General features: G+C 41.7%; 58 protein-coding genes and 1 other RNA gene (1 of these 59 running past the window's edge). 50 read left to right on the top strand and 9 right to left on the bottom strand.

What is annotated here, in order from left to right; all coding sequences use genetic code 11:
- Positions 1-126: 126 nt before the first annotated feature.
- Positions 127-579: a universal stress protein gene (locus ODU41_RS09165; RefSeq protein ID WP_004195772.1), complete on the bottom strand. Its 453-nt coding sequence runs from the start codon at positions 577-579 to the stop codon at positions 127-129.
- Positions 580-733: 154 nt separating this feature from the next.
- Here ODU41_RS09165 and ODU41_RS09170 point away from each other — a divergent pair, with 154 nt between their 5' ends.
- The 8 genes from ODU41_RS09170 to gatB all read left to right on the top strand — a co-directional run bounded on the left by ODU41_RS09170 (position 734) and on the right by gatB (position 8,489).
- Positions 734-1,948, top strand: a complete 1,215-nt coding sequence (locus ODU41_RS09170) for a pyridoxal phosphate-dependent aminotransferase (protein ID WP_014735452.1) — start codon at positions 734-736, stop codon at positions 1,946-1,948.
- A gap of 151 nt (positions 1,949-2,099) precedes the next feature.
- Positions 2,100-2,888, top strand: a complete 789-nt coding sequence (gene codY, locus ODU41_RS09175) for a GTP-sensing pleiotropic transcriptional regulator CodY (protein WP_023369388.1) — start codon at positions 2,100-2,102, stop codon at positions 2,886-2,888.
- Between the two features lies 1 nt (position 2,889).
- On the top strand, positions 2,890-3,441 hold the full coding sequence (locus ODU41_RS09180; RefSeq protein WP_074391011.1) for a cysteine hydrolase family protein: 552 nt from the start codon (positions 2,890-2,892) through the stop codon (positions 3,439-3,441).
- A gap of 415 nt (positions 3,442-3,856) precedes the next feature.
- Entirely contained in the window at positions 3,857-4,204 is a 348-nt protein-coding gene (gene rplS, locus ODU41_RS09185; protein WP_011921928.1) for a 50S ribosomal protein L19, read from the top strand.
- A gap of 186 nt (positions 4,205-4,390) precedes the next feature.
- The gene (locus ODU41_RS09190; RefSeq protein WP_024377636.1) at positions 4,391-5,065 is read left to right on the top strand and encodes a hydrolase; all 675 of its coding nucleotides are present in this window, start codon (positions 4,391-4,393) and stop codon (positions 5,063-5,065) included.
- A gap of 216 nt (positions 5,066-5,281) precedes the next feature.
- Positions 5,282-5,584, top strand: a complete 303-nt coding sequence (gene gatC / locus ODU41_RS09195; protein ID WP_011921930.1) for an Asp-tRNA(Asn)/Glu-tRNA(Gln) amidotransferase subunit GatC — start codon at positions 5,282-5,284, stop codon at positions 5,582-5,584.
- The gene (gene gatA, locus ODU41_RS09200; protein WP_398578944.1) at positions 5,584-7,050 is read left to right on the top strand and encodes an Asp-tRNA(Asn)/Glu-tRNA(Gln) amidotransferase subunit GatA; all 1,467 of its coding nucleotides are present in this window, start codon (positions 5,584-5,586) and stop codon (positions 7,048-7,050) included. Before gatC ends, gatA begins: the two co-directional genes overlap by 1 nt.
- A complete protein-coding gene (gatB, locus tag ODU41_RS09205) occupies positions 7,050-8,489 on the top strand; it encodes an Asp-tRNA(Asn)/Glu-tRNA(Gln) amidotransferase subunit GatB (protein WP_011921932.1) in 1,440 nt (479 codons plus the stop codon). The genes gatA and gatB overlap by 1 nt, the downstream gene beginning before the upstream one ends.
- 244 nt (positions 8,490-8,733) lie before the next feature.
- On the opposite strand, the gene ODU41_RS09210 is transcribed toward gatB, so the two are convergent.
- The gene (locus ODU41_RS09210) at positions 8,734-9,732 is read right to left on the bottom strand and encodes a LacI family DNA-binding transcriptional regulator (protein ID WP_240207833.1); all 999 of its coding nucleotides are present in this window, start codon (positions 9,730-9,732) and stop codon (positions 8,734-8,736) included.
- Positions 9,733-9,865: 133 nt separating this feature from the next.
- On the opposite strand from ODU41_RS09210, the gene ODU41_RS09215 reads away from it, so the two are divergent.
- The 24 genes from ODU41_RS09215 (at position 9,866) to glgP (ending at position 33,928) form a co-directional block, all read left to right on the top strand.
- Positions 9,866-11,038: a galactokinase gene (locus tag ODU41_RS09215; RefSeq protein WP_172047387.1), complete on the top strand. Its 1,173-nt coding sequence runs from the start codon at positions 9,866-9,868 to the stop codon at positions 11,036-11,038.
- A 9-nt stretch (positions 11,039-11,047) separates the two neighbouring features.
- Positions 11,048-12,529: a UDP-glucose--hexose-1-phosphate uridylyltransferase gene (gene galT / locus ODU41_RS09220; protein WP_398578945.1), complete on the top strand. Its 1,482-nt coding sequence runs from the start codon at positions 11,048-11,050 to the stop codon at positions 12,527-12,529.
- A gap of 462 nt (positions 12,530-12,991) precedes the next feature.
- The gene (locus ODU41_RS09225) at positions 12,992-13,900 is read left to right on the top strand and encodes a DMT family transporter (RefSeq protein ID WP_398578946.1); all 909 of its coding nucleotides are present in this window, start codon (positions 12,992-12,994) and stop codon (positions 13,898-13,900) included.
- A gap of 47 nt (positions 13,901-13,947) precedes the next feature.
- The gene (locus ODU41_RS09230) at positions 13,948-14,577 is read left to right on the top strand and encodes a copper homeostasis protein CutC (protein ID WP_024407245.1); all 630 of its coding nucleotides are present in this window, start codon (positions 13,948-13,950) and stop codon (positions 14,575-14,577) included.
- A 235-nt stretch (positions 14,578-14,812) separates the two neighbouring features.
- Positions 14,813-15,496 carry an SEC10/PgrA surface exclusion domain-containing protein gene (locus ODU41_RS09235; RefSeq protein WP_228381187.1) on the top strand — a complete coding sequence of 228 codons (684 nt, stop codon included), beginning with the start codon at positions 14,813-14,815 and terminating at the stop codon, positions 15,494-15,496.
- A 123-nt stretch (positions 15,497-15,619) separates the two neighbouring features.
- Complete coding sequence (locus ODU41_RS09240; protein WP_002935150.1) at positions 15,620-16,147, top strand: YqeG family HAD IIIA-type phosphatase; 528 nt, start codon at positions 15,620-15,622, stop codon at positions 16,145-16,147.
- Positions 16,148-17,254 carry a ribosome biogenesis GTPase YqeH gene (yqeH, locus tag ODU41_RS09245; protein ID WP_024410637.1) on the top strand — a complete coding sequence of 369 codons (1,107 nt, stop codon included), beginning with the start codon at positions 16,148-16,150 and terminating at the stop codon, positions 17,252-17,254.
- Between the two features lie 57 nt (positions 17,255-17,311).
- Entirely contained in the window at positions 17,312-17,623 is a 312-nt protein-coding gene (yhbY, locus tag ODU41_RS09250) for a ribosome assembly RNA-binding protein YhbY (RefSeq protein ID WP_004195298.1), read from the top strand.
- Positions 17,624-17,635: 12 nt separating this feature from the next.
- Positions 17,636-18,268: a nicotinate-nucleotide adenylyltransferase gene (locus tag ODU41_RS09255; RefSeq protein ID WP_141599652.1), complete on the top strand. Its 633-nt coding sequence runs from the start codon at positions 17,636-17,638 to the stop codon at positions 18,266-18,268.
- Positions 18,265-18,852, top strand: a complete 588-nt coding sequence (gene yqeK / locus ODU41_RS09260; RefSeq protein ID WP_141599650.1) for a bis(5'-nucleosyl)-tetraphosphatase (symmetrical) YqeK — start codon at positions 18,265-18,267, stop codon at positions 18,850-18,852. The genes ODU41_RS09255 and yqeK overlap by 4 nt, the downstream gene beginning before the upstream one ends.
- A gap of 2 nt (positions 18,853-18,854) precedes the next feature.
- A complete protein-coding gene (locus tag ODU41_RS09265; protein WP_141599648.1) occupies positions 18,855-19,310 on the top strand; it encodes a GNAT family N-acetyltransferase in 456 nt (151 codons plus the stop codon).
- On the top strand, positions 19,307-19,816 hold the full coding sequence (locus ODU41_RS09270; RefSeq protein ID WP_141599646.1) for a cysteine hydrolase family protein: 510 nt from the start codon (positions 19,307-19,309) through the stop codon (positions 19,814-19,816). Before ODU41_RS09265 ends, ODU41_RS09270 begins: the two co-directional genes overlap by 4 nt.
- A gap of 1 nt (position 19,817) precedes the next feature.
- The gene (gene rsfS / locus ODU41_RS09275; protein WP_024407250.1) at positions 19,818-20,177 is read left to right on the top strand and encodes a ribosome silencing factor; all 360 of its coding nucleotides are present in this window, start codon (positions 19,818-19,820) and stop codon (positions 20,175-20,177) included.
- A 119-nt stretch (positions 20,178-20,296) separates the two neighbouring features.
- Entirely contained in the window at positions 20,297-20,743 is a 447-nt protein-coding gene (locus ODU41_RS09280; protein ID WP_029172911.1) for an HNH endonuclease, read from the top strand.
- Positions 20,744-20,754: 11 nt separating this feature from the next.
- Positions 20,755-21,501 (top strand): class I SAM-dependent methyltransferase, encoded by a 747-nt coding sequence (locus ODU41_RS09285; RefSeq protein WP_257384573.1) that lies wholly within the window; start codon positions 20,755-20,757, stop codon positions 21,499-21,501.
- Positions 21,498-22,586, top strand: coding sequence for a nucleotidyltransferase (locus ODU41_RS09290; protein WP_398578956.1), 1,089 nt, complete (start codon positions 21,498-21,500; stop codon positions 22,584-22,586). The genes ODU41_RS09285 and ODU41_RS09290 overlap by 4 nt, the downstream gene beginning before the upstream one ends.
- A gap of 98 nt (positions 22,587-22,684) precedes the next feature.
- Positions 22,685-24,337, top strand: a complete 1,653-nt coding sequence (locus ODU41_RS09295; protein WP_074390989.1) for an SWIM zinc finger domain-containing protein — start codon at positions 22,685-22,687, stop codon at positions 24,335-24,337.
- A gap of 3 nt (positions 24,338-24,340) precedes the next feature.
- Positions 24,341-24,781 (top strand): UPF0158 family protein, encoded by a 441-nt coding sequence (locus ODU41_RS09300; protein ID WP_074390990.1) that lies wholly within the window; start codon positions 24,341-24,343, stop codon positions 24,779-24,781.
- Positions 24,782-24,841: 60 nt separating this feature from the next.
- Positions 24,842-25,570 (top strand): MerR family transcriptional regulator, encoded by a 729-nt coding sequence (locus ODU41_RS09305; protein WP_074390991.1) that lies wholly within the window; start codon positions 24,842-24,844, stop codon positions 25,568-25,570.
- Between the two features lie 713 nt (positions 25,571-26,283).
- On the top strand, positions 26,284-27,063 hold the full coding sequence (locus ODU41_RS09310; protein WP_398578947.1) for a hypothetical protein: 780 nt from the start codon (positions 26,284-26,286) through the stop codon (positions 27,061-27,063).
- Positions 27,060-27,470 carry a peptide deformylase gene (locus ODU41_RS09315; protein WP_004195260.1) on the top strand — a complete coding sequence of 137 codons (411 nt, stop codon included), beginning with the start codon at positions 27,060-27,062 and terminating at the stop codon, positions 27,468-27,470. The genes ODU41_RS09310 and ODU41_RS09315 overlap by 4 nt, the downstream gene beginning before the upstream one ends.
- A 411-nt stretch (positions 27,471-27,881) precedes the next feature.
- A complete protein-coding gene (locus ODU41_RS09320; protein ID WP_398578948.1) occupies positions 27,882-29,981 on the top strand; it encodes an ATP-dependent Clp protease ATP-binding subunit in 2,100 nt (699 codons plus the stop codon).
- A 181-nt stretch (positions 29,982-30,162) separates the two neighbouring features.
- Positions 30,163-31,671, top strand: coding sequence for a 4-alpha-glucanotransferase (gene malQ / locus ODU41_RS09325; RefSeq protein WP_011922661.1), 1,509 nt, complete (start codon positions 30,163-30,165; stop codon positions 31,669-31,671).
- A complete protein-coding gene (glgP, locus tag ODU41_RS09330; RefSeq protein WP_398578949.1) occupies positions 31,664-33,928 on the top strand; it encodes a glycogen/starch/alpha-glucan family phosphorylase in 2,265 nt (754 codons plus the stop codon). Before malQ ends, glgP begins: the two co-directional genes overlap by 8 nt.
- 229 nt (positions 33,929-34,157) lie before the next feature.
- On the opposite strand, the gene ODU41_RS09335 is transcribed toward glgP, so the two are convergent.
- Complete coding sequence (locus ODU41_RS09335) at positions 34,158-34,865, bottom strand: UTRA domain-containing protein (RefSeq protein WP_398578950.1); 708 nt, start codon at positions 34,863-34,865, stop codon at positions 34,158-34,160.
- 198 nt (positions 34,866-35,063) lie between these two features.
- Between ODU41_RS09335 and ODU41_RS09340 the strand changes: the two genes are divergently transcribed.
- Together ODU41_RS09340 and ODU41_RS09345 are read left to right on the top strand one after the other, a co-directional pair.
- Complete coding sequence (locus tag ODU41_RS09340; RefSeq protein ID WP_014637507.1) at positions 35,064-35,855, top strand: endonuclease/exonuclease/phosphatase family protein; 792 nt, start codon at positions 35,064-35,066, stop codon at positions 35,853-35,855.
- A gap of 33 nt (positions 35,856-35,888) precedes the next feature.
- Entirely contained in the window at positions 35,889-38,057 is a 2,169-nt protein-coding gene (locus tag ODU41_RS09345) for a PTS transporter subunit IIBC (protein WP_044668265.1), read from the top strand.
- A 71-nt stretch (positions 38,058-38,128) separates the two neighbouring features.
- On the opposite strand, the gene ODU41_RS09350 is transcribed toward ODU41_RS09345, so the two are convergent.
- Together ODU41_RS09350 and ODU41_RS09355 are read right to left on the bottom strand one after the other, a co-directional pair.
- Positions 38,129-38,755 carry a DUF2812 domain-containing protein gene (locus tag ODU41_RS09350; RefSeq protein WP_044668266.1) on the bottom strand — a complete coding sequence of 209 codons (627 nt, stop codon included), beginning with the start codon at positions 38,753-38,755 and terminating at the stop codon, positions 38,129-38,131.
- Positions 38,756-38,765: 10 nt separating this feature from the next.
- Positions 38,766-39,077, bottom strand: coding sequence for a PadR family transcriptional regulator (locus tag ODU41_RS09355; protein ID WP_004194196.1), 312 nt, complete (start codon positions 39,075-39,077; stop codon positions 38,766-38,768).
- Positions 39,078-39,237: 160 nt separating this feature from the next.
- Between ODU41_RS09355 and ODU41_RS09360 the strand changes: the two genes are divergently transcribed.
- From ODU41_RS09360 to ODU41_RS09400, 9 genes are all read left to right on the top strand, one after another.
- The gene (locus tag ODU41_RS09360; protein ID WP_004194195.1) at positions 39,238-39,954 is read left to right on the top strand and encodes a YebC/PmpR family DNA-binding transcriptional regulator; all 717 of its coding nucleotides are present in this window, start codon (positions 39,238-39,240) and stop codon (positions 39,952-39,954) included.
- Between the two features lie 433 nt (positions 39,955-40,387).
- The gene (locus ODU41_RS09365) at positions 40,388-41,236 is read left to right on the top strand and encodes an SAM-dependent chlorinase/fluorinase (protein WP_172088795.1); all 849 of its coding nucleotides are present in this window, start codon (positions 40,388-40,390) and stop codon (positions 41,234-41,236) included.
- Between the two features lie 20 nt (positions 41,237-41,256).
- Positions 41,257-41,805, top strand: coding sequence for an ECF-type riboflavin transporter substrate-binding protein (locus ODU41_RS09370; protein ID WP_024401563.1), 549 nt, complete (start codon positions 41,257-41,259; stop codon positions 41,803-41,805).
- A gap of 106 nt (positions 41,806-41,911) precedes the next feature.
- Complete coding sequence (locus ODU41_RS09375) at positions 41,912-42,832, top strand: hypothetical protein (RefSeq protein WP_398578951.1); 921 nt, start codon at positions 41,912-41,914, stop codon at positions 42,830-42,832.
- A 210-nt stretch (positions 42,833-43,042) separates the two neighbouring features.
- On the top strand, positions 43,043-44,026 hold the full coding sequence (locus ODU41_RS09380; protein ID WP_023369456.1) for a rhodanese-related sulfurtransferase: 984 nt from the start codon (positions 43,043-43,045) through the stop codon (positions 44,024-44,026).
- A 119-nt stretch (positions 44,027-44,145) separates the two neighbouring features.
- Positions 44,146-44,310 carry a VOC family protein gene (locus tag ODU41_RS09385; protein ID WP_248041380.1) on the top strand — a complete coding sequence of 55 codons (165 nt, stop codon included), beginning with the start codon at positions 44,146-44,148 and terminating at the stop codon, positions 44,308-44,310.
- Between the two features lie 106 nt (positions 44,311-44,416).
- Positions 44,417-46,090 (top strand): ABC transporter ATP-binding protein, encoded by a 1,674-nt coding sequence (locus ODU41_RS09390; protein ID WP_248041379.1) that lies wholly within the window; start codon positions 44,417-44,419, stop codon positions 46,088-46,090.
- Positions 46,087-46,920 carry an energy-coupling factor transporter transmembrane component T gene (locus ODU41_RS09395; RefSeq protein ID WP_248017849.1) on the top strand — a complete coding sequence of 278 codons (834 nt, stop codon included), beginning with the start codon at positions 46,087-46,089 and terminating at the stop codon, positions 46,918-46,920. The genes ODU41_RS09390 and ODU41_RS09395 overlap by 4 nt, the downstream gene beginning before the upstream one ends.
- Before the next feature lie 159 nt (positions 46,921-47,079).
- On the top strand, positions 47,080-47,283 hold the full coding sequence (locus ODU41_RS09400) for a cold-shock protein (protein ID WP_004195223.1): 204 nt from the start codon (positions 47,080-47,082) through the stop codon (positions 47,281-47,283).
- A gap of 41 nt (positions 47,284-47,324) precedes the next feature.
- Here ODU41_RS09400 and rsmG read toward each other — a convergent pair whose 3' ends face one another.
- The 3 genes from rsmG to recU are packed head-to-tail and all read right to left on the bottom strand — an operon-like array spanning position 47,325 to position 50,869.
- On the bottom strand, positions 47,325-48,038 hold the full coding sequence (gene rsmG / locus ODU41_RS09405; protein ID WP_004195222.1) for a 16S rRNA (guanine(527)-N(7))-methyltransferase RsmG: 714 nt from the start codon (positions 48,036-48,038) through the stop codon (positions 47,325-47,327).
- A 58-nt stretch (positions 48,039-48,096) separates the two neighbouring features.
- Positions 48,097-50,271 (bottom strand): penicillin-binding protein PBP1A, encoded by a 2,175-nt coding sequence (gene pbp1a, locus ODU41_RS09410; RefSeq protein WP_398578952.1) that lies wholly within the window; start codon positions 50,269-50,271, stop codon positions 48,097-48,099.
- Complete coding sequence (recU, locus tag ODU41_RS09415) at positions 50,252-50,869, bottom strand: Holliday junction resolvase RecU (RefSeq protein WP_004194173.1); 618 nt, start codon at positions 50,867-50,869, stop codon at positions 50,252-50,254. The genes pbp1a and recU overlap by 20 nt, the downstream gene beginning before the upstream one ends.
- 65 nt (positions 50,870-50,934) lie before the next feature.
- On the opposite strand from recU, the gene ODU41_RS09420 reads away from it, so the two are divergent.
- From ODU41_RS09420 to ODU41_RS09440, 5 genes are all read left to right on the top strand, one after another.
- The gene (locus ODU41_RS09420) at positions 50,935-51,474 is read left to right on the top strand and encodes a DUF1273 domain-containing protein (RefSeq protein ID WP_004194171.1); all 540 of its coding nucleotides are present in this window, start codon (positions 50,935-50,937) and stop codon (positions 51,472-51,474) included.
- Between the two features lie 70 nt (positions 51,475-51,544).
- The gene (gene gpsB / locus ODU41_RS09425; RefSeq protein ID WP_004194167.1) at positions 51,545-51,880 is read left to right on the top strand and encodes a cell division regulator GpsB; all 336 of its coding nucleotides are present in this window, start codon (positions 51,545-51,547) and stop codon (positions 51,878-51,880) included.
- Between the two features lie 138 nt (positions 51,881-52,018).
- Positions 52,019-52,383: RNase P RNA component class B (rnpB, locus tag ODU41_RS09430), an RNA gene on the top strand.
- A gap of 53 nt (positions 52,384-52,436) precedes the next feature.
- Positions 52,437-53,594, top strand: a complete 1,158-nt coding sequence (locus ODU41_RS09435) for a class I SAM-dependent RNA methyltransferase (RefSeq protein WP_105145466.1) — start codon at positions 52,437-52,439, stop codon at positions 53,592-53,594.
- Positions 53,595-53,603: 9 nt separating this feature from the next.
- Positions 53,604-55,058: a cell division site-positioning protein MapZ family protein gene (locus ODU41_RS09440; RefSeq protein ID WP_105145468.1), complete on the top strand. Its 1,455-nt coding sequence runs from the start codon at positions 53,604-53,606 to the stop codon at positions 55,056-55,058.
- A 219-nt stretch (positions 55,059-55,277) separates the two neighbouring features.
- Here ODU41_RS09440 and ODU41_RS09445 read toward each other — a convergent pair whose 3' ends face one another.
- Entirely contained in the window at positions 55,278-55,760 is a 483-nt protein-coding gene (locus ODU41_RS09445) for an S-ribosylhomocysteine lyase (RefSeq protein WP_004194159.1), read from the bottom strand.
- A 129-nt stretch (positions 55,761-55,889) separates the two neighbouring features.
- On the opposite strand from ODU41_RS09445, the gene ODU41_RS09450 reads away from it, so the two are divergent.
- Both ODU41_RS09450 and gmk read left to right on the top strand, forming a co-directional pair.
- The gene (locus ODU41_RS09450; protein ID WP_011921986.1) at positions 55,890-57,503 is read left to right on the top strand and encodes a ribonuclease Y; all 1,614 of its coding nucleotides are present in this window, start codon (positions 55,890-55,892) and stop codon (positions 57,501-57,503) included.
- A gap of 147 nt (positions 57,504-57,650) precedes the next feature.
- Positions 57,651-57,671, top strand: the 5' end (the start) of a protein-coding gene (gmk, locus tag ODU41_RS09455) for a guanylate kinase (protein ID WP_004194155.1). Its footprint extends 606 nt past the window's final position; 21 of the gene's 627 nt are visible here — the first part of the coding sequence; it begins with the start codon at positions 57,651-57,653; the stop codon falls past the right edge of the window.

Here is a 57,671-nt window from a genome sequence, read left to right on the forward strand (position 1 = left end):
AAAATAGTCCAAGATAATAGAGATAAAAAGAAAAACACAGACAGTACGGCTGGATTTCATCAAAATCAGCTTGAATCTATCTGTGTTTTTTATTTACTGGCTAGTTTTTGCCCAGCCTCTTTTGGTTTATAAACTTTTTTCTCCATCGCGAACAATGAGTAAATCAATAGTTGCGTGGCGCATGATATATTCGGATGAGGATCCGATCAGGAGACGTTCAAAGGCGTTTAGACCAGTTGCTCCAAGTAACATAAGATCAGCACCGGTTTCTTTTGGAATATCGATAGCCAGTAGGGTTTTAGGGTTACCGAATTCAATGCGAATCTGTACATCGGTCAGACCGGCGTTGAGAGCTTCTTGTTTGTATTCTTCGAGGAGGAGCTCCGCCTCTCTTTCTAAAGATTCATAGACAGAGGCGTCAAATGCAACAACATTATGGAGAGCACGGGTATCAATCACATGGGCGATAATCAGACGTGCTTGGTTGCGTAGTGCGACATGAATGGCTTTATGAAGAGCTAATTCTGCTCCTTTAGAGCCGTCTACAGCGACGAGTATTGTTTTGTAAGATTGTGTCATAATAATCACTCCTTTCAGAAGAGCTTTGCCCCGAAATAGGTAGAGTAGTTCCTTACATTTTTATTATAAGCCTTTTGAGAGAAAATGTAAAGGATTCTTGTACTTTTTTAGCTTTTACAGTACAATAGAAAAGATAGAAAGTCGAGGTGACGACATGAAGCAATTTAACAAGTCAACAAAATTGGATGATGTAGCATATGATATTCGTGGGCCTGTTTTGGAAGAGGCCATGCGCATGCGTGCCAATGGAGAGCAGATTTTACGTTTGAATACGGGGAATCCTGCAGAATTTGGTTTTACTGCTCCAGATGAAGTTATTCGTGACTTGATTCATAACGCCCGTAAATCAGAGGGATATTCGAACAGTAAGGGAATTTTTTCTGCACGTAAGGCTATCATGCAGTATTGTCAGCTAAAGAAATTTCCAAATGTTGACATTGAAGATATTTATCTTGGAAACGGCGTGAGTGAGCTGATTGTTATGTCTATGCAAGGTTTGCTAGATAATGGTGATGAGGTATTGGTGCCAATGCCAGACTATCCTCTCTGGACTGCCGCAGTTAGTTTGGCTGGTGGTAAAGCTGTTCATTATGTTTGTGATGAAGCAGCTGAATGGTATCCAGATTTGGCAGATATGGAGTCCAAGGTGACTTCTCGAACCAAGGCAATTGTCCTTATCAATCCAAATAATCCAACTGGTGCTCTCTATCCGAAAGAAATTTTAGAAGGAATCATTGATATTGCTCGTAGACACGAATTGATTATTTTCTCTGATGAGATTTATGATCGTATGGTCTTTGATGGAGCTGTTCATATCCCTATTGCGACACTGGCTCCAGATTTATTTGTTGTGACGATGAATGGACTGTCTAAATCGCATCGTATTTGTGGTTTCCGAGTCGGTTGGATGGTCTTATCTGGTCCGAAAAAGCATGTAAAAGGTTACATTGAAGGCTTGAATATGTTGTCCAATATGCGTTTGTGTTCAAACGTTTTGGCTCAACAGGTTGTTCAAACTTCTTTGGGAGGTTACCAATCGGTTGATGAACTCTTGATGCCTGGCGGACGCTTATATGAACAAAGGGAGTTTATTACTAAGGCGATTAATGATATTCCAGGACTTTCTGCTGTAAAACCTAAGGCTGGTCTGTATGTCTTCCCAAAAATTGATCGTGAGATGTACAGAGTTGATGATGATGAACAATTTGTATTGGATTTCCTCAAGCAAGAAAAAGTACTTTTGGTCCATGGTCGAGGTTTTAACTGGAAGGATCCAGATCATTTCCGTATTGTGTATTTACCACGTGTGGATGAGTTGGCAGAAATTCAAGAAAAAATGTCACGATTCTTGCGGCAATATCGTAGATAATGGAATTTAGGGCTGAATGTTAATCAGCCTTTTCTTTTTACTTGAATGAAATTGTTTGTATTTTTCTAACAACGGTAAATATTCTGATAATTGTTGAAATTTTATGTATTTTTTGCTATACTGAAAGCAATTACAGAGTAAAGAGGAAAATATGACAACATTATTAGAGAAGACACGGAATATTACTTCTATTTTGAAGCGTTCCGAAGAGCAATTGGCAGAAGAATTGCCTTACAATGCCATTGCTGAGCATTTATCAGCTATTATTGACTGCAACTCGTGCATCATTAATAGTGAAGGTGAGGTTTTGGGATACCACATGAACTATGAGACGAACAATGATCGTGTGGAAGAATTTTTCCAAAATAAACAATTCCCAGAAGGATATGTAAAAGCAGTTGCGCAGGTTTACGATACGCAGGTTAATTTGCCTGTCGAGAGCGAGTTGACTGCCATCCCTGTCGAATCACGTTCGACCTATCCAAATGGTCTGACAACGATAGCGCCTATCCATGTGACGGGGATTCGTTTTGGTTCGCTTATTATTTGGCGGAATGATGAGCAGTTTCACGATGATGATTTGATTTTGGTGGAGATTGCGGCAACAGTAGTTGGTATTCAGTTACTTAATTTCCAACGGGAAGAAGACGAGAAGAATATCCGTCGTCGTGCGGCAGTTAATATGGCGGTAAATACGCTATCTTACTCAGAAATGAAGGCAGTTGCAGCTATTTTGGGTGAATTGGATGGCAATGAGGGGCAATTGACTGCTTCTGTGATTGCAGATCGTATCGGCATTACACGCTCGGTGATTGTGAATGCACTGCGTAAGTTGGAGAGTGCAGGGATTATTGAAAGTCGTTCTTTGGGAATGAAGGGGACTTATTTGAAAGTTCTCATCCCAGCTATTTTTGATGAAATTAAGAAACGTGACTACTAAAATGACAAAAGCATTGATTTCGATTGATTATACAATAGATTTTGTGGCAGACGAAGGAAAGTTGACTGCTGGAAAATCAGCTCAGGCTATTTCTGAACGAATTGCTCAGGTTACGCAAGAAGCTTTTGAAAATGGAGACTATATTTTCTTTGCGATTGATGGTCATGAGGAGGAGGATGAATTTCATCCTGAAGCTCAGCTTTTCCCAAGTCATAATATCATTGGGACGCAAGGGCGTGACTTGTATGGTCCTTTAGCAGATTTTTATCAAAAACATAAAGGGCATGCGCGTGTTCGTTGGATGGATAAACGTCATTATTCTACTTTTTCTGGTACGGATTTGGATGTTCGACTAAGAGAACGTGGTGTAGATACGGTTGTCTTGACGGGTGTTTTGTCTGATATTTGTGTTCTTCATACAGCTATTGATGCTTATAATAAGGGGTATCGTATTGAGGTGATCTCATCAGCCATTGCTGCATTGACGGAGGAGAATCATCAGTTTGCTCTCAACCATTTGCGTCATGTACTTGGTGCGACAATCATTGACTAATAGTATAGTGGCCAGTCTGTGGACTGGTTTTTCGTTTTTCTCCAACAGGAATCTGTATCATCAACACTCTTCGAAAATCAAACTCAGACCTTGTTGACTTAGCTTGATGAACTTCAGTTCCATCTACAACTACGTCGTCAGTCTGATTCTGATATAGTCATTTAGTTTTTCTTTTATTACTTCGTTAACTCGCTTTGCCGTACTCCAGTACTGTCTGCAGCTCGTTGCCTAGTACTAAAAGTAAACTAAAAGACTATAAAAGAAGCGGTGTGATTGACCATGATAAATTTATCAAAATGCTTTACATAGGTGATTACTTGGTGTATAATATAGTTTGTGTGTAATGGACGCACAAAAATACAGTTTATCCGCTGGGTTTAAAAGCACCTAAGATTGACAAAGATAGGAGAATAAAATGAATCCATTGATCCAAAGTTTGACAGAAGGTCAACTTCGTACTGACATCCCTTCATTCCGTCCTGGTGACACTGTGCGTGTTCACGCTAAGGTTGTCGAAGGTAACCGCGAACGTATCCAGATTTTCGAGGGTGTTGTTATCTCTCGTAAAGGTCAAGGTATCTCAGAAATGTACACTGTACGTAAAATCTCTGGTGGTGTAGGTGTTGAACGTACATTCCCAATCCACACTCCACGTGTTGATAAGATTGAAGTAGTACGTTACGGTAAAGTACGTCGTGCTAAATTGTACTACCTACGTGCATTGCAAGGTAAAGCAGCACGTATCAAAGAAATCCGTCGTTAAGATAGTCCTACAGACTATTTTGGTCGGAGAAATGGGAGGCAGCGAAAGCTGTCTCTTTTTTTAAAAAAATCTGTTGAAAAGTACTTTATTGTGAAAGCAGTGGTAAAATGGATTGTTTTTGTGTATCTTCCATGAAATAATATGTTATACTATATATTATTGTAGCTAGTATAGAGGAGGTTGCGGATGAGCGAACAGTTTATTCCATCTGTTTTATCAGATTTACGGCAGGATATTGTTCAGATGCCAGAAGTTATCAAGGAATGTAGTGGAATTCGTATTTATGGTCGTCGCATTCGTTCAGTCTTATTTACAACGGATGTGTCTATTATTGCCAACCACAATGCAGATGCTATTTTGGCTGTTTATCCATTTACGCCCAGTCCAGCTATTATCAAAAGTATTATGTTGGTTGCGTCAGTTCCAGTCTTGGCTGGTGTTGGTGGAGGCTTGACGACAGGTATGCGTTCAGCTAATATGAGTCTATTGTCTGAGTCGGAGGGAGCATACGCTGTTGTGGTAAATGGACCAACGGATGTAAAAACAATTGAGGCAATCAATAAGGTAGTAGATATTCCTATCATTTATACCGTTGTTTCTGAAAAGTCTGATTTAACCTCACGGATTAAAGCTGGAGTAGATATTTTAAATATTTCTTGCGGTATAGAAACGCCAAGGGTTGTGAAGAAGATTCGAGAAGCTTTCCCTGACTTTCCGATTATTGCGACTGGTGGACCGACTGAGGACTCTATTCGTCGGGTTATCGAAGCTGGAGCCAATGCTGTCTCCTATACAGCACCAAGTAATGGGGAGCTTTTTAAAGGGAAAATGGAAAAATACCGCAAACATGCAAAGGATTAGCTCATAAAAAGATAGGCTAAGCAAACAGTAAGTTTTATTGCTAGATGAAACTTGCTGTTTTTTATCGTTTTACGGTGTGAGATTAGGAATACTTCGCAATTTAAAGAATGGATTTTTAGGAGGCAATAGGTAACATATTAGGTCATTTCAACCTTTGTCTAGGGCTGGAAATATGGTATAATGAGAAGATAGATTTCCATTAGGAGGAAAGTAAGAATGAAGATTTCTGAAGCTGAAGTCCGTCACGTTGCCAAGCTGTCTAAGCTGGAATTTTCGGACCAGGAAACAGCGGAATTTGCGACAAGTTTGAGCAAGATTGTCGATATGGTTGAATTGCTCAATGAAGTAGATACGACAGGTGTTGCGGTAACGACCACTATGGCTGACCGTAAGAATGTCTTGCGAGCAGATATTGCCCAAAAAGGTGAGAGCCGTGAGGAGCTCTTTAAAAATGTGCCTGAATCACAAGATAACTTTATCAAGGTACCAGCTATTCTAGACGGGGGAGGAGATGCCTAATGACTTTTAACAATAAAACCATTGATGAATTGCATGACCTCCTTGTCAAAAAGGAGATTTCTGCGGTTGAGTTGACTAAGGCAACCTTGGAAGACATTAAGAGCCGTGAGGGAGCAGTGGATGCTTTCTTGACTATTACAGAAGATGCAGCTTTGGCGCAGGCTGCTGCCCTTGATGAAAAAGGGATTGATGCGGACAATGTTATGGCAGGGATTCCTTTGGCAGTCAAGGACAATATCTCTACTAAGGGGATTTTGACCACGGCAGCTTCAAAAATGCTCTATAACTACGAGCCGATTTTCGATGCGACATCAGTTTCCCAAGCCTATGCCAAGGATATGATTATTGTCGGTAAGACAAACATGGATGAGTTTGCCATGGGAGGTTCTAATGAGAACTCTGCCTTCAAACCGACTAAAAATGCTTGGGACCAGACAAAAGTTCCTGGTGGTTCTTCAGGTGGTTCGGCAGCTGCAGTTGCTGCTGGTCAGGTCCGTTTGTCACTCGGTTCTGACACAGGTGGTTCCATTCGTCAACCAGCAGCCTTTAATGGCATCGTCGGTATGAAACCGACCTACGGAACGGTGTCACGTTTTGGTCTGATTGCCTTTGGCTCATCTCTTGACCAGATTGGTCCATTCTCACAGACAGTTAAGGAAAATGCCCAGTTGCTCAATGTCATCTCTGGTCATGATGTCAAGGATGCAACATCAACGATCAATGAAATTGCAGACTTTACTAGCAAGATTGGTCAAGATATTAAAGGCATGAAAATTGCTTTGCCGAAAGAATACATGGGCGAAGGGATTGATCCGCAGGTCAAGGAAACTATTCTCAAGGCGGCTAAGCACTTGGAAAGCTTGGGTGCCATTATCGAGGAAGTCAGCCTGCCACATTCTAAGTATGGGGTTGCCGTTTACTACATCATCGCTTCATCAGAGGCATCTTCTAACTTGCAGCGTTTTGACGGTATCCGTTATGGTTTCCGTGCAGAAGATGCGACAAACTTGGATGAAATTTACGTGAGAACCCGTAGCCAAGGTTTTGGTGAGGAAGTCAAACGTCGTATTATGTTAGGTACATTTAGCTTGTCATCTGGTTACTACGATGCCTACTTCAAGAAGGCTGGTCAGGTGCGGACCTTGATTATCCAAGATTTTGAAAAGGTCTTTGCGGACTATGACTTGATTTTGGGGCCAACTGCTCCGACGGTTGCCTTTGGTTTGGACACGCTCAACCATGACCCTGTGGCCATGTACTTGGCGGACTTGTTAACAATTCCTGTAAACTTGGCAGGTCTTCCTGGTCTTTCTATTCCTGCTGGTTTTGTTGAAGGCTTGCCAGTTGGTTTGCAGTTGATTGGTCCAAAGTACTCAGAAGAGACCATTTACCAAGTGGCTGCTGCCTTTGAAGCGACGACAGACTACCACAAGCAACAACCAGTGATTTTTGGAGGTGCTAACTAATGAACTTTGAAACGATTATTGGTCTAGAAGTCCATGTGGAGTTGAATACCAACTCGAAAATTTTCTCACCTTCATCTGCTCATTTTGGTGAGGATCCAAATGCCAATACCAACGTGATTGACTGGTCTTTCCCAGGTGTCCTTCCTGTTCTTAATAAGGGCGTTGTGGACGCAGGAATCAAGGCTGCCTTGGCTTTGAACATGGACATTCATAAGGACATGCACTTTGACCGTAAGAACTATTTCTACCCTGATAACCCTAAAGCCTATCAGATTTCCCAGTTTGACGAGCCGATTGGCTACAATGGCTGGATTGAGATTGAGTTAGAAGATGGTTCAACCAAGAAAATCCGTATCGAGCGTGCGCATTTGGAAGAGGATGCTGGTAAGAATACCCATGGGACAGACGGCTATTCTTATGTGGACCTCAACCGTCAGGGTGTGCCTTTGATTGAGATTGTATCAGAAGCCGATATGCGCTCGCCTGAGGAGGCCTATGCCTATTTGACAGCCCTCAAGGAAATTATCCAATACACTGGCATTTCAGATGTCAAGATGGAAGAGGGGTCTATGCGCGTGGATGCCAACATCTCTCTTCGTCCCTATGGTCAAGAAAAATTTGGTACCAAGACTGAGTTGAAAAACCTCAACTCCTTCAATTATGTGCGCAAGGGCTTGCAGCATGAAGTAGAACGTCAGGCCAAAATCTTGCGTTCTGGTGGTCAAATCCAGCAGGAAACTCGTCGTTACGATGAATCTACAGGTGAAACCATTCTCATGCGTGTCAAAGAAGGGTCAGCTGACTACCGTTACTTCCCTGAGCCAGACCTGCCACTCTATGAGATTGATGATAGCTGGATTGAGGAAGTTCGTGCAGAATTGCCAGTCTTTCCAAAGGCTCGCCGTGCTCACTATGTAGAAAACTTGGGCTTGACCGCCTATGATGCAGGTCAATTGACGTCTACCAAGGCCTTGTCTGACTTCTTTGAAGCAGCGGTGGCAGCAGGTGGCGATGCCAAACAAGTTTCTAACTGGTTGCAGGGTGAGGTGGCTCAGTTCCTCAATGCTGAAGGTAAGACTATTGAGCAAATCGCTTTGACACCAGAAAACTTGGTTGAGATGATTGCCTTGATTGCGGATGGAACTATTTCATCTAAAATCGCCAAGAAAGTCTTTGTTCACTTGGCGAAAGAAGGCGGCTCTGCCAAGGCTTATGTTGAGAAGGCTGGTTTGGTACAGATTTCAGACCCTGCTGTTCTCATTCCGATTATCCACCAAGTCTTTGCGGATAATGAAGCAGCCGTAGCTGACTTCAAGTCTGGCAAACGCAATGCCGATAAGGCCTTTACAGGCTTCTTGATGAAAGCGACTAAGGGACAAGCTAACCCGCAAGTTGCACAACAACTCTTGGCTCAGGAATTGGCTAAGTTGTTAGACTAATACTCTTCGAAAATCAAACTCAAACCTTGTTGACTTGATTTGATGAGTGTAAAGCTCCAGTGGAGCTGTACAGCTTGTCATCATCAAATAATAAAGTGGGGGCTATCTGTTCAGGTAAGAACCGAAGACGTTCGCTCTATCTCCGAACCTTTGGAGCTAGTTTGATTTTGATTTTCATTGAGTATTGGATAAAATAGAAGAAAACCGAGAATTCGTCAGAACTCTCGGTTTTTCTTTTGCACTTTTAATAAGAACTTTCCCGTATAACCAGCTGGGTACCCAGTTTGATTTTACGGGGGTGGTGGGGCGTTGGACTTGTTATGACACGGTCCAGCAGTTGCATGGCTTCTTGGCCCATTTCTTCGGTGTAGACACTGATAGAAGACAGGGCTGGATAGACTTGGCGCGTGATGGCTGTATCGTTAAAGGTGATGAGTTGGACTCTATCTGGCACTGCGATTTGACGCTCTTGAAGGGCTCGAAGGGCACCGACAGCCAGAGTGTCGTTTGCCATGAAAAAGGCAGTGGGTAGCTGGTCGCCTAGATCCTCAATAGCTTGGCTCATCAGCTCATAGCCTGACTGGGTGGAGAATTTTCCTTGGTAGATATAGTTTTCTTGGAGAATGCCCAAGGTGTCTAGGTAGTCACGAAAGGCAGTCAGGCGGGGATCTGTTGGCAGTTGGTGGCCGTCTGTGGTTTCTTCCTGTCCAACCAATAGGCCAATGTCTGTCAAACCTTGCGAATGGAAGTGGTCAATAACTGTCTGAACAGAGTGTTCAAAGTCAGTCGTGACGCAGGAGAATCCCTCGGTCAGTGTATCAGAATCCACAAAGATTAACTTGGAAGACAAGTTGGTCAGCTCTGCTATTTGCCCAGAAGAAAATTTGCCAACTGCGATGATGCCGTCCAATCCTTGAAGGAGGGGATTGGTCAAGTCGTTGAAGGAGCGGATGATTTGATAGCCGAGAAGGCTGGCAGTCTGCTCGATGCTGGCACGGATGGAGTAGTAGTAGAGGTCAGCCAGCTCTTCGCTCTCGGTGTACCACTGAACAATACCGATGGTGCCTTTTTGTTGGGGAGCTTGTTTTTTGAGGTGTTTGGTGTAGCCCAGGTCCTGTGCCAAGTTGAAAATGCGGTCGCGGGTTTCTTGGCTGACGGATAGGGTCAGGTCTCCCTTGAGAACGCGGGAAACGGTGGCAGAGGATAGGTGGGCTTGTTTTGCTATGTCTTTGATTGTTACCATGTTCTTCTCCTGTTTATTTGTCTCTAGTATAGCATAAAAAAACAAAATTAGTAAAAATTTAGTAAAAATATTGACTTTTAAATTGTTGAGTTGTACAATAAAAGAAAACGATTACAAAATTTAGGAGGTTCTTATGAACACAGAACAACTCAAGCAGGCCTTTCTCGATGTGTTTGGTCAAGAGGCAGATGCGACTTTCTTCTCACCAGGTCGGATTAATTTGATTGGTGAGCATACAGACTACAACGGTGGTCATGTCTTTCCAGCGGCTATTACCTTGGGAACCTACGGGGCTGCTCGCAAACGTGATGACCAAGTTTTGCGCTTTTATTCTGCTAACTTTGAAGAACTTGGGATTATCGAAGTGGATTTGAACAATCTGGTCTTTGATAAGGCAGATAACTGGACCAACTATGCCAAGGGTGTTCTCAAATTCTTGCAGGAAGCAGGGCACAGCATTGACACAGGTATGGAAGTCTTTGTTTACGGTAACATTCCAAACGGTTCAGGCTTGTCATCATCAGCTTCCTTGGAACTCTTGATTGGCATTATCGCAGAAGAACTGTATGGACTTGAGCTAACTCGACTTGATTTGGTGAAAATTGGGAAACAAACGGAAAATCACTTTATTGGTGTCAATTCTGGGATCATGGACCAGTTTGCGATCGGTATGGGAGCAGACCAACGTGCCATTTATCTGGATACCAATAGCTTGGAGTATGAATTGGTGCCGCTGGATTTGGGTGATCATGTGATTGTCATCATGAACACCAATAAACGCCGTGAATTGGCAGACTCTAAGTACAATGAACGCCGCGCAGAATGTGAAAAAGCAGTGGAAGAATTGAATGCAGTCTTGACTATTCAAACTCTAGGTGAATTGGATGAGTGGACCTTTGATCAATATAGTTATTTGATTAAGGATGAAAATCGTATCAAGCGTGCCCGCCATGCTGTTTTGGAAAATCAACGGACCTTGCAAGCTCGTAAGGCTTTAGAAGAAGGAGATTTGGCAACCTTTGGTCGTCTGGTCAATGCTTCCCATGTTTCCCTGGAGCATGATTATGAAGTGACAGGTCTAGAGTTGGATACCTTGGCTCACACAGCTTGGGAGCAAGAAGGCGTTCTTGGTGCTCGGATGACAGGAGCAGGTTTCGGCGGTTGTGGTATTGCTATTGTTCATAAGGATAAGGTTGATGACTTTACAGAAAATGTTGGTAAGACCTATACAGAGGTTGTAGGCTATGAACCAAGCTTCTATGTAGCGGAGATTGCTGGAGGCTCTCGCGTCTTATCTAGAAAATAGATCGGAGAAATGATGACAGGATTGGTGGATCGTTTTGTTGGGCAGGTCATTGCCAACAGTGATTTTGAGGAAATGGATGCTCTTTACCTGCGCAATCGGGTCTTGGCTTTGGTGGGAGACCAGGTTCTGACTGTTCAAACAGATTTAGATGACTTGATTGAATTAAAAGATGAACTATTGACTCATGGAGTTCGAACTGGTTTTGTGGGTGAATTGCTGGAAGAGCAGGACATGGTTGGGGCTTGTTTGATGGATTTGATGACGCCAAGTCCGAGTCAGGTCAATCGTGATTTTTGGCAGACCTATCAGGACAGTCCAGAGCAAGCGATTGGCGACTTCTATGAATTGAGCAAGCGCAATGACTATATCAAGATGGCTGCGATTGCGAAAAATATCTATTATCCAGTTTCGACAGAGTATGGGGATTTGGAAATCACGATCAATCTGTCCAAACCTGAGAAGGATCCCAAGTCTATTGCAGCTGCTACGAAAGCTGAAGCAAGCAATTATCCCAAATGCCTACTCTGTATGGAAAATGAGGGCTATCAGGGTCGGATTAACCATCCAGCACGCGCCAACCACCGTATTATTCGCTTGGATTTAGGACAGGAAAAGTGGGGCTTCCAGTATTCGCCCTATGCTTACTACAATGAACATGCTATTTTCCTAAATCAGGAACATGTGCCGATGGTCATTAGTCCGCGAACATTTGAGCAACTCTTGGATTTGTTGGATTTGTTGCCAGGCTATTTTGTTGGCTCCAACTCCGACCTACCAATCTCGGGTGGCTCCATCTTGACTCACAATCACTATCAGGGTGGGCGGCACAGTTTTGCCATGGAAAAGGCACCGATAGAAGGCCAGCTGGTTTTTGACGGCTTTGAGTCCGTATCTGCTGGCATTGTCAAATGGCCCATGTCGGTGATTCGCTTGAGTTCAGCAGATAAGGCATCGCTTCTTGGTTTAGCGACTAAGATTTTGGAAAAATGGCGGAGCTACTCAGATGATAGCGTTCAGATTAAGGCTGAGACGGATGGAACTCCCCATCATACCATCACCCCTATTGCTCGGAAACGAGGAGATTTGTACGAGCTGGATTTGGTTCTCCGCGACAATCAGACCTCAGAAGAGTTTCCAGATGGCATCTATCATCCACATCCAGATGTGCAACATATCAAGAAAGAAAATATCGGCTTAATTGAGGTAATGGGCTTGGCGATTTTACCCCCACGTTTAAAGGCAGAATTGGCTGAAGTAGAAAAATTCTTACTGGGTCAAGATAGTCAAGTGGCTGATTATCATCAGCTTTGGGCGGAAAGCCTGAAAACAGCTCACCCAGATGTGACGGAAGAAACCGTCGAACAAGTTGTTCGTGAGTCAGTGGGACAAATTTTCGCGCGTGTATTGGAAGATGCAGGTGTCTACAAACGAACTCCAGAAGGACAGGCAGCCTTTCTACGATTCGTAGAATTTGTAGGTTTAGTAGCATAAATGTAAGAAAGAGTGGGAGTGGGACAGAACTCGACCAATCTAAAGAGTTCGTCAACAAGTCCTTATTTCCAGTTGTTGAGCTGAAACAGTCTATCCCCAGACCTTGAATGATGAGAGCTGACTACCGCCAGCTTGTATCTCCCACTTCAAAAGGTCTCCCAGACCTTTTGAACTCCCACCCCGTACAGCTCAAACTGTCTGGGAGACAGTTTGAGGTTGGAAATGAAGCGAACTTTGTTCGCATCAGTCGTAGAGGTCAGATTTGGAGCGTGAAACGCGAACTGCTGAGATTTGCTCTGCAAATCCCATTTCCAACCTTTAACAGTCTCCCAGACTGTTAAAGCCAATCAACCACTGCGCTGAGATGTTGACGCAAACTTAGTGAGGTTGGACCTGTCTTTTTGCCTCCCTTCCTGCTCTTTTGGTATAATGGAAGTATTCACAGTGTGAGAAGGAGATATGATGGCGGAAAAGAGATTGGGGACACTGATTACATTAATAGCAGGTATAGCCTGGGGCTTGTCTGGAGTGAGTGGGCAGTACTTGATGTCACGTGGTGTTTCAGTAGATATGATTACCTCCCTGCGTTTGTTGGTATCGGGATTCTTTCTCGTTGGCCTGGCTTATGCTACAGCGAAAGAACAGCTGTTGATAGTATTGAAAAATAGAAAAGCCTTGTTGGGAATTTTTGTTTTTGCGATGTTGGGTCTGGTTCTTAACCAGATGGCTTATTTACAAGCCATCTATCATACCAATGTGGGAACGGCTACGGTTTTACAATACCTTTGCCCTATCTTAGTCTTGGCTTATACCTGTTTGAAAAATAAGGAAAAGCCATCAGGGATTGAGTTGATTTCAATTATCTTAGCCGTAGCAGGAACTTTTTTGATTGCGACTCATGGCAAATTAGATGAATTGGCAGTGACTCCAATCGGTTTGTTCTGGGGAATCTTCTCAGCCTTTACTTATGCGCTATATATTATTTTGCCAGGTAAATTGATCCGTCGATACGGCAGTATAACGGTGATTGGTTTAGGGATGTTAATGGGTGGTTTTGTAGTCACGCTTGGTTTGCAAACTTGGCAGCATCATCTTCCTATTGATGGTGGAATTTTCCTGGGGCTGTTAGGTATTGTCGGAGTCGGGACGATTTTTGCCTATACTGCCTTTCTTAAAGGCGTCAGTATGGTTGGTCCTGTCAATGGTAGTCTTTTGGCCTCGATTGAGCCGATTGCATCTGTCTTTTTTGCAGTATGGTTGGTCAATGAGCAATTTTATGCAATTGATTTTGTTGGAATGTTGTTGATTTTACTTGCTGTTTTACTTATTTCTTTAAAAGATATATTGGTTGCCCAAAAGAGTATTGGTTAATATACTCTTTTTTGTTATACTAAAGAAAAAACTTGAAAGGAATAAAGATGATTAAAGAATTTTGTTCCGAAAATCATGTAGGTGTGATGAAGGCCCTATCCCTAGGAGCTAAACGGATTGAACTCTGTGATAATTTGGCAGTCGGAGGGACGACGCCGAGTTATGGAGTGATCAAACATGTTTGTCAACTGGCTCATGAGAACGAAGCCACAGTCATGACCATGATTCGCCCTCGAGGTGGAGATTTTTGCTACGATGAAGCTGAGGTGGAAATGATGGTTGAAGATTGTAAAGTAGCGATTGAACTAGGTTCAGATGGTCTGGTTTATGGTTTGTTAACCGAGGAAAATTGGTTGGACGAAGCGGCCTTGGAAAGACTGTTTGCTGTTTCGCAGGACTGTCAGATTGTCTTTCACATGGCTTTTGACCAAATTCCTCGCGAACGCCAATTTGAGGCTCTTGATTGGCTGGCAGAACATGGAGTGACACGGATTTTGACGCGTGGAAGTCTGACAGGGTCTGCCTTGAACAAGGTGGAATGGTTACAGGAGATTGTCGCCTATGCACAAGGTAAAATTGAAATCTTGATTGGTGGTGGATTGACTGTGGAAAATGTGCCAGTTTTACTAGAAAAACTAGCTATTGACCAAGTTCATGGGACAAGATTGTTTTGGTAGGACAGGTCTGCCTCTAAACGGCTCAGCAGACTATTTACTTTTCTGGGTTTATATTAGCTATATTTAAGAAATATGGAGTATACTCTGTTTATTCTTTTTCATACCCCTCCTAGAAAGCACCTAAGTGGGTGCTTTTTGTTCATATTGCACAAAGAGTTTGTGATATGAAAATATTTACAAAAATGTATAAACTTGTTACAATAATGGTATAAATAAACAAGTGGGGGAGGATGCCATGGGGATGGTTGGAAATCACGAAATTTCAGATAAGATTCTATTGCCAGATGGGTATTATGAAAAGCTTTTAGAGTATGCACAAGCTGAGAAAACTGGTTTCGATGCGGAATTGGAAAGACTTGGCGAGCAGGGGCTGTTGCTTAATATCTACAAGGGTCAGGAAGCAGATAGGGAGATTATCCTGTCTGATATTGAGAATTTAGACAAAGAAATTAGAGAAGAGTTGGCTCAATATGCCGTAACACTTCTGAATCCATTGCGTAAACAGTTGGGGACTGTAGCAGTGGAGATGAGTGATTTTGCTTTGGACTATGCTGTTCGTTTAGCCCAATCCTTGAATAGTACTTTGCGTTATCATAATTATGATAGCTTGATTGCCATTGCTAAAACCAAAGGAGTTGAACCGAAAGGTAAGGATTGTCAATCATTTTCAGAGTACAGACAGCGTTACAGTCTCTATGATGCTAAGAAGTTAATTTATCGCGCTCTCGCGTGGCGTCTATTCGATGATAGTCATGCAGATTATGGACATGCTCTTACCATTTTGGGGTTGGATGAGGATGAGTCAGGAGTGGAGCAAATCGGTTTTGCTTTTTCAAAATTTACTCTTGATATTGATTGGTTGCTAACCCATATGATTTTCATTCCGAAAGATTGGATTTTGGAAGAAGGTCAGATTTAATTCACAACTACCATTACATTACCTCCAGAAGGCACTCGGTTAATCCGAGTGTTTTCTGCTATCGATTCGCATTTTTCTTAGAAAAATGGTATAATTATCTGATAAAAAACTTTGGAGACGACAGTGAGTTTAGAAAATTACATGCCGGATTTTGCCTTGGAAAAGGCTTATGACGTGACCGTCGAAAGCTTGAAAAAACATGGCATAAAAGTAGTGTTTGTTGACTTGGATAATACCTTGATTGCTTGGAACAATCCTGATGGTACGCCAGAGATGCGCCAGTGGTTACATGATTTGCAGGACGCAGGTATTCCTGTTGTGGTGGTGTCTAACAATAAATACGAACGTGTCAAACGGGCGGTTGAAAAATTTGGGATTGAATTTGAAGCCTTCGCTCTCAAGCCTTTCACCTTTGGGATTAACCGTGCTTTGAAACGCTTTGATGTCCAGCCGTATGAGGTAATTATGATTGGCGATCAGCTGATGACGGATATTCGGGCTGCTAAGCGAGCTGGTCTCAAGTCTGTCTTGGTCAAACCCTTGATAAAGACGGACTCTATCAATACGCAGATTAACCGTTGGCGTGAGCGACGGACTATGAAAAAAATCATCGCTAAATATGGAGCGATAGACTACAAGAGGGAGATGTAAGTGGAAGAATTATTTTGTATCGGCTGTGGTGCCCAGATTCAGACGCTAGACAAGGCTGTCGCTGGTTTTACACCTCAATCAGCCCTAGAAAAAGGCATGGAAACAGGGCAACTCTACTGCCAACGTTGTTTCCGTTTGCGCCATTATAATGAGATTTCAGATGTCAATATCTCGGATGACGATTTCTTGAAACTCCTCCATAGCGTAGGAGAAAGCGATGCCTTGGTGGTCAATGTCATTGATATTTTTGATTTCAATGGTTCGGTCATTCCAGGTTTACCTCGCTTTATTTCTGGAAATGACGTGCTTTTGGTCGGCAACAAGCAGGACATTTTACCCAAGTCTGTCAAGACAGGCAAGGTTACTCAGTGGTTGACTGAGCGGGCACATGAAATCGGCATGCGACCAGTTGATGTAGTCTTGACTTCAGCCCAAAACAAGCAGGCTATCAAGGACTTGATTGAAAAGATTGAACAACACCGAAAGGGACGGGATGTCTATGTGGTCGGCGTGACCAACGTCGGCAAGTCAACCTTGATTAACGCTATTATTCAAGAAATCACAGGGGATAAGGATGTCATTACGACTTCACGTTTCCCTGGAACGACGCTGGATAAGATTGAAATCCCTCTGGATGATGGTTCATACATCTATGATACGCCAGGAATTATCCACCGTCACCAGATGGCCCATTATTTGACGGCTAAAAACCTCAAGTACATCAGCCCTCGCAAGGAAATCAAGCCAAAGACCTACCAGCTCAATCCAGAACAAACCTTGTTCTTGGCTGGTCTGGGACGATTTGACTTTGTGGCTGGTGAACGCCAAGGCTTTACGGCCTTCTTTGACAATGAATTGCAGCTCCACCGTACCAAACTGCAGGGAGCTAGTGAATTTTACCAGAAACATGCGGGCTCACTTTTAGTGCCGCCAACCAGCAAGGAATTGAAAGAATTTCCTGAATTGGTCCGCCATGAATTTACCATCAACGAGAAGACGGATGTAGTCTTCTCAGGACTTGGTTGGATTCGTGTCAATGAAAAAGCCAAGATTGCTGCCTGGGCTCCTAAGGGTGTGGATGTGGTGATCCGCAAGGCCATTATTTAGATGTGAGTACTGGTTACATTTGTTAGCCAATAAATTATAGAAACATAGGAAAAATAGATGTCATTAACTTCAAAACAACGTGCCTTTTTGAACAGTCAGGCACACAGTCTCAAACCCATCATTCAGATTGGGAAAAATGGTCTCAATGACCAGATTAAAACCAGTGTTCGTCAGGCGTTGGACGCGCGTGAATTGATCAAGGTGACCTTGCTACAAAATACGGATGAAAACATTCACGAAGTAGCTGAAATCTTGGAAGAAGAAATCGGTGTGGATACGGTCCAAAAAATCGGTCGCATCTTGATTTTATTCAAACAATCTAGCAAGAAAGAGAACCGTAAAATTTCCAAACAGGTCAAAGAAATCTAAGAAGGAGAGCCTATGGCTATTGAACTCTTAACACCCTTTACCAAGGTTGAATTAGAGGTTGAAAAGAAAGAAACCAATCGCAAACAAGTGGGGATTCTGGGAGGAAACTTCAATCCTGTCCACAATGCTCATTTGATTGTGGCAGACCAGGTCCGTCAACAGTTGAAGCTAGATGAGGTCTTGCTCATGCCAGAATTCCTTCCGCCCCATGTGGACATGAAAGAAACCATTGACGAATACCATCGCTATTCCATGCTCAAGATGGCTATTGCAGGTATTGAGGGTTTGGGGATTGAAACCATTGAACTGGAACGCCGTGGTGTCAGCTATACCTATGACACCATGAAATTGCTGAAGGAAAAAAATCCTGATACGGATTATTATTTTATCATCGGTGCAGATATGGTAGACTACCTCCCAAAATGGCACAGGATTGATGAATTGGTCCAGTTGGTGCAGTTTGTTGGTGTCCAGCGTCCTCGTTACAAGGCAGGGACTTCCTATCCTGTTATCTGGGTAGATGTGCCCTTGATGGACATTTCCTCCAGCATGGTGCGGAGCTTTATCAAGCAAGGACGGGTGCCGAATTTTATGGTGCCTCATGAAGTTCTGGACTATATCGAAGAAAAGGGACTTTACCAATGATTGCAGCAGATTTGACATTTGACCGTCAGGCTCTTTTGGAAAAAATCCGTGTAGCCATGAAGCCAGCGCGCTTCCAACATGTCTTGGGTGTGGAAGAGGCGGCGCTTGCCTTGGCAGACCAATACGGCTGTGATCCGAAAAAAGCCAGTCTGGCAGCGCTTTTGCATGATTATGCCAAGGAAGTGGAAGACCAAATCTTTCTGGATTTGATTGCCAAGTATGATTTGGACAAGGACCTGCTTAACTGGGATAATAACATCTGGCACGGTGTGGTTGGGGCCTATAAAATCGCAGAAGATTTTGGCTTGAAAGATGAGGAAATTTTCCAAGCCATTCAACGACATACTATTGGTGCTGGGCAGATGACCTTACTGGACAAGGTGCTCTATGTGGCGGACTACATCGAACCCAATCGGGATTTTCCTGGGGTGGACGAGGCGCGACGAATTGCAAAAGAGTCCTTGGACAAGGCGGTAGCCTATGAAACTGCCCAAACCATTTCTTACTTAGCCAAGAAGGGGATTCCCATTTATCCACAAACCTTGGAAACTTATAATGGATATGTCACATATTTGAAGGAGTAGAGATGATTGCATTAAAACCTGTGGATGAAAGTTCTTATCAAGCTGTCTTAGACTTGACAGTAGCCGAGGCAGATAAGGGCTTCGTGGCTCCCAACGTGCGTTCCTTGGCGGATGCCTGGTTATACAGAATGAATGGTGATGTCTTCCCCTATGCCATCTGGGCAGATGAGCAGGTTGTTGGCTTTGCCTTGATTGACATTGATGAGGACATCCAGCAGTATATGCTCTGGCGGTTTATGATTGGTCAAGAATTTCAGGGGAAAGGCTATGGTCAGGCAGCTTTGGAAGCTGTTATTCAACTGGCTCAGAAGCACCCTGTCTGCAATCATTTGATTGTCTCTTATGTCAAGGGCAACCAAAAGATGGCAAGACTATTGGAGAAAAATGGTTTTGTCTTAGATTTTGAAGAAGAAAGGGAATTGGTGTTCCGTTTGGAAACGCCTGGGGTCAAGTTTTGAAATCTGCATTGTTAGTCATTGACATTCAGCATTTGCCTGTGGAAGGTAAGCCCTATGGGATTGAAAATCGGCTTCGGCTCTGGCATGAGAGCCTTGCTCAAGCCCGTCAAGCGGGGCTAGAGGTCATCCATGTCCGCCATCATGACCAGGAATTGGTCAAGGGGACTGCTGACTGGGAGATTCACTCAACTGTTGCACCCTTAGCTAGTGAGAAGATTTTCGATAAGACCTTTAATAGTGCCTTCAAGGAAACAGGGCTTCATACTTATTTGCAGGAAAAGGGAATTGAGCAGCTCATTATCATGGGCATGGCGACCAATTTTTGCATTGATACGACGATTAAAGTAGCCTTTGAACTAGGCTACAAGGTAGCTGTGATTCAGGACGGAACGACGACAGGTTATTCAGGCAAATTGGACGCCAAAGACGTGATTGACCACTACCAAAACATCTGGTCATGGAATTTTGCCCAGGTGGATACATTAGAAAATATAATTAGAGGATAAGATGAAAGAACTAGATTTAGTAAAAGTTGTGGTCCAGGCTGCTGATGACAAGCGAGCTGAGGACCTTGTTGTAATTGATGTTCAAGGCGTGACTAGTCTGACAGACTACTTTGTGATTGCCAGTTCTATGAACAGTCGCCAGTTGGAGGCTATTGCGGAAAACATCCGTGAAAAGGTAGCGGAAGTTGGGATCAAGGGGAGCCGTGTAGAAGGCGATAGTAACGGTGGCTGGGTCCTTTTGGACCTTGGAGGCGTAGTCGTTCATATCTTCTCAGAAGAAATGCGTGACCTCTACAACCTTGAAAAATTATGGCACGAAGGCAGCTTCTTGGAAGTCGCAGAACTTTTAGAAGAGGAGTAGTGAGAGCGGAGAGAACTCGACTGACAAAAAGGGTTCGTCAACAACTCAAAACTCTGACTTTTTGAACACAGTGTGAGTTAATGAAGCAGTCGATTGGCAGCTTTTTATGAAAGGAAAATATGGCAGCATCTAAAAGTAAGCGGTCACGAAGAGAATTTTTCAAAAATAATATCGCAGTAAATGAGAAGGATTTTCCTTCTGATGAATTTGAGGTGCATCACGTTATAGAGTGGGCTGAGATTGATGAGGAAAATCACTTATCGAGACAGAAAATCGACACTTATAAAAATATGTTTCTTCTGAGTAAAGAAGTACATAAAGAAATTACAAGAAAAACAAATTCCTCTCGTGCGTCGAATAGAGGACAATATGGAGTAACACCTAGAAAATTCTATAAAGTTGAAATTTATGATGATATTGAGGAAATATTAGTGAAATTAATAAATATTATGGACTTTAAAGATTTTATAGAGTTAAAATATGGAAAAGATATCTTTTTTGATTTAAAAAATAAGGACATCATCTTGAAATATAATGAAGAAATGTTAGAAGAACATTTCGGATAATGGAGAAAAATATGGCAACTTATGAAACCTTTGCGGCGGTCTATGATGAAATCATGGATGACAGCTTGTATGATAAATGGACAGATTTTAGCTTGCGGAACTTGCCACAAGACACCAAGACAATTTTAGAATTGGCCTGTGGGACAGGGATTCAGGCTGTACGTTTTGCTCAAAAGGGCTATGAGGTGACAGGGCTTGACCTGTCCTATGAAATGTTGGAATTGGCCCAGAAAAAAGCAGAAGCTGCTGGTGTCATGATGGAATTGGCCCAAGCAGATATGATGGCTCTGGAAGGTGTGGGAGATTTCGATGCGGTGACCTGTTATTCGGACAGTCTGTGCTATATGTCGGACCGAGAAGCCGTTTTGCGGGTCTTTGAAGGCGTTCACTCGGTTCTCAATCAAGGTGGCACTTTCCTTTTTGACGTTCACTCCATCTATCAAATGGAAGAAGTATTTGCAGGCTATAGCTACCATGAAAATTACGAGGATTTTGCCTTTGTTTGGGACACCTACGAAGGTGAGCATGAGCATTCCATTGTGCATGAATTGACCTTCTTTGTCAAAGATGAGGACAGTCAAGAGGAGCGGTTTATCCGTCGGGATGAAGTGCATGAAGAGCGGACCTATCCGATTGAAACCTATGTGGAATTATTGAAACAGGCTGGTTTTGCTTCTGTGGAAGTCTTTGCGGATTTTGAAGATCAAGTTCCGACAGAAACAAGCCAGCGGTGGTTTTTCAAGGCGGTCAAGGCATGATTTCGGGGATAATAGCGGAATACAATCCTTTTCACACGGGGCATAAGTACCTGCTGGAACAGGCGGAAGGCTTGAAAATTGTGGTTATGTCTGGCAATTTTATGCAACGGGGTGAGCCAGCCATTGTGGATAAGTGGACACGGGCTCAGATGGCTTTGGAACACGGGGCAGATCTTGTTGTCGAGATGCCCTTTTTGGTGTCGGTCCAGTCGGCTGACCATTTCGCCAAGGGAGCAATCAGCATTTTACACAGGCTAGGTGTGGAAAAACTGGTTTTCGGTACGGAAGAAATGCTGGATTATCAGAAAATTGCGGATATCTATGTGGATAAGTCGGAAGAGATGGAAAATTTTGTGAAAAACTTGCCTGACCATCTCTCTTATCCACAGAAAACCCAGGCTATGTGGCAGGAATTTGCTGGGCTGACTTTCACAGGTGATACGCCCAACCATATTCTGGGCTTGGCTTATGCTAAGGCGGTGGCTGGAACAGGCATTCAGCTCAGCCCTGTTCAACGGCAGGGAGCTGGTTTTCATTCGGAAGAGGTGGAAACGTCCTACGCCTCGGCGACAGCTATCCGAAAGGGTGCTGACCAGTTGGACTTGGTGCGTGACTTTTTACCGTCTGCCAGTCTCTTTGAAGAGGCGACCAAGGTAAGCTGGAGAAATTATTTTCCCCTGCTCCGCTACCAGATTGCGACCCACCGAGATCTCAGTCAGATCTTTCAGGTGAACGAAGAACTAGCCAGTCGTATCCGCTCTGCCATTGGGAGCGCAGCGACCGTGGAGGAGTTAGTGGATGCTGTTGCGACCAAGCGCTACACCAAGGCGCGGGTGCGACGGGTGCTGACCTACATCCTGGTCAACGCGGTGGAGGCTCCCTTGCCAGAGGCGGTTCATGTGCTGGGCTTCACAGCTCGGGGCCAGGCCTATCTCAAGACTGTCAAGGAGCAGGTGGACCTGGTGACGCGGATCGGCAAAGAGCCCTGGGACAGCCTGACCCAGCAGGCGGATAGCGTCTATCGGTTGGGGGCTGACGCAATAGCAGAGCAGACCTACGGGCGAGTGCCGGTGAGGGTGGAGTGAGATGAAGAAAGAGAAAATAGGAAGTTTTTGTAGGTGACTTGAAAACGTTCCTATTTTTTTTTGTATAATTTAAGTAGCAAAATCAAAGGACATAAATCATGGAAAATTGGATGGATTATTTTAAGCCTCACATTGTAGATAGGGGCTACAGTTTGTTTTTAGATGATGCTGTTCAAGGGCTTCAAGAGGTGGGTGAGGGGTACTATGCCCTTGTCTCTGGTAGTCAAGTCTATCAGGTGGATATTGACTTGGAGCATGGTCAGCTGGTCGGTATGTGGTGTGAGTGTCCCCATGCTCAGGAGATGAACCACTGCAAGCACATGGCTGCAGTCTTGTTTGCTATTTCTGAGTTGGAGGGTCAGCCAGTTGTTGAGAGGAAGGGACAGTCACTTGTCCAGCTCCTGGATAAGCTGACAGTTGAGCAGCTACGGGCTTTTGTTCTTGAATTAGCTCAAGAAGATAGGGAACTGGCTAATCGAATTCAGCTGCGTTTCTCTGCCCAGTTAACTTCACAGCAAGTGGAAAATGTGAAAAAGGAAATCAGAGACCTGGGGCTTCCTTTTGAGGACAGGCGTACGGGCTATATCGAGTATAGGCAGACTAGGGATTACGAGCGGGCCGTAGAAAAGGCCATGCATCAGTATCTCCAGCCTTTGCTGGATAGGTGTGAGTATGAGAGTTTCTTGGCTGTATCAGATGCCTTCTATCATCAGATTTGCCAGCAGGAGTTGGATGATTCCAATGGAACGACTGGTAGTCTGCTGTATAGACTTGCTGGCTACTGGCAGTATTTATTGACTGTGGCTCCGGATAAGATTGCCCAAGAATTACTAGACTGGTGCTTAGGACAGCTAAGTGGCTATGAGGTTGCAGAGGATCTTCTCATGGAATTTGTGGAAATGGAGTTTCAAGAAGAAACCTTCCTTGAGCAGAAATTGACCTATTTTCAAGCGGTCTTGCAGGCGATAGAAGAAGGAGACAAGTCCTCTTGGTCATGGAAATTCCGTCGCGATCGATTTGCCTTGCTCTGTTACAGGTTGTTGGTTCAGTTGGGCTCTAGTGAGGCAGACTTGCTGACCTTCCAGGCTAATCATTGGGAGGTGGCTGAACTTCGTAAATTGTCTATTACCCAGGCTGTAGCAAATCAGCAGCTAGATCGGGCAGTCCATCTCTTGCAGGAAAGTAAGCGATTGGATGCCCAGTATAGGGGACTGGTGTCGGATTACAGCCAGCAGCTACGGGACATCTATCGTTCTCAAGGGCAGGATGACAAGGTCAGAGAAGAACTACTGGAGATGATTTTTTCAGTTGGTGATACAGATTTGGAGTTGATAGAGGAGTTACGGGACTATGTTTCTAGGGAAGAATGGCAGAGCTACTTAGATGATTTGTTGGAGGATGGTCGTTTCCAGTCGCAGCAGTTGAAATTGTTGCAATTGGCAGACCGACCGCAGGAATTATTGGACCGCATTACAGCAAGTTACTGGTTCTTAGAAAATTTGGATCGATTTGAAGACTATTTATCAGAGAAACTACCCGAGCAATTACGAGATGCCTACGCTCAAGCTCTTTGTCAGCAGATGGATGTGGCTAGTAGTCGAAGCCGCTATCGTCAGTTGGCAGGGTATTTAGTAAAAATTGCAGGTTTACCTGATGGAAAAGTGGTGAGTGCAAGTCTTCGCACCTCGTGGAAAGTCCAGTATCCGCGACGCAAAGCCATGATAGAGGAATTAGATGCAGTGAGGTGGTAGGATATGGCAGTTTCGTTTCAAGATGTGGTTGATTCGTTGCAGATGATTAGTCAAGGTGATAGGTACTATTATGATAGTCACATAGACGAATTGGTCTATCTGTCTGTTGGGGAGTTCAGAATTGAATCCCGTGATGGTTTAGAAGAGGAGATTGAGGAGGATGTAGCTGGAAGATTTGTAGGTCTACCGACTTATTATGACTTCAACCCTTACACATTTATGGAACTCTATATTTCTGATTTGACTGATGGAGACTTGTCTGGCCGTCTATCTCGAGCTATTCGAGGGCGCGGTGCTTTTAGACGTTTTAAGAATGAGTTAGAGAGATGTGACCGTTTTGAAGAATGGTATGCCTTTGAGACACAATGTTACAAAGAACTTGTACTGGAATGGTGCCAGGAAAATAAGATTGCTATTGTGGATAATCGGTTGAAGAAAATGTAGTATTTCCCTTGACTCTCACCTTACGTTATCCCTTATACTGGGCATAGAGAGGAGATTTCTATGAACGAAAATTGGACAGTTAAGCAGGTCAGTCGGTTGACAGGATTGACGGTGAGGACCTTGCACCACTATGATCAGATTGGTTTGCTAAAACCAGCATTTGTGGCTGAAAATGGTTATCGCTACTATAATCAGGAGAATTTGGCTCGTCTGCAAGAAATTCTATTATTTCGAGAATTGGATTTTCCTCTCAAAGATATTCAGCAGCTTCTGGATGTGACGGAAGTCAATCGTCAGCAGGTCTTGCGGGACCATATCAGCCTTTTAGAGTTCAAAAGGGAACGGTTGGACCGCATCATCAATCACGCCAGATTGCTCACAGAAAAAGGAGGAGAAGTCATGGATTTTCACGCATTTGACAGCAGTCAACTAGACGCCTACAAGGCGGAGGCAAAGGAACGCTGGGGACAGACCGCAGCCTATGCCGAGTTTGAAGTACGCTACGATGCCAGCAAGGACAGAGTCTTTGCCCGAGAGATGCAGGCTATTTTTGAAGTTTTTGGAAAAATGCAGAGCTTGGAAGCCGATCATCCAGATGTACAGGCTCAGGTAGCCAACTTGCAGGCCTATATCACGGAAAATTTCTACACCTGCACCAAGGAAATCTTACAAAATCTAGGTCTTATGTATGTTGAAGATGAACGATTTTCAGCCAACATTGACCGAGCAGGTGGACCAGGCACAGCAGCCTTTGTCAGTCAAGCTATTGCGATTTATTGCAAAGAATAAACGAAAGAAGTCTAGTGAGAACTAGGCTTTTTTTGGTATACTAAACTGAGGAGGAAGTTATGAAGGAAAAAATATATAAGAAGTTAAAAGAACTCGCCACAAAGTCTGTACGACGAGTGGATTGGAGTGGGGAGAGATGGTTTGTCCGAAGATATAAGCAAGGTTTGGCTTTGGGGTGGATTGCCTATTTTCTTTTGCGAGAAGAGCTGGTGAAGGAAATTCTCAGACCAGTTAGTAACTATTTAATGAATTTTTCCTGTATATACTGGTTTTATGCGAATAGACTGGCTTTTTTATTAGTCTTCACCTTTTTACTTTTCCTTATGAAGAGTATTTTTTCCATTTTGCGACGGTATTACTTTATCGGCTATTCTTTGTTAGATGAAGATGCATATCCTGAATATGACTTCCCTTTTCAAGGGGAATTGGTTTCTTTTTTGGATCGAAAGGAAGAACGGGGAAGGAATATCTTTTGGCTGAATGGTGCGTGGGGAAGCGGGAAGACCCACTTTATTCGTACCTTCTTTGAAAATCAATTCTACAAACCGCGTGAAATTTACTATATCTCCTGTTTTGGTATTCGGACCAGGGAACAGGCGGAGAAGGTACTGATTGATGAGATTGAGCAACATTCAACCTTTGGGAGTTTAGACCATATTCCTGTTGTCAGTAGTCTAGTCAAATGGTCTTATAAAATTCTGGGTCTAGACTTGATGAAAAAATATTCTCTTATTATTTTCGATGATTTGGAACGTGTTACTTATAGTGAAAAGAAAGGAGATAGCAAGGAAGAATACACGGATAGTCCTGAGGATTATAACGATCTTCTTGGTTTTATAGACCACCTTGCTAACCACCGTAATCAAAAAATACTTGTCTTGATGAATAAGGAAGATATGGGGAATACCTATCAACAGATTATTGAAGGGAAGTTTAAGCCGGTTGTGACAACTATTCCGAGTCAGGAAAGGATTGTTGAGCTCTTATCTAAAAAATATAGTGATAAATTGTTTATTCAAAATTTTATCTTACATCTATTCATGTTTCGTTGTAAGAGAGGACTGATAAATTTAAGAGAAATACCTCAGTTGGTTAAAAGATTAGAAGGGATAAAGTGTATAGTATGGTTTGAGTATATAGAAATAGAGCAGGAGAAATTGCTCGAAATTTTGAACAGTTTGGAGGATTTACAAAAAGCATTAGAAAGTGTTTGCTATCTTATCACAGGAGATATTGTGGGGCTGGATACTGTCATAGCTATACTTGAAGATTTACACGATAGTTTTCAAACAGAGTCAGAGGATTATTTCAAGAATGCATTCGAGGTATTTTATTTGATTGACTTTTTAAACTTTTGCGATAAAAATTTTATCGCTAAAAACTTTAGCGATAAATACTGTTACAAATTAGGATTTGATTCAACAGAAAAGGAGTTTGTTTTCTATAAACAGTATCAGATAGGAAAACAGTATCAGATAGGAGCCACCCCATGATTCAACCTATTATGAAAGATATTTTCTTCCTGCAGCAGAAGTCTGAGCCTGCGACTCAGCTAGATGTGCAGGTCGGTCAGGATTTGCAGGACACTTTAGCAGCCAATGCTCACGCTTGTGTGGGCATGGCGGCCAACATGATTGGCGTCAAAAAGCGGATTATCATCGTCAACATGGGCTTCACCAACCTGATCATGTATAATCCCGTCCTCATCAGCAAGGCCAAGCCCTATCAGACAGAGGAAGGCTGTCTGTCGCTGGAAGGTACCCGCCCGACGACACGCTATCAGGAGATTGAAGTGGAGTTTTTTGATGCTTCATGGAAAAAGCAGAGCCTAAAGCTGACAGATTTCCAAGCCCAGATTGTCCAGCATGAACTGGATCATTTGGAAGGGATTATCATCTAGTAGCTACCAAATCTACCGTCAGGTAGATTTTTTTAGTCATTTGAATTAACTTTGATACATCGTCACTTTCACCTTGCCATACTTTAGTATAGCCTGCGCCTCATTTCCTTGTCTGAAAGCTAATTCATTCGACTATAAAAAGTCAAAAAAGGTCAAACAAAGCTATTGACTTTTGCTGACCAATGATGTAAAATAAGATTCGTAAGGTAAAGGACCTTACGAATTCTTTGAACAAAAGGTCAGTTTAGGTCAAACTAAAAAGTTTGACTGACTAATTGACTAAATGATCAGTAAAAGACAAACTTCTGAGGAGGTTAATATGAAAGATAGGATTATACCCTACTAGCAATTTTTTTAAAACAAAGGTCAGTAAACGTCAAAAACAAATAAAACTTAAACGAGGTAAAAACTATGAACAACAATTTCAATAATTTTAACAATATGGACGATATTTTCAATCAACTCATGGGCAACATGGGTGGATACAGTACAGAACGACGTCGCTATTCTATCAATGGGCGTGAAGTGACACCGGAGGAATTTGCCATTTACCGTCAGACTGGTCGCCTGCCACAGACAGAAGAAGTGGCTCAAACACAGGCTAAAGGTCAGATAAAGTCAGATGGGATTCTTGCAAAACTTGGTCGCAATTTGACACAAGATGCGCGTGATGGTAAGTTGGATCCAGTCATTGGACGAAATAAGGAAATCCAAGAAACCTCTGAAATTTTGGCACGTCGGACTAAGAATAATCCTGTTCTGGTCGGTGATGCGGGTGTCGGTAAAACTGCGGTAGTAGAAGGTTTGGCTCAAGCCATTGTCAATGGTGATGTGCCAGCAGCCATTAAGAATAAGGAAATTATCTCCATCGACATTTCAGGCTTGGAAGCTGGGACTCAGTATCGTGGAGCATTTGAGGAAAATGTGCAGAATCTTGTGGATGAAGTCAAAAAAGCTGGAAATATCATTCTCTTCTTTGATGAAATTCATCAGATTTTGGGAGCTGGCAGCACTGGTGGAGACTCAGGTTCCAAGGGCTTAGCAGATATTCTCAAACCAGCTCTTTCCCGTGGAGAGTTAACTGTTATCGGTGCTACTACCCAAGATGAATACCGCAATACCATTCACAAGAACGCCGCTCTGGCTCGTCGTTTCAATGAAGTCAAGGTCAATGCTCCATCCGCAGAAGATACTTACCAGATTTTGAAAGGTATCAAGCCGCTTTATGAAGCCCACCACAATATTGAATTGCCAGATGAGGTTTTGAGAGCTGCGGTTGATTATTCCGTCCAGTATATTCCACAACGTAGCTTGCCTGATAAGGCTATTGACCTGGTCGATGTGACCGCTGCTCACTTAGCTGCACAACATCCTGTGACAGATATTCAGACCTTAGAAGCAGAAATGGCTGAGGCAAAACAGTTGCAGTTGGAAGCGGCTGAGAAAGAGGATTATGAAAAAGCCTTGAATGAAAAAGTCCGTATTGATAAGCTACAAAAACAGATTGACAACCACACGGAGCAACAGAAAGTGGTAGCGACCGTCAATGATGTGGCTCAGGCGGTTGAGCGAATGACAGGAATTCCAGTTTCTCAAATGGGAGCTTCTGACATTGAACGACTCAAGGAATTGAAAAATCGTCTGGCAGCTAACGTTATCGGTCAAGACGATGCGGTGGAAGCTGTATCTCGTGCCATTCGTCGAAATCGTGCAGGTTTTGATGACGGCAACCGTCCGATTGGTTCCTTCCTCTTTGTCGGTCCGACAGGTGTGGGTAAGACAGAGTTGGCAAAACAGTTAGCGCTTGACTTGTTTGGTAACAAGGATGCCATTATTCGTTTGGATATGTCTGAATACAGCGATCGGACAGCCGTTTCCAAATTAATCGGTACCACAGCTGGTTATGTTGGTTATGATGACAATTCCCATACTCTTACCGAACGTGTCCGCCGCAATCCTTACTCCATTGTCCTCTTGGATGAGATTGAAAAGGCAGACCCACAAGTGATTACCCTTCTCTTGCAAGTGCTAGATGATGGGCATTTGACTGATGGACAGGGCAACCAAGTTAACTTTAAAAATACCATTATTATCGCGACTTCTAATGCAGGTTTTGGTTATGGAATGGCAGAAGGTGAAGAAAATCAAGACATCATGGACCGCATCGCACCATTCTTCCGTCCGGAGTTCCTTAATCGTTTTAACGCAGTTATCGAATTCAAGCACTTGGATAAAGATGATCTCAAAGCCATTGTAGAATTACTCTTGGCCCAGGTCAATAATACCCTGGCGAAGAAAGGCATCCAATTAACGGTAACGGAAGCTGCCAAAGAATTCTTGATGGAAGAAGGCTATGACAAGGCCATGGGAGCTCGTCCTCTGCGCCGTGTGATTGAAAATCAGATTCGAGACAAGGTAACAGATTACTATTTGGATCATGTTGATGTCAAATATCTGGAAGCGGATGTGGTTGATGGAAGCATCCAAATAAAAGAGCAAAGCTTTGCTTAAAAATAGTGAAGAATTTGAAAAATCGGATAGAAATATCTGATTTTTCTTTTTTGTTATTCGCTAACAAATGCTATAAAATAGGCTTTCTAGAGTACATTAAAACTTTTTTTATAAAATCCTTGACAAGTGCAAACGTTTGCGTTAAACTATATTCGTAACCGACAGAAAGGAAAACGTTTTTATGACAAATCGTACCAGTGGAATTTTGATGCATATTACCTCACTTCCAGGTAAGTTTGGTATTGGTACTTTTGGACAGTCTGCCTATGATTTTGTAGATTTCTTGGTGGAAACCAAGCAAACCTACTGGCAGATTTTACCACTAACAACTACAAGCTATGGAGATTCTCCTTACCAGTCTTTCTCTGCTATTGCAGGAAATACACACTTGATAGACTTTGACCTCTTGGTTGAAGATGGCTTATTGGCAACAGAAGATTTCCAAGATGTAAATTTTGGAGATAATCCTGAAAAAGTAGACTATGCTCTTATCTATCAAGTTCGTCGACCAATTTTGGAGAAGGCAGTTCAAGCATTTTTACAAGATGATAAGAAGAAAGCTGCTTTTCTAGAGTTTGAAAAGGCTAACTCATCTTGGTTGACAGATTATGCGGAGTTCATGGCTATCAAGGAATACTTTGGTAATAAAGCTCTCCAAGAATGGGAAGATAAAAAAGTTGTAGCTCGCAACGAGGAAGCTCTTGATAAGTACCGCTTAGAATTGGCAAATCAAATCGACTACTACAAAGTCACACAGTATTTCTTCTTCAGCCAATGGAAACAATTGAAAGAATATGCCAACAAACACCACATCAAAATCATCGGAGACATGCCAATCTATGTTTCTGCTGATAGCGTTGAAGTGTGGACAAAACCCCAACTATTCAAATTGGACAGTGAACGCAAGCCGCTTTATGTAGCAGGTGTACCAGCTGATAACTTCTCGGCAGATGGTCAATTATGGGGAAATCCTATTTACGATTGGCCAGAACATGAAAAAACAGGCTATAACTGGTGGATTTATCGTATCCATGAAAGTTTCAAACTTTATGATGTCCTTCGGATTGACCATTTCAAAGGTTTCTCAGACTTCTGGCAAGTTGATGGTAAGGCAGAAGTAGCTAAGGTTGGTACCTGGGAACCAGGTCCTGGCTACAATCTCTTCAAGGCTGTCAAAGAAACACTTGGAGACCTTCCAATCATTGCAGAAGACCTTGGAAACATTGACGCTAAAGCTCGCAAATTGCTTGCGGATTGTGGCTATCCAGGCATGAAAATCTTAGAATTTGGTTTCTTTGATGTAACAGGTAAGAGTATCGATGCTCCACACCGTTGCATTCCAAATTCAGTTGCCTACACTGGAACTCACGATAATGAGGTTGTCAACGGCTGGTACAACAATCTTGATCCAGAACAACAAGAATACGTGGACGCCTATAGCAACCGTAAGCCGATTGAAAAAGTTAGCCAAGCTATGCTCCGTATGCTGTTTGCAACAGTGAGTGATACAGCTATTGCAACCATGCAAGACGTCCTAGACTTGGGTGAAGAAAGTCGAATGAATATGCCGTCAACTATCGGTGGAAACTGGGAATGGCGCATGAAAGCTGAAGACTTGACCCAAGAACGCAAAGACTTCTTGACAAAAATGACATTACTATACCAACGAGGAAATGAAAACCATGACTAAATTTACAACATTTGCAGAAACAAATACTTCGAAGAAATTAGCTGATTTAACAAACGAAGAAATCTATCTTCAATTGTTAAACTACGTAAAAGAAGCTGCAGCTACAAAACCAAAAAACACAGGAAAACGTAAAGTTTACTATATCTCAGCTGAGTTCCTTATCGGTAAACTCTTGTCAAACAACTTGATTAACTTGGGCGTGTACAAAGACATTCAAGCAGAATTGGCAGCAGCTGGTAAATCATTGGCGCAGGTTGAAGATGTTGAACCAGAACCATCACTTGGTAACGGTGGTTTGGGACGTCTAGCTTCATGTTTCGTTGATTCTATGTCAACACTTGCTATCAACGGTGAAGGTGTTGGTCTGAACTACCACTGTGGTCTTTTCCGCCAAGTATTTAAGAAAAATGAGCAAGAAGCAGAGCCAAACTTCTGGATTGAAAATGATTCTTGGTTGATTCCAACAACTATCAGCTATGATGTTCCATTCAAAAACTTCACTTTGAAATCAAAATTGGATCGTCTTGATATTCTTGGCTATAAAAAAGAGACTAAGAACTACCTCAATTTGTTTGATATTGAGTCAGTAAACTATAACTTGATTACAGACGGTATTTCATTTGACAAGACTGATATTAAAGAAAACTTGACACTCTTCTTGTACCCAGATGATTCTGATAAGAATGGTGAATTGCTCCGTATCTACCAACAATATTTCATGGTATCAAATGCGGCTCAACTTTTGATTGATGAAGCAATTGAGCGCGGTTCAAACTTGCATGACTTGGCTGATTACGCTTATGTGCAAATCAACGATACTCACCCTTCAATGGTGATTCCTGAGTTGATCCGTCTTTTGACTGAAAAGCATGGTATTGAATTTGCGGAAGCAGTTGCCATCGTTAAGAATATGACTGGTTACACAAACCACACTATCTTGGCGGAAGCGCTTGAAAAATGGCCACTTGAGTTCCTTGAAGAAGTGGTGCCGCACTTGGTTGATATTATCAAAGAATTGGATGCCCTTATTCGTGCAGAAATTAAAGACCCAGCAGTCCAAATCATTGATGAATCAGGTCGTGTACACATGGCTCACATGGATATCCACTTCTCTAACTCAGTGAACGGTGTAGCTGCACTTCACACAGAAATCCTCAAAAACTCTGAATTGAAAGCTTTCTACGAGCTTTACCCAGAAAAATTCAACAATAAAACAAACGGTATCACTTTCCGCCGTTGGTTGGAATTTGCCAACCAAGACCTCGCTGACTACATCAAAGAATTGATTGGCGATGAGTACTTGACAGATGCGACTAAACTTGAAAAATTGCTTGCCTTTGCTGATGACAAGGAAGTTCATGCTAAGTTGGCTGAAATCAAGTTCAACAATAAGTTGGCTCTCAAACGTTACCTTAAAGACAATAAAGGTATCGAGCTGGATGAAAATTCTATTATTGATACACAAATCAAACGTTTCCACGAGTACAAACGCCAACAAATGAATGCCTTGTATGTTATCCATAAATACCTTGAAATCAAGAATGGTAACCTTCCGAAACGTAAAATCACTGTTATCTTCGGTGGTAAAGCGGCACCTGCCTACATCATTGCACAAGACATCATTCACTTGATTCTTTGCTTGTCAGAGTTGATCAACAATGACCCAGAAGTAAATAAATACCTCAATGTTCACTTGGTTGAAAACTACAATGTGACAGTTGCTGAGAAACTCATCCCTGCAACAGATATTTCAGAACAAATCTCATTGGCTTCTAAAGAAGCGTCAGGTACTGGTAACATGAAATTCATGCTCAACGGTGCATTGACACTTGGTACCATGGACGGTGCCAACGTTGAGATTGCTGAGTTGGCTGGTATGGATAACATCTATACATTTGGTAAAGATTCAGATACCATCATCGACTTGTACGATAAGGCTGGATATGTATCTGCTGACTACTACAATGGCGATGCCAATATCAAACGTGCAGTTGACTTTATCGTTAGCGATGAGGTAAAAGCACTTGGTAACGAAGAACGTCTTGGCCGTCTGCACCATGAATTGATTTCGAAAGACTGGTTCATGACCTTGATTGACTTGGCTGAATACATTGAAGTAAAAGAACAAGTCTTTGCAGATTACGAAGATCAAGATTCATGGAACAAGAAAGTTGTTCATAACATTGCCAAAGCTGGATTCTTCTCATCTGACCGTACCATTGAACAGTACAATCAAGACATCTGGCACAGTAACTAATTGAATTCCAACAATTAGTAGGAAAGTTGATTGAACCACTCCAAAACTTATCAGATCAATTCTTCCTATGTGTTGAAGAATAAAAACCGATCAGTTTTTACCATTATTGGTGCTCTCCTTAGTATATAAATGCAAAGAATGTCTCTGCAAAAAAGCGGAGACATTCTTTTTATAACTATAAAATTCTAGAAGTTTTATATACTTGGTCGAAAAAATCGAAAGTTTCCTTTTAGCGTTTCGCCATTGAGACAAAGCTTACCTTATCAGGCCGATAGCTAATGGTTCCATACTGGAAAGCTTGACCATTTGAAAGATAGGTGATACTAGTGACCACGACGACCATGTCATAGTCTCCTAAGTCCATCAATTGTTTTTCTTCTTCGTTTGCAAAACGGAAGGAGATTTCACGTCTGGAGTGAGAAATTGTTAAATGGAGTTCTTCTTCTAAGTAGCGGTAAATAGAGCTTTCGGCAATTTCTTTACTGAGATATGGAACGACCCTACGGTCGAAATAGGAAATATCATATTCCAACCGCTCACCGTCAATTGTCCGTACCCGACTCACTCGATAGAAATCTACCTTATTATCAACTTCGAAAGTTGACATTAAATCTTCTTGGCCTTGAATAATATAAAGCGAAGTAAGCTGGGTCTGAATTTGGTGCTGTGATCTTTTGTTCAATTCGCCCGCTGTTTTAATTTCAGAAAGATATTGGTCCTTCATTAGACCATGTTCGATAACAATAGAAGATTTCCCCTGTTTTTTTTGAATATAACCATCCATTTCAAGAAGAGATAGTGCTTTGCGAATGGTGTCCTTGGAGTAGGAATACACTTCCATTAATTCATTTTCTGTCGGTAGGGCCTGTCCGGTTGACCAAACCTGCTCTTCAATTTTTTTCTTAATATCTTGATAAACTTTTTTATACTTACTCATAGTTCCTTGTCTTTCTACCCATTAGTGTATCATAAAAGAGCCAGAAAGGGGCAATACATCTATTTTATTTAGTAGAATACACAACTTTTACGTAAAAGTTTAAAATATTACGGAAAAGTTATTGACTAATGCAAACGTTTACGTTATACTATTTCTATAAAAGAAAACGGTTACGCATTTTCAGAGAGAGGGGGAGCAATGAAATTACTAACAATTAATGTCCACGCCTGGTTAGAAGAAAGGCAGGATGAAAAACTAGATGTTTTAGCCCAAACAATAGCTGAAAAGGCTTATGATGTCATCGCTCTTCAAGAGGTCAATCAGCTCATAACTGCTGATTTGGTAACGAAAGACTTGAAGGCGGATAATTATGGCTTGATTTTATTAGAAAAATTAAGAGCCTTGGGACAATTTGACTATTCATATTATTGGAGCAACTCACATATCGGCTACGATAAGTACGAAGAAGGGATTGCCTTTCTTACCAAGTTGCCAGTTTATGAAGTAGATCCATTTTATTGTAGTCAGAATAAATCTGTTGATTCCATCCTATCACGAAAAATTATGGGCTTGACGGTCTTCTATCAAGACCAGTTGATCGACCTGTATTCTTGTCACATCAATCTTCCAGGGAGTGAAGAGGAAGACCAGCTTGATAACATTCGTACGATTGTGGAACGGACTGGCAATAGACGTTTTAAGATTCTCATGGGAGATTTTAATACCGATGCCTTCTCAGATCGAGAGGCCTACGAAGCGATTACAGAGCTCGGGCTTTATGATTCATACAATCTAGCGATGGAAAAAGACCAGGGGATTACGGTTGAAAAGGCTATCGATGGCTGGGCTGGTCACAGTCAGGAAAAACGATTGGATTACATTTTCTTAAATCAGAAAAAGGAAGTTTTATCCAGCTTAGTGATTTTCAATGGAGAGAATCGTCCGATTATTTCAGACCATTTTGGTGTGGAAGTTGAAATTAATGTATAAAATGGCACAGAGCCAAAAAATAAAGGAGAAAAAATGAAAAAATTTCTTAGTTTCGAATTTTGGCAAAAATTCGGTAAGTGTTTAATGGTCGTGATTGCAGTTATGCCTGCAGCAGGTCTGATGGTTTCTATCGGAAACTCTATTCCGTTAATCAGCCCAGAATCAGAACTCTTGATTCGTATCGGGAATATCATTGCCCAAATCGGTTGGGGGATTATCGGAAACCTTCACTTGCTCTTCGCCTTGGCTATCGGTGGTAGCTGGGCTAAGGAAAAGGCTGGTGGTGCCTTCTCAGCAGGTCTTGCCTTCATCCTTATTAACTTGATTACAGGTCACTTCTTTGGTGTGACGACTGACATGCTTGCAGATGCAGCGGCAACCGTAACCACTGTTTTTGGAACAGAGATTCCAGTTTCAGGCTACTTCGTCAATATCTTGGGTCAGCCTGCTCTGAACATGGGTGTCTTCGTTGGTATCATCGCTGGTTTTGTAGGGGCAACAACCTATAATAAATACTACAATTACCGCAAATTACCTGATGTTTTGACCTTCTTTAACGGTAAACGCTTTGTACCATTTGTGGTTATCTATCGCTCAGTTCTTGTAGCGCTAGGATTAGCTATCTTTTGGCCAGTTGTTCAAACAGGAATCAACAGCTTTGGTAAGTGGATTGCAAGCTCACAGGATACAGCACCAATTCTTGCACCTTTTGTTTATGGTACCTTGGAACGTTTGCTTCTTCCATTTGGTTTGCACCACATGTTGACCATTCCAATGAACTATACTTCACTTGGTGGTACCTATGACATCTTGACAGGTGCACAAGCAGGTACACAAGTATTTGGACAAGATCCGCTCTGGTTGGCTTGGATTACAGACTTGATCAACCTCAAAGACGCTGGTGATATGGCTCAGTACAATGACCTTCTTGCAAACATTACTCCAGCCCGTTTCAAAGTTGGTCAAATGATTGGTTCATCAGGGATTTTGATGGGATTGACTTACGCTATGTACCGCAATGTGGATGAAGATAAAAAACATAAGTACAAAGGTATGTTTATTTCTTCAGCACTTGCAGTATTCTTGACAGGTGTAACAGAACCAATTGAGTTTATGTTCATGTTTGCAGCAATGCCACTCTATGTCGTTTATGCTTTTGTACAAGGTGCGGCTTTTGCCATGGCTGACGTTGTCAACTTGCGTATGCACTCATTTGGTAATATCGAATTCCTTACACGTACACCGATGGCGATTAAAGCTGGCATCGGTATGGATGTTATTAACTTCATCTGGGTAACAGCCCTCTTTGCGGTTGGTATGTACTTCATTGCCAACTTTATGATTAAGAAATTCAACCTAGCAACAGCTGGACGCAATGGCAACTATGATACAGAAACAACGGATGTGGTTTCAAACTCAAACGTAGATACTGCGGATGCCAATTCACAAGTAGTTCAAATCATCAACTTGCTTGGTGGTCGTGATAATATCGCAGATGTGGATGCTTGTATGACTCGCCTTCGTGTCAGCGTTAAAGATGTGGCACAGGTTGGAGATGAAAATGCTTGGAAACAGGCTGGGGCTATGGGCTTGATTATCAAAGACTCAGGTGTTCAAGCAGTTTATGGACCAAAAGCAGATGTTCTCAAATCAGACATTCAAGACTTGCTAGAATCAGGCGTAGCTATTCCTCGTACGGAAATTGTTGCGACAGAAGAAGTTGCTCCTGAGACTCAGTTCAAAGGTGTGACGGAGACAGTTTACTCTGTTGCTGAAGGGCAAGCCATTGCCATCACAGAAGTGAAAGATCCGGTGTTCTCACAAAAAATGATGGGTGACGGTTATGCAGTTGAGCCTAGCTCCGGCAATGTTTACGCACCAGTTTCAGGTATCGTAACCAGTGTCTTCCCAACCAAACACGCTGTCGGGATTTTGTCTGACAAGGGTGTAGAAGTCTTGGTGCACGTCGGCCTAGATACGGTTGCACTAAACGGTGCCCCATTCTCAGCTAAGGTAACAGATGGCCAACGCGTTGAAGCAGGAGACTTGCTCCTTGTCGCAGATCTGGATGCCATTCGCTCAGCAGGACGTGAAACAACCATCGTCGTTGCCTTCACAAACACAGCTGAAATCAAATCTGTCAGCCTTGAAAATCTTGGACAGGTCAGTCAAGATAGCCAAGTTGCTAAAGTAGAGTTGTAAAAAGTAAAAAAAGATTGAAAAGATGATTGCAGTCAATTCTTTTCAATCTTTTTCTTTTGGATAGTGTGCCATCAGTATTTTTCTAATTTCTTCGCTTCTTTTTTACCTTTTTCAGCGATATGGAGGAAATAAATAGACCAAGCAAGGAAAAATAACGGAATGATGCCACTTCTAAACAATGCGAATGGGGTTTCAAAGAGAAAACCAAACCAAAAACTGGTACCAGTCCGTTCCCATAGTCCTGGAGTTAGGTACCAGGATTTAGGATTCCAAAGTGTGTATCCATTTTGGAGTCCAACTTGGTAATGGACAAAAAATAAAGTTAGAAATAATCCGAAATAGGAGTAGGCATAATTTTGGTAGCGTGAATAGAATGCTTTTTTCGATTCGGTATCAGAAAAAATTTCTGTGCTTGAAGCTTCGATTGTTTGTTGAAAATAATGGATGCCACATCTACGACTACCTTGTATAGGTTGCCAACCACAGTCTTCAAATAGAGAGAGGTAATTTGAATATTCTCCTTTTGCAATATGTTCATGAAAATCAAGGCGTACGGGATGAGGGGGTCGACTACATTTTTCAAAATGATAGGCTGCTGTCCACTGAGTTACTTTGACAAGCTGATAACCTTCGGATTGAATCGAATTAATCCAATGTTCTTCCTCTTGTAAACTGGTGAATAATTTGTGTCTTATCATGGCTTCCTCCTTAAAAACCTAATTCTTTTGCAATATGATGTAGTTTTTGAATACGCTGTGTTTCCAGTTTAATAATCTCTTGTCCTGTTGCTGTTACTTGATAGACTTTTCTTCTTTTATCGGAACTTGGAACGGAACAAATCCATTTTAGTTTCAAAAGATTCTCAATCGCTCCATACATGGTTCCTGCAGCGATTTTCACATCACCATCACTCATATCCTCTACTTTTTGCATGATATGGTAGCCATGGGCAGGTTCCAAGAGGGCTAATAGAATATAGTAGGTTGTCTCCGTTAAGGGGAGATGCTTGTTCCTTTTCATTTGGCTTCTCCTATGTAGTTCAAATGTATAGTTGTACTATATATTATATATCGGGGAACTATACATGTCAACTGTATAGTGTAGAAGATTTTAAAAATCTTCTCAATCCTTGCCATTTATGGTATAATAAAGCGATTTTATAAAATGTAGGAGGTTCCCCATGGGACGTAAATGGGCCAATATTGTAGCCAAGAAAACCGCAAAAGACGGTGCTAACTCAAAAGTTTACGCCAAATTTGGTGTTGAAATCTATGTAGCAGCGAAAAAGGGTGACCCAGATCCAGAAACAAACTCAGCGCTGAAATTTGTTATAGACCGTGCTAAGCAAGCGCAGGTTCCAAAACACATCATTGACAAGGCCATTGACAAGGCAAAAGGAAACACAGACGAAACCTTCGTGGAAGGTCGTTACGAAGGCTTTGGACCAAATGGTTCTATGATTATCGTTGATACTTTGACATCAAACGTAAACCGTACGGCAGCTAACGTGCGCTCTGCTTTTGGTAAAAACGGCGGTAACATGGGGGCATCTGGTTCTGTATCATTCATGTTTGATAAAAAAGGTGTGGTTGTCTTTGCAGGTGATGATGCAGATGCGATCTTCGAATTGCTCCTTGAAGCAGATGTCGAAGTGGATGACGTAGAAGCAGAAGACGGCACAATCACTGTCTATACAGCCCCAACTGATTTGCACAAGGCCATCGTGGCACTTAAAGAATCAGGAATCCAAGAGTTCAACGTCACTGAACTTGAAATGATTCCGCAATCAGAAGTATCACTTGAAGGCGATGACCTCGCAACATTTGAAAAACTCTACGATGCCCTCGAAGACGATGAAGACGTCCAAAAAATCTACACAAATGTAGATGGGTTTTAATATAAAAAAAGTGCTAGTAGCACTTTTTTTATATTAAAAGGTTGGAGATTGGAACTGCCGGTAGGCAGTTTTCTTTATAGTGGGACGTCCTAGAAGGTTGGAAATAAGAACCAGCGGCAGCTGGTTTTCTTTTTATCTAGATGTCCATGAGGACAATTTTGGGTTTAAAAGTTTGGAAATTGGAACTGCGCTAGGCGTTTTTTTTGGGGGGGATATCCAATTGCTCAAAGACGATAGTTGGTTGGAACTAGAGAAGTGGGGATATTTTAGCTTAAGTTTGAAGAAGGTACGATGGAAAAATTTTCGGTGGCTGATAGTAGAGTGCTTGACAGATGAGGTATAAGGAAAAACTATAGCCAGGCTTTGGAAATATCTATTTGAATGGTCACGGGTTTTCTGTTATCATAGAACGGTAATAAGATTAGGAGAATGTATGTCAAATAATTTACTTGTTTTACAATCAGATTTTGGTTTAGTTGATGGTGCAGTTTCAGCGATGATTGGTGTTGCTCTCCAAGAATCGAGAGATTTAGTTGTTCACCATCTAACACATGATATTACTCCGTACAATATCTTTGAGGGTTCTTATCGCCTCTTTCAAACGGTCGAATACTGGCCGGAGGGGACAACATTTGTTTCGGTTGTTGACCCAGGAGTTGGTTCAAAACGTAAGAGTGTAGTAGCTTTGACCGAACAAAATCACTATATTGTAACGCCAGATAATGGGACGCTATCCTTCATCAAAAAATATGTGGGGATAAAGTCGGTTCGAGAAATTTCAGAGGTGGCCAATCGCCGTGCCAATACAGAACATTCGTACACCTTCCATGGTCGAGATGTTTATGCCTATACGGGAGCTAAATTGGCTTCTGGACACATTAGCTTTGAAGAAGTTGGTCCAGAATTAAGCGTGGATAAGATTGTGGAAATTCCAACAGTCCCAACGGAAGTTAGTTCGGACTATGTAAAAGGAGCAATTGATATTCTAGATGTTCGATTCGGCTCGCTTTGGACCTCGATTACGAGGGAAGAATTTTACACCTTGCAACCGCAGTTTGAAGATCGCTTTGAAGTGACCATATACAATAACGACATGCTTGTGTATCAAAACCAAGTAACCTATGGCAAGTCCTTTGCGGATGTACGTATCGGACAGCCATTGATTTATATCAATTCCCTCTATCGTGTAGGTGTTGCGATTAATCAGGGCTCATTTGCCAAGGCTTATAATGTCGGTGTAGGTCAAAACTGGCATATTGAAATCAAACGTATTAGTAATTAAAGAAATTTTAGGAGATAGTTATGAAAAATAATTCAATCAAAACAGTCGTTGCTACTGGTATCGGCGCAGCCCTCTTTGTGGTTATTGGTTTGCTGATTAGTATTCCAACCTTTGTACCAAATACCTACATTCAATTGCAGTATGCAGTTCAGTCGCTCTTGTCAATTGTTTTTGGACCAATTGTTGGTTTCTTTGTAGGGCTTATTGGTCATGCCTTTATAGACGCACTGCGAGGTGGTTCGCCTTGGTGGTCATGGGTTCTAGCCTCAGCGGTTTTTGGCTTGGTGTTAGGTTTTGCTAGAAATCGTCTGCGTATTCAAGAAGGAATTTTTGACGGAAAAGATATTTTTGCTTTCAATATTTTTCAAGTAGTAGCTAACCTCATTGCTTGGGGAATCATTGCCCCAGTTTTAGATATTCTTATCTACAGTGAGGCGGCGAATAAGGTCTTTGCACAGGGACTTGTAGCAGGTATTGTAAACAGTATTACGGTTGCTATTGCAGGGACACTCCTTTTGGCTGTTTACGCAAAATCTCAAACGAAGACAGGTAGCTTGTCTAAAGATTAAGTTTTTATTTTCCCTAGAAAAGATTCTAGGGTTTTTCAATACAAAAAAATACATATATGATATAATAATATAAAACAAACGAAAACATGTGTTCAAGGGGAGAAGTATGGTCTGGACAGAAGAAAAGTTGGGACCGATTATTCATTCTATACTCAATCCTGACGAGGAAGTTTTAAGTCTTTATCAATCGAAAACGACGAAATCAATTTATGGATGCATTCTTTGGAATAGTTATTATTATAAGGTTTTCCGAGTTAGTAACCACCCATCACAATCTACATATAAACAGCCAACTTTTTATGATTTCCATGGCGAATTTTATATGAAGGGAGCGATTCGGACCTATCTTTACCACACGAACAGTTGGTATGAACTTAGTAAACAAAGCTACTACCTTCTTCTCTTTTTTCAAAAGTTATGGGATGAACAGCAAGAGGTGGAGGCGAGTTGGCAAAATGGCAGGATACAGATTCGCTTAGTGGTTGAAGAAGAGGGGTGGCAAGTCCATTACCGTTTTCCAGATAATCAGGCAAGGGAGGTTGAACGCTTATTGGCCTCAGGCATGTTGGTGGCCATTCGCTCCTCCAGAAATTTTATCAAGATACGGACGAGTCGTTTTGTTGCACCGTATATAGCTCTAATCAAACAGCGTCAACTTTATCGAAAAAAGCCGAGTAAAGCTATGCTCCAGTGGGAAAAATACCAAAGTCAACTTATTGAAATCCAGAGGACCTATCGGCTAGTGGAGGAGAGTGCTCCGCAAACTTTTTTTGGACACTGGTTGAATAAGGTCCAACTCTATCTCTGCTCTGCCATTGCCAGCTATTGGGAAGAAGTTATTGAAGGAGTGGAGTGGCAGGAGGCTAGAGAAATCAAAGAGCAAAGGAAAATCGAGAAGCCACATAATCCTATTGAAGATAAATGGAAGGAAAATATTGCTAGACGCCATAAGCGAAAAGTGGACCAACTTATCGGACATGATACCTTGGAAAAACTCCGACAACTGAAAACAGAATTAGACGACTAAGAAGTTATAGTGAACCTTCAATAAATGCGGTAGCATGTCATCCATGTTACCGTATTTTTTACACATAAGCACTGAACCTGCGAATACAGGTTCTAAATTTTCAGTTCAGATTTTTGTCTTTTGAGGTGCTAAACGATATAATCGTAAGGTATCATTTATTAGAAATGACAGAGTTTTATCATCTATTGTAAAGATTGAAAAGGAGACACTATGTCAAAAGATATTCGCGTTCTACTCTATTACAAGTATGTCCCAATTGAAAATGCTGAAGCCTATGCTGCTGAGCATCTAGCTTTCTGTAAGTCTATCGGACTCAAAGGCCGTATCTTGATTGCCGACGAAGGTATCAACGGTACTGTTTCTGGTGACTACGAAACAACTCAAAAATACATGGACTACGTTCATGCAAACCCATTGTTCAGCGATTTGTGGTTTAAGATTGATGAAGAAAATGAGCAAGCTTTCAAGAAAATGTTTGTTCGTTATAAAAAAGAAATTGTTCACCTTGGTTTGGAAGACAATGACTTTGACAACGATATTGACCCACTTGTAACAACAGGTGCCTACTTGTCACCAAAAGAGTTCAAAGAAGCTCTCTTGGACGAAGATACAGTTGTTTTGGATACACGTAATGACTACGAGTACGACCTTGGGCATTTCCGTGGTGCCATCCGTCCAGACATCCGCAACTTCCGTGAATTGCCACAATGGGTCCGTGATAACAAAGAGAAATTCATGGACAAGCGCGTAGTTGTTTACTGTACTGGTGGTGTTCGCTGTGAGAAATTCTCAGGCTGGATGGTTCGTGAAGGCTACAAGGATGTCGGCCAGCTCCACGGTGGTATCGCAACCTATGGTAAAGACCCAGAAGTTCGTGGCGAATTGTGGGATGGTAAGATGTACGTCTTTGACGAGCGTATCGCGGTCGATGTTAACCATGTTAACCCAGTTGTCGTTGGTAAGGACTGGTTCGATGGCACACCATGTGAGCGCTATGTCAACTGTGGCAATCCATTCTGTAACCGTCGTATTTTGACATCAGAAGAGAATGAGCACAAGTATGTTCGTGGCTGTTCAGCTGAATGCCGTGCTCATGAGCGCAACCGTTACATTTCTGAAAACGGCTTGACTCGTCAAGAATGGGCAGAACGCTTGGAAGCGATTGGGGAAACTCTGACTCCAGCAAATGCTTAGTAATACCAAAATTGCATTGAAAAATCAGTGCAATTTTTTTGTGCAATCAGAATTCTTTATATTTTTTCAGTCCATTCTATACGAAGCCTATCAATTAGAAAAGAGAAGGAGATGAAGTCTTGATTTCACTCAATGTAGCAACCAAAGAAGAAGTGGATAGGCTTATCGAGCGTATTGAAGTAAATGGTGGACCAATTGCAGAACGCTCGACAGATGCCCATGGCTTTTATGGAGCAAGTTTTACGGACCTTGATGGGGATCATTTTAATGTGATTGTGAGGTAAGAAGGTAGAATTCATCTGCTCTAGAATCATGGATGAAGGTATTTGAAAAGGGAGAAACTGATGATTCTTCCTTTTTTTCAGAGTCAATTTACGCTATAATAGTCCTATGAAAAAAATCATTGAGTTTAAAGATTTTACATTTAGATACCAAGCGCAACAGGAACCTACTTTAAAAGACATTCAGTTAACGATTTATCAGGGAGAGAAAGTTCTGATTATTGGTCCATCTGGTTCAGGAAAGTCGACGATTGGACAATGTCTTAATGGTATTATTCCCAATATTTACAAGGGAGAACATAGCGGAAGTTTACTATTGGATGGTCAGGAAGCGTTTAATCTTTCGGTTTATGATAAGTCCTTGCTCGTATCAACGGTTCTTCAAGACACAGATGGTCAATTCATTGGCTTATCAGTTGCCGAGGACCTAGCTTTTGCTTTGGAAAACGACATGGAAAGCCAGGGGGTGATGAAGCAAAAAGTAGGGGATTGGGCAGAAAGACTGTCTTTGACCGATTTGCTGGCACATCGACCACAAGATTTATCTGGAGGTCAAAAGCAACGTGTCAGTCTGGGCGGAGTTCTTATTGATGAGAGTCCTATTTTGTTGTTTGATGAGCCACTTGCTAATTTAGATCCCAAATCGGGCCAAGATACGATTGATTTGATTGACCGTCTGCACAAGCAAGAAGGGACCACAACCATTATTATCGAACACCGTTTAGAGGACGTACTGTATCGTCAGGTGGACCGAGTTGTATTGATTAATGACGGTCGGATTTTGTTCAATGGAGGACCTGATGATTTATTACGTACCTCATTGTTACAGGAAAACGGCATCCGTGAACCTTTGTATCTATCGACTCTTCGCGCCTTAGGATATCCGATTGCGCAGTCAGAACACCTCTCCTCAGTTTGGGAAATTGATATTGAGGCTTTGAATATAGCATCCCTACCGACTCTACATTTTGAAAATGGAGAGAAAGAGGCTTTGTTAGAAGTCAAGCATCTTCATTTTTCCTATCCTAACAAACAAGTTCTTACAGACATTCAACTGACGATTCATAAGGGGGAACGTCTAGCTATTGTTGGAAAAAATGGTGCTGGGAAATCTACTTTAGCCAAGGTGCTTTGTGGTTTTATTCAGGGTGAGGGTGAGATTCTCTGGAAGGGGCAGTCAATCAAAGAAGATTCTGTTAAAGAGCGAGCAGAACGGATTGGTTATGTTCTTCAGAATCCCAACCAAATGATTAGCCAAACGATGATCTTTGATGAGGTTGCCCTTGGTTTGCGCATGCGAGGGGTGACAGAAGAAGAAATCGAACACCGAGTTCACCATATCTTGAAAGTATGTGGCCTGTATCCGTTTCGTAATTGGCCGATTTCGGCACTTTCCTATGGGCAGAAAAAACGGGTAACGATAGCATCTATCTTGGTTCTCAATCCAGAAATTATTTTGCTAGATGAGCCAACAGCAGGACAAGATCAACGACATTATCGGGAAATGATGGAGTTTTTGGACCAATTAAATGCTCAAGGACACACCATTGTCATGATTACCCATGACATGCAACTCATGCTAGATTATTCAGATAGAGCTGTTGTTGTGGTGGATGGGCAGATTATTGAAGATGCCAGTCCAGCAGAAATTTTATCTGATGATACGGTGATTGAGCGAGCCAATTTAAAAGAAACATCAATTTTTCACTTGGCGGAGAGGTTGGGAGTTAATCCCTTAGAATTAACAACGTTTTATATGCAGGAAGAAAGGAGAGGAAGATGAGTCAACAAAAACTAATTGGTTACCATCCAGGAACTGGCTTTATTCATAGTTTATCGGCTGTCAGTAAATTACTCTTTTTTCTCATAGTTTCCATTCTTGCTATGATTACTTACGATACCCGCTTGATTCTTTTTATCGCAGTATTTTCTCTAGCCTTGTTCAAAATGTCAGGGATTCGTTATAAAGAAATCTCTCTTGTTTTAATTCTGACCATCATTTTTGCTGCAATGAATGCCCTGATGGTTCACTTGTTTGCACCACGGTATGGAGTGGAACTTTACGGAGCAGATACTCCCTTGCTATCAGGTCTGGGAGTTTATTCCTTGACGAGTCAGCAAGCATTTTATCTGGTGAATCTTCTCTTGAAGTATTTTTGTACAGTCCCTTTAGCGATTATCTTTCTCATGACCACTCATCCTAGCCAGTTTGCTTCCAGTTTGAATCAAATTGGGGTATCCTACAAAGTTGCTTACGCAGTCAGTTTGACCATGAGGTATATTCCAGATATTCAAGAAGAGTTTTATACGATTCGAATGTCTCAAGAAGCGCGTGGTTTGGAATTGTCCAGGAAAGGAAAATTGATGGATCGTATAAAAGGGAACCTATCCCTTGTCATTCCTCTGATTTTCAGTTCCTTGGAGAGGATTGATACAATTTCAACGGCTATGGAATTGCGGCGTTTTGGAAAGAATAAAAAAAGAACATGGTATACCCAACAGCCTCTACAGAGAATAGATTACGCTGTCTTGCTATTTATTCTTGCTCTAGTAGTCGTGACAGTCTATCTGTTTTTTGTTAATCAGGGACGATTCTATAATCCGTGGCGATGATTATTGAGTTTATTGGACCGATTAACCCTTTATCGTTGACATTTAGGAAATATACTGTTACAGTAGGGAATGTAAATAAGTTTAGAGTTTAAGTATCAGTTTCATCTTTTGTTTTTCCTCTTGATAAGTTTTACAAATAAATAAAAAGAGGTAACACAAATGGTACAAGGTACAGTTAAATGGTTTAATGCAGAAAAGGGATTTGGTTTTATTGCTCAAGAAAACGGTCCAGATGTATTTGCACACTTTTCTGAAATTCAGTCTAATGGTTTTAAATCTTTGGAAGATGGTCAAAAAGTGACATTTGAAGTGGAGCAAGGCCAACGTGGTCTTCAAGCAACCAATATTACAAAAATTGGATAATAAAAGAGCGGGTTTCTTAGTGAAACTCGCTTTTCTTATGTTTAAAGGGGTCTTTTATTTGGCATACCAGCTTTGCGTGGAAACTTATTTGGAGTTTCCTTTTTCTTTTCGACGATGGTCAATGTTCGAGGGTCGCCATTTGGAAGAGTATAGTCGTGGTTTTCGATGACTTTTGCGAAGAGGAGATTGAGTGCATTTTTTGCCTGGGTCAATTCATCTTCTGCGCTGGACGCCTTGAGTGCGATTAATTTTCCGTTGAGCTTCAAATAAGGGATAGTCAATTCAGAAAGAATCTGCATGCGGGCAACTGCGCGTGCTGTGACAAGGTCAAATTGTGCACGAAAGTTCTTATCTTGTGCAAAGTCTTCTGCACGACCATGATAGAAATGAACACCTTCGAGCTCTAGTTCTTCGGCAAGCAAATGTAAAAAGTTAATTCGTTTATTAAGAGAATCAATGATGGTAACATCTAGTTGCGGAAAGATAATCTTCATAGGTAGGCTAGGAAATCCAGCTCCAGCTCCAATATCTAAAAGCCGAAGAGGTTCGTTCTGAATATGGCCTTGCAGGATTGGAGCGATAGAATCGTAGAAATGCTTCAGATAGACTTCGCTTTCCTCGGTAATAGCTGTCAGATTGATTTTTTCATTCCATTCCACCAATAGTTGGAAATAGCGATGAAATTGGTGTTTTTGTTGGTCAGTTAATTGAATACCTTGGTCTGCCAAGGTTTTATAAAATACTTCAGGTTTCATAATCTTATCTTATCATAATTTAAGCAAAAGAAAAACCCAGAAGAGTCTGGGAATTTTCTTATTGACCATCTGTCTGTCCCGTCGCAGGATTGTTTCCTGTTGTTGCAGTTTCAGTTGAAGAAGTTGCAGTCTCGGTTGAAGTTCCAGATGATGTTTCGCTTGATGTTGTCGTCGCTTCGGTTGTTTCACTAGTTTCAGTCGAACTAGAAGAACTTGTACTAGAGCTAGTGTACGTGTTATAAGCATTGGAGAGTGAGCGACTACCTCTGAGATAGTAGTTGGAACCGTAACGTACGAGTCCGCTTGGCATCTCCCAATCGGTAGCTGTATAGTCCGAATGCATAAAGAGCATCATATTGTGGTAGACATCTGTTGCAATTCGCATGCTGTTATCAAGGATAGGAGTCATACGATTAGTATATCCGGTCCAAACAGCCATTGCATACTGACTAGAATATCCAACAAAGTTTTCATCAGGAACGACCATGTAGCTATAATTTGCTTCTGGAATTGAAGCTAGAATAGTATCCGTTTCGCTATCGGTATAGTTTGATGTACCTGTTTTACCTGCCATAGGAACTCCACTAACAGAAGCGCTTAATCCATAACCGTAAGACATAACAGCCTTCATCATATCGGTCATCATGTAGGCTGTTTCGGCAGACATGACTTGAGTCCCTTGAGGAGCATATTCTGTTACTGTTCCGTCACTAAAGACAATTTTATTGACATACTGCGGAGCGTAGTATGTGCCGCCATTGGCAAAAGCGGCGTAGGCAGCAGCCATCTTTTCACTACTTGCCCCATACTGGCTACCAGTGTCGGATGTATTACTTGAAATAGCATTAGAGTAATGAATATCTGGGTAATCGATACCAACGCTATTCAAAAATTTCAAGGCATTTTCTAAACCTGTAGTTTCCAATGCTTTAACGGCTGTAACATTTCGAGAATACTGAATAGCAGTCTTAACAGAGATATTCCCATAGTATTGTTTATCCCAGTTATTGACAGGAGTTGTTGTGCCAGGATAATTATAAGGACCGTCTAAAATTAAATCTGCTGTAGATGTATAAATGCCGTTTTCAAAAGCAGGAGCATAGTCTGTGATTGGCTTCATTGTAGAACCAAAGTCGCGGTTGGTTTCAACGGCTTGGTTGGTACCAAATGAGACGTTTGTTTCTTGTTTACGACCACCTAATTGCGCAACGACTTTACCATTAGAAACATCCACAACCGTTGAAGCTACCTGTAATAAATCATCTGGATAGCTGACATACATATCTGTATTGTAGATGTTCCAAAGTTGTTGCTGGGCGGCAGGGTCGACGTTCGTATAGACATCCATCCCTGTTGTCAGCAAGTTGTAACCTGTTTTGGCTTCAACTTCTTCAACGACTTGTTTCAGATAGTTGTCCATATAAGCAGGATAAGCAGCTGCATTAGATAATGGTTGCAAACCATCTGTTACAGGTGTTAGAACAGCTTGTTCATACTGGGTATTATCAATGTACTTTTCTTCCAGCATCTCAGCCAATACCAAATCGCGACGTGTTTTTGCATCTTCTGGATTGGTATAAGGATCATATTGGTTTGGCGCTTGGGGCATTCCTGCTAAAAGAGCTAATTGAGGAAGAGTCAAATCTTTTAACTCTTTTCCATAAAAAGCAAGAGCGGCAGTCTTCATACCGTAATTACCATTTGACATATACACCTTGTTGATGTAGTAGGTCAAAATCTCTTGTTTGGTATTGCGACGTTCCAATTGAGTAGCCAGCCAAGCCTCTTGAATTTTCCGTTTTAGATTTTGATCTTCTACGGATGTCGAGAAATAAGTCAGCTTGATAAACTGTTGGTCAAGTGTCGAGCCACCCTGCAAACGTCCACCACTCAAGTTATTAATCAGGGAACCTGCAATACGAATCACGTCAACCCCTCTATGATTGAAGAAGCGTTGGTCTTCGATTGCGACAATCGCATTTACCAAGTCTGTTGGAATTTCTTCAGTCTTGGCACTCGAACGTTTTTCTGCTCCTAAATCTGCAATAAGATTTCCGTTCTTATCGTAAATTTTACTTGACACAGTTGCTGTCAAAGATTCTTCTGTCAATTCTGGAGCGCTTTGGATGTAGTAAACAACCAATGCAGCTCCGGCCAGGCAGGCAATGATAGCCCCCGCAAGTAAAATATTTGCAGTGATTAGAAGAGCTTTTTTAATTGTTGTAGTTTTCAAAAGATTCACCACCTAATAGATTTTTTTCAACGATTTCCAGATATGGGATGCTGGGGAAACGCCCCATTTGAATCTCAAAGCCGTATTGTCGAATAAAGGTTAGAGGCATCGACTTACTACCCATGTCTACTTGATAAAATTCGATCAAATGAGTGGCTGGCAAGAGATAGGTTTCTTTTAATGTTGAAAAGTGAAGAAGGACAAAACAAATGCCACCTTGTTTAACAACCTGTTTCATGTGTTCGATCTGATGCGCATGAAAATTTTTCATGGGCATGGATGCTTTTTGGCGTGTCTCTTTCGCTTCAAAATCAATATAATGTCTTTTAAAAACACCAGAGTAGTCTGTGGTAGATGCCTGTCGAAAGTATGCTTCGACAATCTTAGCACGGCTCCGTTTGGGGTAATCAACTTTTACAATTTGCACGGGAGTTGGCTTCTTGTGAATGACAGCAATATCGTGCGCAAGGTAATATTGATTGCTATCGTTGATAGCGGCCTCAAAAGACATTCCGCGATTAGCAAAGTTTACTCGCTGGGATGAAATAGGACTGGTTCTATTGATTTTTTTTGACACCTTATGAGGATAATTGACCATAGAACTCCTTCTTGATAAAATAATATCAGCATATTATACCATAATTAGCGAAAAGAGTACAAGAAATGGATACTAAGAGCCTTTTGGTAACAGGTTATAGACATACAGACCTGGGAATTTTTTCAGAAAAAGATCCTCGACTGCACATTATTAAATCTGCAATTCGTAGGAATTTTATTCGTTTTTTAGAAGAGGGAGTTAGTTGGTTCATACTGACAGGTCAATTGGGTTTTGAATACTGGTCCTTAGAAGTCTTAGAAGATTTACGAGCCGAGGGGTATCAACTGAGTATTGCAACAATATTTCCATTTGAAAATCATGGCGAACAGTGGAATGAGGCTAACCAAGCAAAGTTAGCACGGTTTAAGCAGGTTGATTTTGTAAAGTATGCCTATCCACGCTATGAAAACCCAGGGCAGTTTAGAGACTATAACCAGTTTTTACTGGATAATACGACAGGTTGTTATTTGTTTTACGATTCTGAAAATGAAACCAATTTGAAATATTTATATCACATGGTCTTAAAGAAAGAAGGATATAATAGAAAAACGCTTACCTTTGAGGAATTGAATGAGGAGGCTGAAAATTTTTCAAATTCTGAGTGATTTGACTTGATTTTTCCCTATTTTTTTTAATATAATAGGAGTAGTGACGTTTTAGATTAGGGAGAGAGAGATGGCAAGTATTAAATTTACGACAAAAGATATTTTCGAGCAAGATTTTAAAATTGGTTTTCGTGGCTATGATCAAGATGAAGTGAACGATTTTCTTGATGATATTATGAAAGACTATGATGCTTATGAAGCGATTATCAAGGAATTAAAAGGCGAAATTGCTCGATTGAAAGCGCAGGCAGCAAATTCTCCCAAAACAACTCTTCCTACTGAAGAATCGAACGATGTATTGCGTACAGAACGTCCATCTTCAGCGACAAACTTTGATATTCTCCGCCGTCTGAATCGTCTGGAGAAAGAAGTATTTGGAAAACAAATCGTTCAGGATCAAGAATAGAAAATTGTACACCTAAACTGACACTTTATTCGCAGTTATTTTCTCATACACAAATACATTCTGTATTTGTGTACAAAAAATTCCTTGATTTAAAGTGGCTTGCTTTGTAGATACAACTTCTAAGATAATTAAGGTGCAATTTTTGGATAATCGCGTGGTAGTTTTCTACCATGAGGAAAGTCCATGCTAGCACTGGCTGAGATGCCAGTAGTGTTTGTGCTAGGCGAATCAATAAGCCTAGGGACGCCCTTGGGCGTTACGGCGGTTAAAATGGCTAAGTCTTTTGATATGCCAGAGTAGATCTGAAAGTGCCACAGTGACGAAGTTTTTATGGAAACGTAAAAAATGGAACGCGGTAAACCCCTCAAGCTAGCAACCCAAACTTTGGTCGGGGCATGGGATGGATGGAAATGAACAGAAATCCTGACTGTTTAGACAGTAGACAGATGATTATCGAAGGTGGTAGAACCTAGTACTACCGGAACAAAACATGGCTTACAGAAAATTGCATAAAATAGGTAGCTAGCTCTGCTAGCTTTTATTGTAGAGGAAAAAAATGAAAAAACAATTTGAATTGATTGCAACGGCAGCAGCTGGTCTGGAAGCGGTTGTGGGTCGAGAAATTCGTAATCTTGGCTATGAATGTCAAGTGGAAAATGGCCGTGTTCGATTTCAAGGAGATGTAAAATCCATTATCGAAACCAATATCTGGCTGCGTTCAGCAGATAGAATTAAAATCATTGTTGGACAATTTCCAGCAAAGACTTTTGAAGAGTTGTTCCAAGGAGTTTTTAACTTGGACTGGGAAAATTACTTGCCTCTAGGCTGCAAGTTCCCTATTTCCAAGGCCAAATGTGTCAAATCGAAATTGCATAATGAACCAAGTGTGCAGGCTATTTCTAAGAAAGCAGTTGTAAAGAAACTGCAGAAACACTTCTCTCGTCCCGAAGGGGTTCCTTTGCAAGAGATGGGGGCAGAGTTTAAAATTGAAGTGTCGATTTTGAAAGATGTGGCGACAGTCAGGATTGATACGACAGGTTCTAGTTTGTTCAAACGTGGTTATCGGGTGGAAAAAGGTGGCGCACCAATCAAAGAAAATATGGCAGCTGCTATTTTGCAATTATCGAATTGGTATCCAGATAAACCGCTTATTGACCCTACTTGCGGATCGGGAACTTTCTGTATTGAGGCAGCTATGTTGGCCAAAAATATAGCCCCAGGTTTGAAGAGAAGTTTTGCATTTGAGGAATGGCCGTGGGTTGAGAATCAATTGGTGGCTGCATTACGCAAAGAAGCACAAGCTTCTATCAAAACAGATTTGGTATTAGATATTGCTGGATCAGATATTGATGCTCGTATGATTGAAATTGCGAAGAAGAATGCATTTGCGGCAGGAGTTGAGCAAGATATTGTTTTCAAGCAAATGCGTGTGCAAGACTTGCGTACAGATAAAATTAATGGTGTCATCATTTCTAATCCACCTTACGGAGAACGTTTGTTGGATGGTGAAGCCATTGTTACCCTGTATCGAGAAATGGGGGAGACTTTTGAACCACTCAAAACATGGTCTAAGTTTATTCTAACTAGTGATGAGTTGTTTGAAACCCGTTTTGGACAGCAAGCGGATAAGAAACGCAAACTGTATAATGGTACCCTAAAAGTGGATCTTTATCAATTTTTTGGTCAACGAGTGAAACGTCAAGTGCAAGGATAGGAGGACATCGTGGGAGAAAAAAATAGTCATCATCTTCCTTTGGATGAGGAGAAAGTTTTAGATTTTGAAGTGGCGAAAGATTTAACAATCGAAGAAGCAGTCAAAAAACATAAGGAGATTGAAGCGGGTGTGACAGAAGATGATGGTCTCTTGGATCGTTACATCAAGCAACACCGCGCAGAAATTGAATCTCAAAAATTTGAAACCAAAATCAATCATCTTCCTTTAGTTGAGGTGGCTGATGAGGAAAAAAATCAAGGACATGAAAGCGCGGAAGAGGTAGAAGCAAATGATTCTTCTCTTACGGAAGTTAGTGAGGAGATTGCTCCTATTGTAGAAGAACTTTCGGTAACTCCGATGGAAACCTTGGAAGAAACAGTGATTGCAAGTACCGTAGCAATGGAGGGGTTATCTTCAGTGGCAGATGATTCTAGTTTAGAATTGGAAGAAGATGAAGCCGAAGACTTGGACCATAGTGAGGGCGCAGATAGGGATCAGAAAAAGAAATTTTACTTCTGGTCAGCAGTAGGGCTTTCAATGATTGGTGTAATGGCGACGGCGCTGGTTTGGATGAATTCGGTTAACAAATCGAATACTGCGACTTCTTCAAGTTCAACAAGTACAAGCCAGACGTCATCGACAGCATCAAGTTCGACAGATGCGAATGTGACCGCTTTTGAACAGCTCTATAATAGTTTCTTTACGGATAATAGTTTGACCAAGCTAAAAAATTCAGAGTTTGGTAAATTAGCAGAACTGAAAGTGCTGTTGGAAAAATTGGACAAGAATTCGGACAGTTATACCAAAGCTAAAGAACAGTATGATCATCTTGAAAAAGCCATTGCAGCCATTCAGGCCATCAATGGTCAGTTTGATAAAGAAGTCGTTGTTAATGGTGAAATTGATACAACGGCGACGGTTAAATCAGGAGAATCTCTTTCTGCGACAACGACAGGGATTAGTGCGGTTGACAGTCTATTGGCATCGGTCGTGAATTTTGGTCGTTCACAACAGGAAGTCGCTTCGGCTACGGTAGCAAGTGAGGCTGCAGTCACAAGCAGCCAAGGTGCTGATGAAACGGTATCTACTGGTGTACCAGCGACAACAGAAGTCGCTTCAACAACGGTTTCAGGCTCAATAACCGACTCTGGTATTGCCGTGCCAGCTGGTGTCGTCTTGCAACGTGACCGCAGTCGAGTTCCTTATAATCAAGCGATGATTGATGATGTAAACAATGAAGCATGGAATTTTAATCCAGGTATTCTTGAAAATATTGTGACTATCTCGCAACAGCGTGGGTATATAACAGGCAATCAATATATCTTGGAAAAAGTTAATATTATCAACGGCAATGGCTACTACAATATGTTTAAACCAGATGGGACCTACTTATTCTCTATAAATTGTAAGACAGGTTACTTTGTCGGTAATGGTGCTGGTCATTCTGATGCCTTGGATTATTAAACAAAAAGCGTTTTAGCCGCTTCAGATTGAAGAAAAAGTCCATTTTGGACAATTTTCTTCAATCTTTTTTCTTTGTGTTGAAAATAAAAAAACTCTCAGAAACGCCGAAATATCAATGTTTCTAAGAGTTTAATGACTTGCTATCTTTCGCAAACTTCTTCAATTTTTTATATTTTTAGGAGTTTGTCTACGTTCTGAGCGGTGTATCCGCTTTTTTTGTTAGATTGGTTTTCTTTCAAAGGCATCGGTAGAGATTCCCTGAGAAAGGATTAGTTTGGCCCATTCTTTAGCTGAATGAAGGCTGTGGTCTTTGTAGTTACCACATGATTCAATGGTTGTTCCAGGGACATCCTCCCAAGTGATGCCTTCTGCAATTTCTTCCAAACTCGACTTGATGACTTGAGCAATCTTTTCAGAGTCTTGTTTTCCCCACATAATCATGTGGAAACCTGTCCGACACCCGAAAGGAGAGCAGTCGATTAGCCCATCGATGCGCTGGCGAATTAGTTTAGCTAATAGATGCTCAATGGTATGTAGACCAGCTGTATCCATTGCATTTTCGTTGGGTTGGATAAGGCGAATATCAAAGTTTGTAATAATGTCTCCTTTTGGTCCGACTTCTTCAGAAATTAAGCGGATGTAAGGTGCTTTTACAATAGTGTGGTCTAGCTCGAAGCTTTCGACAGTGACTTCTTTTTTCATGGTTTCCTCCAAATAAGTGATAAATTTATTATACCATATTTGACAATTTGGAATTGTGAAATCGTTTCAAATATGATAAAATAGATACAGATTTTGTGAAAATCGAATTATAAAAAAAGAGGTAGAAATATGAATATCATTACAGTAGTAGTGACACTTGTTTCTGCTCTCATTGGTTTAGTATTAGGTTACTTTGCCATTTCTTTGAAGATGAAATCTGCAAAAGAAACTGCAGAATTGACACTTTTAAACGCAGAACAAGAAGCTAGTAATGTTCGTGGTCGAGCAGAAGAGCAAGCTGAGGTTATTCTAAAAACAGCTGAGCGTGATCGCCAGACCTTGAAAAAAGAATTACTCTTGGAAGCTAAGGAAGAAGCTCGTAAGTACCGAGAAGAAATTGCAGAAGAATTTAAGTCAGAACGTCAAGAGTTGAAGCAAATCGAATCACGCTTGACAGAGCGTGCGACCAGTTTGGACCGCAAAGACGATAATTTGACCAACAAGGAAAAGACTTTGGAACAAAAGGAACAAAGTCTGACCGATAAAGCTAAGCACATTGATGAGCGTGAACAAGAAGTTGTAAAACTCGAAGAACAAAAAGCTTTGGAGTTAGAACGAGTGGCGGCCCTCAGTCAAGAAGAGGCGAAGGAAATCATCCTTACCGATACACGTGATAAACTGACGCATGAAATTGCGACTCGTATCAAGGAAGCAGAGCGTGAAGTAAAAGAACGTTCTGACAAGATGGCAAAGGACTTGTTAGCCCAAGCGATGCAACGTATATCAGGTGAATATGTGGCTGAGCAGACGATTACATCGGTTCATTTACCGGATGATGCGATGAAGGGACGGATTATTGGACGTGAGGGTCGAAATATTCGTACCTTTGAAAGTCTCACAGGTATCGATGTTATCATTGATGATACACCAGAAGTGGTTGTTCTATCAGGTTTTGATCCGATTCGCCGTGAGATTGCCCGTATGACCATGGAGACCTTGCTTCAAGATGGTCGTATTCATCCAGCTCGTATTGAGGAGTTGGTTGAGAAACACCGTGTAGAGATGGATAACCGTATTCGTGAGTATGGGGAAGCTGCTGCTTATGAAGTTGGGGCACCAAACCTTCATCCAGACTTGATTAAAATCATGGGACGTTTGCATTTCCGTACCTCTTATGGACAAAATGTTCTTCGCCACTCAATCGAAGTTGCTAAATTAGCAGGTGTACTTGCTGCTGAATTGGGCGAGAATGTGAATTTGGCGCGTCGAGCTGGTTTCCTACATGACGTTGGTAAAGCTATTGACCGTGAGGTGGATGGAAGCCACGTTGAAATCGGTACAGAATTGGCTAAGAAATATAAAGAGAATCCAATTGTTATCAATGCGATTGCTAGTCACCATGGCGATGTAGAAGCGACAAGTACTATTGCTGTCATTGTGGCAGCGGCAGATGCTCTGAGCGCTGCTCGTCCAGGTTCGCGTCGCGAATCTATGGAAGCCTACATCAAACGTCTGCAAGACTTGGAAGAAATCGCCAACAGTTTTGAAGGGATTAAACAATCCTATGCTATTCAGGCTGGTCGTGAAATTCGGATTATCGTTCATCCTAACAAGGTCACTGATGATCAGATTACCATCTTGGCCCATGATGTTCGTGAGAAAATTGAAAATAATCTGGATTATCCAGGAAATATCAAAATCACGGTTATCCGTGAAACAAGAGCAACAGATGTTGCTAAGTAAATGTAGAAGAGTCCGAAGGGCTCTTTTTCTACTGGCTCAAAGTTCGTTTCGGGTTGGGAATAGAAAATATTCTAATCGTATTTAAAAGCAGTTGAAATTCATGCTAAATTTTGTTACACTAGAATGAAAGATTTAAAAGGAGATATCATGAAAGAGCGAGGCTTACTC

Source organism: Streptococcus sp. 2022WUSS083, from assembly GCF_044427155.1.
GTDB classification, from domain to species: Bacteria; Bacillota; Bacilli; order Lactobacillales; family Streptococcaceae; genus Streptococcus; species Streptococcus hashimotonensis.

Bases quoted from the DNA above. Each gene is read 5' to 3' on its own strand.
- yhbY (WP_004195298.1), top strand. From the start codon at position 17,312: ATGTCATTAACTTCAAAACAACGTGCCTTTTTGAACAGTCAGGCACAC.
- gpsB (WP_004194167.1), top strand. From the start codon at position 51,545: ATGGCAAGTATTAAATTTACGACAAAAGATATTTTCGAGCAAGATTTT.
- ODU41_RS09355 (WP_004194196.1), bottom strand. From the start codon at position 39,077: ATGAAAAGGAACAAGCATCTCCCCTTAACGGAGACAACCTACTATATT.
- gatB (WP_011921932.1), top strand. From the start codon at position 7,050: ATGAACTTTGAAACGATTATTGGTCTAGAAGTCCATGTGGAGTTGAAT.
- ODU41_RS09165 (WP_004195772.1), bottom strand. From the start codon at position 579: ATGACACAATCTTACAAAACAATACTCGTCGCTGTAGACGGCTCTAAA.
- ODU41_RS09285 (WP_257384573.1), top strand. From the start codon at position 20,755: ATGGCAACTTATGAAACCTTTGCGGCGGTCTATGATGAAATCATGGAT.
- ODU41_RS09340 (WP_014637507.1), top strand. From the start codon at position 35,064: ATGAAATTACTAACAATTAATGTCCACGCCTGGTTAGAAGAAAGGCAG.
- rsfS (WP_024407250.1), top strand. From the start codon at position 19,818: ATGAAAGAACTAGATTTAGTAAAAGTTGTGGTCCAGGCTGCTGATGAC.
- recU (WP_004194173.1), bottom strand. From the start codon at position 50,869: ATGGTCAATTATCCTCATAAGGTGTCAAAAAAAATCAATAGAACCAGT.
- ODU41_RS09280 (WP_029172911.1), top strand. From the start codon at position 20,297: ATGGCAGCATCTAAAAGTAAGCGGTCACGAAGAGAATTTTTCAAAAAT.
- ODU41_RS09225 (WP_398578946.1), top strand. From the start codon at position 12,992: ATGGCGGAAAAGAGATTGGGGACACTGATTACATTAATAGCAGGTATA.
- ODU41_RS09370 (WP_024401563.1), top strand. From the start codon at position 41,257: ATGAAAAATAATTCAATCAAAACAGTCGTTGCTACTGGTATCGGCGCA.
- ODU41_RS09215 (WP_172047387.1), top strand. From the start codon at position 9,866: ATGAACACAGAACAACTCAAGCAGGCCTTTCTCGATGTGTTTGGTCAA.
- codY (WP_023369388.1), top strand. From the start codon at position 2,100: ATGACAACATTATTAGAGAAGACACGGAATATTACTTCTATTTTGAAG.
- ODU41_RS09235 (WP_228381187.1), top strand. From the start codon at position 14,813: ATGGGGATGGTTGGAAATCACGAAATTTCAGATAAGATTCTATTGCCA.
- malQ (WP_011922661.1), top strand. From the start codon at position 30,163: ATGACAAATCGTACCAGTGGAATTTTGATGCATATTACCTCACTTCCA.
- gatC (WP_011921930.1), top strand. From the start codon at position 5,282: ATGAAGATTTCTGAAGCTGAAGTCCGTCACGTTGCCAAGCTGTCTAAG.
- ODU41_RS09395 (WP_248017849.1), top strand. From the start codon at position 46,087: ATGAGTCAACAAAAACTAATTGGTTACCATCCAGGAACTGGCTTTATT.
- ODU41_RS09360 (WP_004194195.1), top strand. From the start codon at position 39,238: ATGGGACGTAAATGGGCCAATATTGTAGCCAAGAAAACCGCAAAAGAC.
- ODU41_RS09310 (WP_398578947.1), top strand. From the start codon at position 26,284: ATGAAAAAATATTCTCTTATTATTTTCGATGATTTGGAACGTGTTACT.
- ODU41_RS09450 (WP_011921986.1), top strand. From the start codon at position 55,890: ATGAATATCATTACAGTAGTAGTGACACTTGTTTCTGCTCTCATTGGT.
- ODU41_RS09230 (WP_024407245.1), top strand. From the start codon at position 13,948: ATGATTAAAGAATTTTGTTCCGAAAATCATGTAGGTGTGATGAAGGCC.
- ODU41_RS09210 (WP_240207833.1), bottom strand. From the start codon at position 9,732: ATGGTAACAATCAAAGACATAGCAAAACAAGCCCACCTATCCTCTGCC.
- ODU41_RS09305 (WP_074390991.1), top strand. From the start codon at position 24,842: ATGAACGAAAATTGGACAGTTAAGCAGGTCAGTCGGTTGACAGGATTG.
- gatA (WP_398578944.1), top strand. From the start codon at position 5,584: ATGACTTTTAACAATAAAACCATTGATGAATTGCATGACCTCCTTGTC.
- ODU41_RS09445 (WP_004194159.1), bottom strand. From the start codon at position 55,760: ATGAAAAAAGAAGTCACTGTCGAAAGCTTCGAGCTAGACCACACTATT.
- ODU41_RS09170 (WP_014735452.1), top strand. From the start codon at position 734: ATGAAGCAATTTAACAAGTCAACAAAATTGGATGATGTAGCATATGAT.
- ODU41_RS09265 (WP_141599648.1), top strand. From the start codon at position 18,855: ATGATTGCATTAAAACCTGTGGATGAAAGTTCTTATCAAGCTGTCTTA.
- ODU41_RS09255 (WP_141599652.1), top strand. From the start codon at position 17,636: ATGGCTATTGAACTCTTAACACCCTTTACCAAGGTTGAATTAGAGGTT.
- ODU41_RS09320 (WP_398578948.1), top strand. From the start codon at position 27,882: ATGAACAACAATTTCAATAATTTTAACAATATGGACGATATTTTCAAT.
- ODU41_RS09180 (WP_074391011.1), top strand. From the start codon at position 2,890: ATGACAAAAGCATTGATTTCGATTGATTATACAATAGATTTTGTGGCA.
- ODU41_RS09380 (WP_023369456.1), top strand. From the start codon at position 43,043: ATGTCAAAAGATATTCGCGTTCTACTCTATTACAAGTATGTCCCAATT.
- ODU41_RS09365 (WP_172088795.1), top strand. From the start codon at position 40,388: ATGTCAAATAATTTACTTGTTTTACAATCAGATTTTGGTTTAGTTGAT.
- rsmG (WP_004195222.1), bottom strand. From the start codon at position 48,038: ATGAAACCTGAAGTATTTTATAAAACCTTGGCAGACCAAGGTATTCAA.
- ODU41_RS09315 (WP_004195260.1), top strand. From the start codon at position 27,060: ATGATTCAACCTATTATGAAAGATATTTTCTTCCTGCAGCAGAAGTCT.
- ODU41_RS09190 (WP_024377636.1), top strand. From the start codon at position 4,391: ATGAGCGAACAGTTTATTCCATCTGTTTTATCAGATTTACGGCAGGAT.
- ODU41_RS09350 (WP_044668266.1), bottom strand. From the start codon at position 38,755: ATGATAAGACACAAATTATTCACCAGTTTACAAGAGGAAGAACATTGG.
- ODU41_RS09295 (WP_074390989.1), top strand. From the start codon at position 22,685: ATGGAAAATTGGATGGATTATTTTAAGCCTCACATTGTAGATAGGGGC.
- ODU41_RS09435 (WP_105145466.1), top strand. From the start codon at position 52,437: ATGAAAAAACAATTTGAATTGATTGCAACGGCAGCAGCTGGTCTGGAA.
- ODU41_RS09420 (WP_004194171.1), top strand. From the start codon at position 50,935: ATGGATACTAAGAGCCTTTTGGTAACAGGTTATAGACATACAGACCTG.
- ODU41_RS09375 (WP_398578951.1), top strand. From the start codon at position 41,912: ATGGTCTGGACAGAAGAAAAGTTGGGACCGATTATTCATTCTATACTC.
- glgP (WP_398578949.1), top strand. From the start codon at position 31,664: ATGACTAAATTTACAACATTTGCAGAAACAAATACTTCGAAGAAATTA.
- rplS (WP_011921928.1), top strand. From the start codon at position 3,857: ATGAATCCATTGATCCAAAGTTTGACAGAAGGTCAACTTCGTACTGAC.
- galT (WP_398578945.1), top strand. From the start codon at position 11,048: ATGATGACAGGATTGGTGGATCGTTTTGTTGGGCAGGTCATTGCCAAC.
- ODU41_RS09390 (WP_248041379.1), top strand. From the start codon at position 44,417: ATGAAAAAAATCATTGAGTTTAAAGATTTTACATTTAGATACCAAGCG.
- ODU41_RS09400 (WP_004195223.1), top strand. From the start codon at position 47,080: ATGGTACAAGGTACAGTTAAATGGTTTAATGCAGAAAAGGGATTTGGT.
- ODU41_RS09290 (WP_398578956.1), top strand. From the start codon at position 21,498: ATGATTTCGGGGATAATAGCGGAATACAATCCTTTTCACACGGGGCAT.
- ODU41_RS09300 (WP_074390990.1), top strand. From the start codon at position 24,341: ATGGCAGTTTCGTTTCAAGATGTGGTTGATTCGTTGCAGATGATTAGT.
- yqeK (WP_141599650.1), top strand. From the start codon at position 18,265: ATGATTGCAGCAGATTTGACATTTGACCGTCAGGCTCTTTTGGAAAAA.
- ODU41_RS09335 (WP_398578950.1), bottom strand. From the start codon at position 34,865: ATGAGTAAGTATAAAAAAGTTTATCAAGATATTAAGAAAAAAATTGAA.
- ODU41_RS09345 (WP_044668265.1), top strand. From the start codon at position 35,889: ATGAAAAAATTTCTTAGTTTCGAATTTTGGCAAAAATTCGGTAAGTGT.